The following is a 50,092-nucleotide window of genomic DNA, read 5'->3' as shown; positions in this document are numbered from 1 at the left end:
TCTTGCGGCGCAGTGCGCCTCACCGCGAAACCTGTTCACTTTCTGCACTTAAATAATTTTATTGCAAAAACAATCCATTTCAAAGACCGCCGCTTCGCCTTGCGCTTCGAATAAAAGCAGTGCTTTGTTTTTACTGCTTCGCCTTGCGCTTCGAATAAAAGCAGTGCTTTTATTCTTGCTCAGGTTGCGGATGACGCTTCCGCGTATCAAATAATATCGCAAGTTAAAAAAAGAAAAAGCCAGTCAATCTCTTAACTGACTGGCATTAGGCGCTTTAACACCCGGTTTTTTTATTCGGGCGGCAATCAGCCCAATGCAGCGACAACCGCCTGGCCCATTTCCGCTGTGCCGACTTTCTGCATGCCGGCAGACATGATGTCCGCTGTGCGCAGGCCCTGATCCAGCACATTGCCGACCGCATCTTCAATAGCCTGAGCCGCCGCTTCCTCACGGAAGGTATAGCGCAGCATCATGGCCACAGACAGAACCGTCGCCAATGGGTTGGCGATGTTCTGGCCGGCGATATCAGGCGCAGAACCGTGGCAAGGCTCATACATGCCTTTGCCGTTTTCATCCAAAGACGCCGACGGCAGCATGCCGATGGAGCCGGTCAGCATGGCGGCTTCATCAGAAAGGATATCGCCGAACAGGTTGCCGGTGACAATCACATCAAACTGCTTAGGCGCGCGCACCAGCTGCATGGCGGCGTTGTCGACATACATATGCGATAAGTTGATCCCTGGATACTGCGCTTCTTTCAGCGCGGTTACAGTCTGCTTCCACAGCTCAGTCACTTCCAGCACGTTGGCTTTGTCTACCGAGCAGACCTTGCCGCCGCGCAGGCCAGCCAGCTCAAACGCCACTTTGGCAATGCGCTTGATTTCGGATTCCGAATAAACGTCTGTGTTGTAGCCCTGCTTTTCGCCGTTTTCCAGCTCACGGATGCCGCGCGGCTGGCCGAAATAAATCCCGCCGGTCAATTCGCGTACAATCAGAATATCCAGGCCGGCGACAATTTCCGGCTTTAAGCTGGACGCATCCGCCAATTGCGGATAAAGGATCGCCGGACGCAGGTTGGCAAACAGGTTCAGCTCAGAGCGGATTTTCAATAAGCCGCGTTCCGGGCGGATGGCGCGCTCAATCGCATCCCATTTCGGGCCACCGACAGCGCCGAGCAAAATGGCATCGGCTTTTTCCGCCTGCGCAGCGGTGACGGCCGGATACGGTTCGCCATGCGCATCAATGGCCGCGCCGCCCAGCAAGCCCTGTTCCCATGTCAAACCCAAATTGAATTTTTCATTTACGCGCGCCAGCACCTGTTCGGCCGCTTTTACAATTTCCGGGCCAATGCCGTCGCCAGCTAAAATCAAGATTTGTTTTGACATGAAGGTTTCCATTTTATGAAGTCAGTTGTTGAGCCAACAGGATTTTTACAATTTTTTTTCCGCAAACTCGCCCAGCCCATTCAGGACATTGTACGGCTTGCAGAAACGCCGAATAGTTTTCTGCTCCTGCATCAGGTCCACACAGAGCGGATCCGGCGCAGAAACATTCAGCAGGCTGCCCTGCTGCTTGCTGCGGTTGCGGTACATCTTAAAGGTATAGCGCTGATGGGCATTAAACTGGTGAATCACATGCAGGCGTTCGGCTTTATCCCGGGAAATCGGATAAAAGCGGATCACCACTTCATGCTGGCCGGCAGGCACGGAAAGATACACGGCATTCGGCTCACGGAGTGATTTAGCCTGCAGGCGCAGAATTCCGGCATGCAGCGCTGACTTTTCCAGCTGCTGGCTTTCAGCGCCCAGAATGCGGATCTTATCCAGGCGCTCAAATTCGCAGTCTTCGGTTCCAGCGCAGTAAATCAAGGCATTGCGCTTCGCGCCGGCGCCTTCATGCATATATTTAAGGCGCGCAGCATCCATGCTCTGGCATGCCGCCAATGACGCTGCTAAAGCTCCGAGTAAAGCAAATCGTGCAAACAGCTTATCCATGACCCAAACCCAACCTGACAAAATCTGGCAATATCTGACTATAATTATGCCCCGATATTAGCAAGTCTTCTGCATAGTGACTATAGCTTAATGCGCGAATTTACTTAGGCTTTTAAGTCAGTAAATACCCAAGGGCGCGCCGCTTTAGCCTGCGCTTCATAAGCGCGGATATCGTCCGCCGCCTGCAAAGTCAAGCCAATGTCATCCAGGCCGTGCAGCAGGCAATGCTTGCGGAACGGGTCAACTTCAAATTTGAATGCCTCGCCGCTTGGCGTGCGCACTTCCTGCGCTGCCAAATCAACCGTCAGCTGATAGCCTTCGGCAGCGGCGCATTCCTTGAACAGCTGATCAACAGTTTCTTCAGGCAGAATGACCGGCAGCATGCCGTTTTTAAAGCTGTTGTTGAAGAAAATGTCGGCATAGCTTGGCGCAATCACGGTGCGGAAGCCGTATTCTTCCAAGGCCCACGGCGCATGCTCGCGGCTTGAACCGCAGCCGAAATTGGCGCGGGCGATCAATACCGATGCGCCTTGATAGCGCGGCTGATTCAGGACGAAATCCGGATTTTTCGGGCGCTTGGCATTGTCCTGCCCCGGGTAGCCTTCATCCAGATAGCGCAACTCATCAAATAAGTTTTCGCCAAAACCGGTGCGCTTGATGGATTTCAAGAACTGTTTTGGAATGATCAAATCGGTATCGACATTGGCACGGTCTAATGGCGCAACGATACCCTGTTCTACGGTATAAGCTTTCATATTTTGCTCCCGGCTAACCGATTAAAATGAACGAACATCAACAAAGTGGCCGGCAATCGCAGCCGCAGCAGCCATCGCTGGGCTCACCAGATGCGTCCGGCCGCCGTTGCCCTGACGGCCTTCAAAGTTGCGGTTGGAGGTCGATGCGCAATGCTCGCCCGGCTGCAGCTTATCCGCATTCATCGCCAGGCACATGGAGCAGCCCGGCTCGCGCCATTCAAAACCGGCTTCAACCAGGATTTTGTCCAGGCCTTCGGCTTCCGCCTGCTGCTTCACCAGGCCCGAACCCGGCACCACCATCGCCTGCTTAATGCTTGGCGCGACTTTACGGCCTTTGACGACTTCCGCAGCCGCGCGGATGTCTTCAATGCGCGAGTTGGTGCAGGAACCGATAAACACGCGGTCCAGCTGAATGTCCGCCAAAGCTTGGCCGGCATTTAAGCCCATGTACTGATAAGCGCGGCTCCAGTCGCTGCGCTGCACATCATCCTTGGCCTGTTCCAAAGTCGGAACGGCTTGGGAAACCGGGATCACCATTTCCGGCGAAGTACCCCACGATACTTGCGGCTCAATCTCTTCGCCCTGCAATACCACAACGGTATCGAAATATGCATCAGCATCAGAATGCAAAGTATTCCAGTAGGCTACTGCAGCATCCCACTGCTCGGCTTTAGGCGCATAGCTGCGGCCTTTGACGTATTCAATAGTTTTGTCATCCACCGCCACCATGCCCACGCGCGCGCCGGCTTCAATCGCCATGTTGCAGACGGTCATGCGCCCTTCAATCGACATGTCGCGGAACACCTGGCCGCCGAATTCAATGGCATGGCCTGTGCCGCCGGCGGTGCCTATTTTGCCGATAATCGCCAATACCACGTCTTTAGAGGTCACGCCTTGGCCCAATACACCATCTACACGGATCAGCATGTTCTTCATTTTCTTTTGAACTAAGCATTGCGTTGCCAATACATGTTCAACTTCAGAGGTGCCGATGCCGTGCGCCAGGCAGCCGAATGCGCCATGCGTTGCGGTGTGCGAATCGCCGCAGACCACGGTCATGCCCGGCAAAGTCAGGCCCTGTTCCGGCCCGACCACATGCGCAATGCCCTGGCGGATGTCATTGATGTCAAACTGCACCACATTAAAGGCTTTGCAGTTGTCATCCAAAGTCTGCACCTGAATGCGCGACGTATCATCTTCAATGCCCGCGATCCCTTCAGAGCGCTCTTTGGCTGAGGTCGGCACGTTATGGTCAGGCGTGGCAATATTCGCGCTTAAGCGCCAAGGCTTGCGCCCAGCCAGCTGCAAGCCTTCAAAGGCCTGCGGGGAAGTCACTTCATGCAATAAATGGCGGTCGATATACAGCAAGGCGGAGCCGTCATCGCGCTGCTTAACCAAATGGTCATCCCACAATTTGTCATACAAGGTTTTTGCATTTGCGCTGCTGTCATTTTTTGCTTTTTGGATTTCGCCTGCCATGTCGATTTGCTCCACTGGACTGGGTAATTCTGTCATTAAATTGATTATAGCCACGATTTTACATAAATCTAATTTATCATTTTTATTAGTTTTAAAACTTTTTTGAATCAATTAACATATAGGCTATTACAAAAACAGAGAGCTTAAAAAATTAGATGACGATCTAAACAATAACGCTCTGATCATTTAAAAAACTCATTCGACTCTGTTCCATTTTTGAAAGCGGCTATATAAAATAATGGCCGATTGTTGAAATATACATCACAATTTATTCCTTATAAAAAACAATCATTTTCAAAAAATTATTTTTACAATGCTCAACATTTTATGCCACACGCTCAATACTCAGTGCATAAATCCTAAAGAACCTTACTTCATGGAACAATATAATGCAGAATATATTTCAACAGCTTCTTGCTCCAACATGGCAACAGCGCCAACACGCAGCAACTGTATGTTCTGAATACTATAGTTATGACAATGATCTCTCGATTGAAGCCAAACAACAGCTCAAAGAATGGTTATTAGAATTAGGTGAACAAAAAACTCTTTATTTAACTGCAATTTTATCATTTTGGTCACATGTTGCAAATTTAGAAGCAAAATATAAAGCTGCGTCTAGCCGCTCTATCAATGATTTTTATCAAGCATGCATCGATCGTGCTGCCTGTGAAAGCTGGCGTAAACATGATTTCGAAAAGCTCTTCCCATTGGATGAAGATAGTGAAAAACTTCAAATCGACTGGCTTAGCCAATCATTTAAACCCATTTACTTTATTGCCAGCTTGACGCATGAACTAGAGCATTTGCAGCAACAATTGGTAGATACTTTCCCAATTTTAGATTCTAGCATTGCTGACCTAGTCAAACGCACATTATCTCAAATGCCACAGATTACTGATGCAACTTATCATGCTTGTTTAGAGGAATTTAGAAATTCTTACGAAACAAGCAGCTTTCAAAAATTTGCACAACATATCAATACACCAGCGCGCATAGAACAATGGTTATATTTTTATTCTATTGAAAAAAATAGAGATATTGAAATTTTAGACCGCTATTTGGATGTTGTAGAATATGCACCGCAACACAGCGCCACACAAATTTTGACATCATTAATCGATTTTTATCAACGCTGCCCTTCTGTTGAAAAAACACCTCAGCTATTACACGCTTTTGCTAGCCTTTGTCTGAGTGCTGGGTTCTTCCCTGCATTTGTGATTGATTTTGCGATGCAAGCTTTAGCGCAAGAGCGTGAAGATGAAGGAAGTTTTTGGGGCACATCACTGATTTATTTTTTTGCCCATTATGATGCCAAAGCATACTCCGATGACATTAGCTATTTTCTTGATCATCCTTATGAAAGGCATCATTACACCGCCTATGCTGCTCTGCCAGCAGCAATAAAAAATATTAATGATTTTCCTGGCATACTCGTTGATAAACTCATCCACTATGGCTTATTTGAAGGAGGATTTAATCCTAATTTTAGTGGCAGTCTTCAATTTTTTAATCTGCTACAAGCACTAAGTAAACAAAAACTAAAACAATTTGAGTCAACAATTAAAAATGCGCTCAATAATTTTATGGATGATATGGAGTACAGTGATCTTGCAATTGAAGAGATTTTACCTATTTTAGTATACTTAACAGAACAAGATATTGATTTAAAATCAGATATAAAAACCATTATCGAAAAACTTGAGCTGGAATATGCTGAGGATATTGATGCAGATAAGCATGAACCAGCTCCAAATATGGATGAGATTTTAGCACAAAGCAAAGCAGAAATGGCCAAACAAGGCTTAACGAACGATGAGGCTGAGCTTGAGCTGCAGCAATCTATGCTGCTGATGAAACAACTCTTTAGTGTAGCTGAAGGTCAAACTTTAGAAGAAAAGTTCACACAAAATCGTCAAGATGCGGCTGAAGAAGATAGCCTAAATGAAATAGATGTTTTGCTGCGTCAACTGAAACAGCTGGCTTCTTAAATCAGCTTTAGCTAAATAATCGTTGCGCTTCGTTACTGAATTTACCTCGTGCAATACGAGGTAAAAGCAGTTTCAGAAACTTCTAAAACTTGAAATTCCATAGAAATTTAACAAGTTAAACTTATCATCTAAAAATTCAGTCACCATCAATCAAAAAATCCTTTTTACATTTTACTTGATAATGATTATCATTTATTTTATCTCGAAATTTATTTAATTGTGGTGATTCTCATGGCTCGTATTCAAAACTTCGTACAAAGCAATCAACGTATTTTCAAAAAAACTTTAAGCTACTACATCATGCATATTACTGTAGCAATGCTTGTAGGTTATGTGATTATAGGTAATTTATGGATGGCAGTGACGTTAAGCTTAGTCGAACCTACTGTACAAGCGATTGCATTTTTCTTCCATGAAAAAGCATGGAACAAAAAAGATCAGAAAGCAGCTCAAACTCAAATTGTTAAAGCCTAAATAATCTTTATCAAATTTACGTTTTAAAAATCAGCTGTAAAAGTGTGCTAATCACCGCCACCGCTGCTGCAACTATTACATGATGAGTCTGAACCTGAATCTGCACCATGATGAGAATGAGCAGAATCAGAAGATGAAACAAAGCATCAACCGAATAAGAAGGCATTGCATAGGAATTTCTATGCTGCATATGAATTGCTAAATAGTCTTTAAAACCTTCTTCAATACATGGATACGATGATGAGCTTATATTAGGATGCCTTTGTTTAAAAGCAGCCCAAATATTGGCAGGGATTTTAAATTCAGCTAAAAGCTTAGTTCGCTGCAGATGCTTTACCCTTGCATGCCCCCATAGAAGAGTAATGATAAACAGAATAGCGCTGAGGAAATAATGATTAAAAAAATAACTCAATACCGCAAAAAATGGAAGCAATCACGGAAAATCTTAGCCAAGGTTTAGAAAAAGTATTTCGACTGAGTTCTTGAAAATAACAGATGGATGCAGATGTTGTTTGATTCAAATATTTTCCTTTTGTTGTTTTTATATGCGCACTATAAACTATGATAATCAACAATGTATAACAAAAACTTGTATGAAAATTTTTCTAAAATTGGCAGACAAATCGCCTTTTAACACATAACTTTAAAAAAATTGAAAATTGCTTTGATTAATTCTTAAAATTTCTAAATAATAAAATTACCATAAAAAATCTTTATAGGTAATTTAAGATGAATCTCGCAGCCTTTGAAGCCTTTGTCAAAGTCATGGAAACTGGATCGATTTCTCTGGCCGCCGATCAGCTTTTCATTACCCAGCCCGCAGTCACCAAGCGCATTCACAGCCTGGAAGACTATTTTGGCGTCAAGCTGTTTGAATCTGCAGGGCGCGGCATTCAGGCGACCCATGCCGCCCATTCGCTGCTGCCCAAAGTCAAAAACTGGCTGAATGAGCTGGGCGATATTCACAATACCCTGAGCCATGAGCAGGGCCAGGTGCAGGGCAAGCTGAAAATCGGCACCAGCCATCACATTGGCCTGCATCATTTGCCGAATCATTTGCGCCATTATGTGCAGAATTTTCCCGAAGTGACTTTAGACGTGCATTTTGTCGATTCCGAGCAGGCGCATGAACAGGTGCTGGCCGGCGATCTGGAGCTGGCGTTTTTAACCTTGCCGCCGCAAGGCGACAGCCGCCTCAACTATGTCACAATCTGGGATGACCCTTTAGTCTTTGTGGCGGCGCCGTTCCATCCTTTGGCGCAAAAGCGCAATCTCAGCCTGGAAGACTTAATTGAGTACCCAAGCCTGCTGCCGGCTTCGCAAACCTATACCAGCCAAATCACGCTGGCCGAGTTTGAAAAGCAGGGCGTCAAGCCTAAAATCACCATGAGCAACAATCCGCTGGAATCCATCCGCATGCTGGTGTCGATTGGCTTAGGCTGGTCAGTCCTGCCCAAAACCCTGCTGAATCAGGACTTGAAGCAGCTGGATATTCAGCTGGAAATGAACCGCCAGCTGGGCATGGTCTGGCACCCCGGCCGCACCCAGTCCAAGGCGGCTGAGGCGCTGGTGCAGCATATGAGGCTGCAGTAAGGCAGCCGATGCACTGATTGCTAGCCCATAGCCGAGTAACATAAATTTCGGATAGCGCATGCGGCAGGGATGCCGCAGGCTGCTCATTGCGCAAAGGCCTTAAAAGCTTTAAGGTAAAAACGAGGCAGTACAGGCGCTGAAGCTTAAGCACGCATCAATCATCCGCCTTTTTCAAAGCCGTCAAATCGTCATGGAAAAAATCCGGCTTTCCGGCATTTTGCGCTTCAAGTGCAGGTCAAAGGCCATGCAGATATTGCGCACAAAGGGCTTGCCCCGCTCGGTCACGCGGATGCCGTGATCATGCAGCAGCAGCAGGCCGTCCTGCTGCATTTCCTGCAGCTGCGCCAATACCTGCGGCAGTTCCGGAAAATACTGCGCCGGGTTTTCCCACGATGCCTCAAAGCTGCACATTAAATTTAAAATATGCCTGCGGATAATCAGGTCTTCCTGCGACAGCACATGGCCGCGGTACACCGGAATTTCATCCTGCTCCAGACGCGCATAGTAATCTTCCAGCTTCTTTTCATTCTGCGCAAAGCTGTACCAGCTGTCACTGATGGAAGACAGGCCCAAGCCGATCATCAGCTGGGTTTTAGAGGCGGTATAGCCCATGAAATTGCGGTGCAGCGCGCCCTGCTGAAAGGCCTGATGCATGCCGTCAGACGGCAAGGCGAAATGATCCATGCCGATTTCATGATAGCCCTGCGCCAGCAGCTGCTTTTTGCCTTCTTCATAGCAGCGGCGCTTCATTTCATCTTTCGGCACATCGGCATCTTTAAAGCCGCGCTGGCCATTGCCTTTAATCCACGGCACATGCGCATAGCTGTAAAACGCCAGGCGGTCGGGCATCAGGCGGCAGGTCTGCTGAATGGTATGCAGCACATCGTCCAGGCTTTGAAACGGCAGGCCAAACACCAGATCATGCGAAATGGAGGTATAGCCGATTTCACGCGCCCACAGGGTTGCGCGCTCAACATGTTCATAAGGCTGAATGCGGTGAATGGCTTTCTGCACGGTTTCATTATAGTCCTGCACGCCATAGCTGACCCGGCGGAAGCCGAGATCATGCAGCGCCTGCAGATGTCCGCGCGTGGTGTTGTTCGGATGGCCTTCAAAACTGAATTCATGCTGCGGCGCCACTTCCGCTTGATCAAGAATGCCTTGAATCAGCTGGGTTAAATGCTCCGGTGAGAAAAAAGTCGGCGTGCCGCCGCCCAAATGGATTTCCTTAATAACCGGCTTATCTTCAAGCAGCTGGCAGTACAAGTCCCATTCCTTCAGCACGGCCTGAATATAAGGCTGTTCCACGTCATGGCGCTTGGTCACCTTTTTATGGCAGCCGCAGAAGGTGCACAGGCTTTCGCAGAACGGCAAATGGATATACAGGCTGATGCCTTCGCTGCGGTTTGACTCATCAAAAGCGCGCTTTAAAGTCCGCTTCCACGCCTCCGGCGAAAACGACTGCTCATCCCAATACGGCACGGTAGGATAGCTGGTATAGCGCGGCCCCGGCACATTGTATTTCTGAATTAAAGAATCCGCCTGCTTTATCAATGCTGTCCCCCGCTTGAACTGATCATATTCACTGAAGGCCTATTCTGCTGAGCTTGGGCCAGGATTTCAACCCAGGCTTTTAGTCGGAATAAGCCGGCGCCGCATCCGCCTTTGGCAATCCCGCGCCTGCGGAAAAAGCCCTTAATCTTTTCAGCGTTTTATGCTTTGATGTAGGCAGTTTTGATTTTCCCCATGAGGGCCCTGATGCAGCATCCAACTTCAGCAGACATCCAGCGTGTCCGCGACTTTCTCACCGGCCTGCAGGCCCGCATTTGCGCTGCCTTAGAGCAGCAGGAACGCGCTGGCGGCGGTACGGCGGAATTTATTATTGATGACTGGCAGCGCCCTGAAGGCGGCGGCGGGCGCTCGCGCGTGCTGCAGAATGGCGCGGTGATTGAAAAAGGCGGGGTCATGTTCTCGCATATCAATATTTCCCAGCTGCCGGCCTCCGCTACAGCGCGCCATCCCGGCATTGCCGGCGCCAAAGCGCAGGCGATGGGCGTATCTCTGGTGATTCATCCGAAAAACCCGAATGTGCCAACCTCGCATGCCAACGTGCGCTTATTTGTCGCAGAGCCGGAAGGCCAAGACCCGGTTTGGTGGTTTGGCGGCGGTTTTGACCTTACGCCGTTTTATCCCAATGATGAAGATGTGCTGGCGTGGCACCAAAGCGCGCATGACCTGTGCGCGCCATTCGGCGCTGAAGTGTATGCCGAGCACAAAAAATGGTGCGATGAGTATTTTTACTTAAAGCACCGCGATGAACAGCGCGGCGTCGGCGGCCTGTTTTTTGATGATTTGAATCAGTGGGATTTTGAAACCTGCTTTAAATACATGCAGGCGGTCGGCAATGGCTATCTGGACGCCATTCTGCCGATTTTCCAGCGCAATCAGCACAAGCCTTATACTGAAACACAGCGTGAATTCCAGCTCTACCGCCGCGGGCGCTATGTGGAATACAACCTGGTGTATGACCGCGGCACGCTGTTCGGCCTGCAAACCGGCGGGCGGATTGAATCGATTTTGGTCAGCATGCCTCCGCTTGCCGGCTGGTCGTACCGCCCGGAATGGGAGGCTGATTCGGCGGAGAAAAAACTCACCGATTACTATTTAAAGCCGCAGGACTGGCTGAAGCTGTCCGGCTGAATTTTTACCGATGAACTGCAAAAGCCTTCAGCTGCTGAAGGCTTTTTTCATTCAGATGCAGCCAGCCGTCAGCTCAAATGCCTTGCGCTTCCGGGGCTTTATGCTGGCGCTTTTCAGCTCAGTCAGCACTGCGGTTTTTTCTGAAAGCGCTTTTCACGACAATTTTGCATTAGCCGTGATGGCCATTGCGCTGGCCGGCATGATTGTCAGCGCGGCTTTCTTAATGCTCGATGCGGTTTTAGCTGCCTGCAGCCCTTAAACGGGCGCTTTCAGCGCAGGGGAAATTGCAGTTAGCGCTTTAGAGCGCGGAAAATTTACCGTATATTGATGCACATTTCTCCACATGGATCCTGTGCGATGAGCAAGCAATTTGCCGTGATCGGCAACCCGATTGAACAGTCCCGCTCGCCGGAACTGCACCATGCCTTTGCCGCCAAAACCGGCGTGCAGCTGAACTACGCCAAGCGCCTGGCGCCTCTGGACGGCTTCAGCGCCAGCATGCATGATTTCTTCAGCCAGGGCGGCGCCGGCATGAATGTCACTGTGCCGTTTAAGGAGCAGGCGTTTGCCGAATGCGCCGTGCTGACCGAGCGCGCCAAAATCGCCAAAGCCGTCAACACGCTGTGGATGCAGGATGGTCAGCTGCATGGCGACAATACCGATGGCCAAGGCCTGGTCGAAGCGATTAAAGCGCTGGGCTGGAATCTGGAAAATGCCGATCTGCTGATCATCGGCGCCGGCGGCGCCACCCGCGGCGTGATTTATCCGCTGCTGCAGGCCGGCGCGAAAAAAATCGTCATCGCCAACCGCACCTTGGCCCGCGCAGAGCAGCTGATTGCCGATCTCAAGCAGGCGGTGCCGCAGGCGGAACTGTCCGCAGTCAGCCTGGATAATCTGGCAGGAAGCTTCGATATCGCCATTAATGCCACCTCGGCCAGCCTCAGCGGCGATGCCCTGCTTTTGCCGCAAGCGCTGCAGTTCAAGCAAGCCTATGAAATGGCTTACGGCAAGCCATCGAGCTTTTTAGAGCAGGCCAAAGCGCGCGGCGTGCCGGCATCTGAAGGCTTTGGCATGCTGGTCGGGCAAGCCATTGAGTCCTTCCGCATCTGGAATGGCGTTAAGCCCAACCTGAAAGATTTCCTGTAGGCAAAAAAAGAACCTCAGATGAGGTTCTTTTTCATTTCAGGCCGCCGTTATTTCGGCATATGCTTGACCACATCTTTGTAGGCTATGCGGTAAATGGCATCATCAAATAAGTCCGCGCCATCTTCCGGCAGGTTCTGCAGCGACTTTTCTGAAAGCCGGCCTTGCAAATCATCGGCAAAGGCCTGCGCAAACACCTGTGCAGGCTTCGGCAGCAGGCGCTTCTGCTCATCGCTGAGTGAATATTCCTGCGCAAAGCTTTCCGCATAGTACTGGGCGAAAACCGCCTGCCGGGTTTTGTGCTGCTTGATCCGCTTGGCCCACTGCTGCTGCTCCTGATATTCCTTGACCGCTTCATTGACCGTGCGGCTGACTGTATAGCCAATGTCATCAAAGCTGTCTGAATGCTTCAATTGATGCTTGGCAGCAAGCTTGTTCAGGCGGGCCAGCGCAGCGCCCTGCGGCTTAGGCAAGTCCTCATTAAAATGATAGGCGTACACCTCCGCAATTTCATTCAGCTCGGCGGCGGCGTAATGCCGGCTCAAATCGGACTGGCTGATTGGCGCGTACACTGCAAAGACCGCCTGATAGGCTTTCAGCCAGGAGCCTGTGCGCTTGTAAGTGTCCAGCGCGATTTTATGCAGATAGTCATCCATGCTCTTGGCATCTCCGGCTTCTGCAGCAGCGGCGGCATCCGGCCCCAAAGCGCTCAGCAAGCCTTTGGAGAATTTTTCCATCAGCGAGCCTTTAGTCACTTCTTCAATGGATTTAGCGTCTTTCAACAGCTTGCGGTCAATCGGCTTAGCCTTGCCGTAATTTGAAATCTGGTTGGTGCTGATGAAGCGGAACTGGCCAAGCTTCTCATCTTTTTTCAGCACGTCATAATCAAACGTCTGCAGGCGCCCGGCCTTGTCCAAGCCGATATCCATGATGATTGGCATTGGGCTGGACTGCTCCGCTTTTAAAGCCTGCTGAATTTCAGCATCATGCTTCTGCCACAGCTGCTTAAAGCTTTGCACATCGGTCAGCTGCTCAGACTGGTATTCAATGAACACCGGCGTCAATTTCTGCAGCGCCGACTGCTCCGCCTGCCCTGCAGATTCGCCGCCATCCTGCTCCTGCGCCGCGGCCGGCTCAAACAGATTCAGGCCATACCATTCGCGGCACAGGGTAAACTGGCCAGCCGGCACTTTGGCAGTGTTAATCAGGGCTTCGCAGGCTTCTTCAGACAGGGCATAAGCGCTTTCATCTTCGCTTTCGGCGCCGGATTCCGGCTCGCCTGAGGAGGATGCCGTTTCCGCAGCGGAAGCGGCATCGCAGGCAGCGCTGGAGGCGCAGGCTTCATCCGCAGCTATTTCCGCTTCATCCGCATCCCCTTCCTGCGCAGCATCGGCAGCTTCATGCTCATGCTCACCGCCATGATCCGCAGCTCCATACGCCTGAGCCTGCACCAGCTCGCTGACCCGCTCTGAAGACTCGTAAGCGGCGGTCTCCAGCCCGCCCTCAGCCGAAGCGTCTTCAGCTTCGGCAATATCGGCAGCCTCAGCTTCAGCTGCCGGCGCAGCGGCCTCTTCAGCCTGCTGCGCCTGCCCGATAATGTGCGCGCTGTAATACGGCGTATTCACCAGTTCAAATAAACTCATCTGCAGCAGCAGGCTTTCCAGCGTGCCCTGATAGCGGATTTTGCTGTGCACGCCCAGCTGCTTGTCCTGTTCGGTTAAAGCAGCCGCGGTCACCTGGTCTGGGGCGGCCAGTGCATACGGCAAGGCATTCATCTGCTTCAGGTAATTCGCCAGCAGCTTGAAATCCACCTTATTGAAGTCATCTTTGTATTTGGAAAAATCAATATAGGCGAAAGACGCCTGACTGTCGCGGTTCACCATGAACGGCATAAAGGCGAAATAATTGGCATACAGCCTGAAATTATTAAAATCCACCACCATCGGCAGCTGCGCCTGCACCAGCAGGGTCGGCTTCTGATATTTCAGGTTTAAATTCAAGGCAGCCATTTTCTGGCGGTAATGCACCGAGGCGTCATAGCTGAACTGCAGGTCATTCAGCAGGTTGATCATGCTTTCCGCCATGCCGGCTCTGGCGCCCTCGCGGCCCAGCATCGCGGCATAAGGGTCCTGCTGCCGGGCAATGGCTGCATACAGCTGGCTTTTTTCTTTAGCGCTGAGCTGAATTTTCTGCGCCTTAATCGCCTGATCCAGCTGCTTTTTCACGTCAGGATCCAGCGCCGGCTGCTGGCCGGCTGCATCAGATGCGCCGGCTGCTGCCTTGCTGCCCGGCTGCGCCTGAATGGAAAACTGCCCCTGCAGATCATAGCTTGAGGTGTCAAACATTGTATTGAGGGCGCTGGCAGCGCGCTCGCCTAAAGGCTGCTGCTGGCCGGCAGTGGACTTAGTGACATGCTGCGCGCAGGCGCCCAGGCTGAGGCTCAGGACGCAGAGAGTTAAATGTTTCAAACGCATAAAATTCTTTTTAATACCCAGTTTATTTATACTTTAGTTGTAAAGAATGACCAAAAGATCAGCGCTTACTTTAGCATAAACAGCGCCAAATTCAGATTGCCTTAATTGCCAAATTCGCATTTCTGACAATTTTGCCAGTCTGCGGCATCAATGCAATTTCATCATTATTGTGAATAATAAAATCATCCATTCAGATTTAAAACTATTTTCAAATTAGGATTAACGCCATGCCTGCCTATAAAGCTCCTTTGCACGACATCCGCTTTTTGATGAATGAAGTGCTTGACTACCCTGCACACTACCAAACCCTGTCCAATGGCGAAATCGCCGATGCCGACACGGTAGACATGATTCTTGAAGGCGCAGCCGATTTCTGTGAAAACGTGCTGTCTCCGCTGAACCAGTCCGGCGACGCTGAAGGCTGCCATTTTGAGAACGGCGAAGTAAAAACGCCGAAAGGCTTTAAAGAAGCCTACGACCAGTTCGTGCAGGGCGGCTGGCAAGGCCTGTCGTTCCCGGAAGAATTCGGCGGCCAGAACCTGCCTCAGTCGCTGAACCTGATTAAGTCGGAAATGATGGGCACAGCCAACTGGTCATTCCAGATGTATCCGGGCCTGAGCGTAGGCTGCATCAACACCATCATGCAGTTCGGCACAGATGAGCAGAAAAATATCTACCTGCCGCATCTGGTTGCCGGCACCTGGTCGGGCACCATGTGCCTGACTGAGCCGCAGTGCGGCACCGACTTGGGCCAAGTCAAGTCTAAAGCGGAGCCGCTGGCTGACGGCGCTTACGCCATTTCCGGCACGAAAATCTTCATCTCTGCCGGCGAGCACGATTTAACTGACAACATTGTGCACATTGTGCTGGCGCGCCTGCCGGATGCGCCTGCAGGCACCAAAGGCATTTCACTGTTTATTGTGCCTAAATTCCTGGTGAATGCGGACGGTACTGCCGGCGAACGCAACCCGGTGACTTGCGGCTCCATTGAGCACAAGATGGGCATCCGCGCATCAGCAACAGCGGTGCTGAACTTTGATAATGCCGTGGGCTACCTGATTGGCGAGCCGAACAAAGGCCTGCATGCCATGTTCACCTTTATGAACACCGCGCGCATCGGCACGGCCATTCAGGGCATTGCGCATGCTGAACTGGCATTCCAGGGCGCCCTGCCGTATGCCAAAGAGCGCATGTCCATGCGCGCGCTGTCCGGCAAAAAAGACCCTGAAAAAGCCGCTGACGCCATCATTCACCATGCAGACGTGCGCCGCATGCTGCTGACCCAGAAAGCCGTCGCCGAAGGCGGCCGCGCCATGATTTATTACGCTGCCCAGCTGGCGGACAAAATGGCCGATGCCCTGACCCGCGGCGATACTGCAGCCTTTGAAGCGCATGACGACCACTTGGGCTTCTACACCCCAATCCTGAAAGGCTTCCTGACCGAACTGGGCTATGAAGCAGCCAACCACGGCATGCAGGTGTACGGCGGCCACGGCTATATTAAAGAATGGGGCATGGAGCAGATTGTCCGCGACTCGCGCATCTCCACCCTGTACGAAGGCACAACCGGCGTGCAGGCGCTGGACTTAATCGGCCGCAAAGTGCTGCTGACCTCCAAAGGCAAAGTGATCCGCGACTATACCGCTGAAATCCTGAAGTTCTGCGGCCAGCATGCGCGCAACAAATACATGCGCCGTTTCGCCTGGGACTTAACCAAGCTTTGCGCGCAATGGAATGCTTTAACCGTCCGCATTATGCTGGCAGCCCGCAAAGACCGCGACATCGTGTCTTCCGCTTCGGTGGATTTCCTGATGTTCTCCGGCTACGTGATGATGGCGTATTTCTGGGCGCAGCAGGCCGCTGTGGCTTCTGCCAAACTGGCGTCCGGCGAAGGCCAGGAAGTTCCTGAGTTCTATAAAGCCAAAATCAAAGTGGCGGACTTCTACTTTGAGCGCATGCTGCCGCGCACGCAGGGCCATGCCGAAGCGATGGTGAATCCGTCGAAGACCATGACATCTTTGGCTGCTGAGCATTTCAGCTTCGATTATTGAGTTCTAATTTTTAAATAAAAAGAGCGCTCCGGCGCTCTTTTTTTACAGCAGATACTTCACTTTTTTATTCAGCTGCACCAGAAGCAGCCCAGCCAGAATAGAGCACAGCAAGACAGCAATGCTGAATAATGTCTGCTGGCCCGGAAAATAATTTTTCAGATGATGAATGAACACAGGATGAATTAAAAATATCGCCGTGGACAGGCTCGCAATATTCTTGCTTTCTCCGCTGATTTTCCGATTCAAGGCGTACCAGAAAATGACAGGGGCCGCGAAAAACAGCGAAAACATTTGATCCAGGCTTTCGGTTTTGCTGACAAAAAAATAATTCAGCAGGGATTCGGCCAGCACCAGGCCGGTCAGCAGGCAAATATGGCGCGGCTTGATTTCCATATTTCTGAAAACAGCGCCGTCCAGCTTGTTCAATAAAAAACCCAGCGTCAAAAATGGAAAGCTGACCAGCAGAAAATTGCGGTGCGTGGTATAGCGGTTGAATTTCCAGTCCAGATAGCCGTCCAGCAGGTGCAGATTTCCAATCTGCTGAATCAGCGTGCCGAGGGCAAATAAAACAGCTGCAATGGCGAAGAGCTTTTTTTCACCAATATTCCTCAGCAGGTAGAGCAGGGAGCCGCCCAGCAGCACGCCGATGATGTACCAGAGCACAAAATACCCGTTATAGATCACCGAAAGCTTATAAGACGCGTCCGCAGCCCACCAGACCGGCAGGTAAAATACCATCCAGACTGCATATAAAATAAAAATCCGCTTCAGCCAGCGTTTGAATTTTTCAAGCGTATCAATATAGAAAAAATAATACCCGGTGATAACCAGAAAGACCGGAACCGCGAGGCGGAATACGCCTTGAACCAGGCTGTGCCCCAATAGCGCTGAAAAATCATAGAAAATATGCGTATGCAAGAATACTACAGATACCGCCAGCAGCAGTTTAAGCAGATCAATCGAAATATTTCGCTGCATTTGATTCCTGAAGATAAACTTTTGCTGAATTTTACAGGATTGAAATCCCCTCCGCGCCAGCTTTAAAAAATATCTTGCTTGATTTTAAGCGCAACGCCGGATGCCGCCCTTCCTGCATTCTCCCGCCCGCAGCCTGCAAAGCGCGGAGTATTTTCTGCAGAGGCTAAAATGCCTGCACCGGCATAGAAGGTTCTTGAACTATAAGGCTGTAAAACTCTAATCCATTGAGCAGAAAACGCCCTTTCAAACCGCCTCCAAAAGCATTTAAAACTGCGCAGCATCTGCTTAATTCTGCAAAGTAAAAGCATCAGCTTCTGCTTTAAGCGCACGCAGCCGCGGGCGAGGCCATACAGGAACAATAGAAAATTCATCTGAAGCCATAATGATAAAAACAATCGCAGACCAGAAATTTTGATTAGTTCAAATGCAGACTCTTTAAGTAGCTTCCAGCAAGCTTTAGCGCGCATAAGAAATTTTGCGCTAAATGCAAAAGACACCCCGAAAAGTGTCTTTCATTACAGAAGAAATTAGCTGTTTTTTTCTAATATTTTCGCTAAATCAATGGCTTCCAAAACATCTGACTTGCTGAAATAAATAGATATTTTTTCCTCATTAAATGGCTCAGAGCCGTATTCCTCATGGTTATTGCCGCGGAAGCCGATTTTTTTCTTGTCAGTTTCCAATTGGTAGTTAGGCTGTTTTCCTGTTCCTGTTTCACCAAATTGAATGGCTGAAGAGTTATATCTTTCGATATTTTGCAGCACGTTATTTAAAAAAACCGTCCCAAGCGTGTAGAGTCCACGTCCCCAAACAACATTATTTTGCAGCATAAGAACCTCTTTTTATTAAGTTGGATTAAGCGCTATAGGTATAGCATTGACAAACAATCAATACAAGTCCAATATGACACATATGGAATTAAACATATATTATTTTAAGTCGAAGACAGCGGTGAGCAGGATCGCTGCAGGAGTTGATTGTGAGCAATTTTTATCCGCAATTCAAAGCAATAATTGAAACTCAATTTGGGCAGGAATTTTTAGCGTTTTTACGGGAAGAAAAAACGCTTGTAATGATGACAACCGCTACATACCTTAATCGTCCTGCTATTGAAGCCTTAATTCCTGCTTTGGAGGAAAGGTTTGGAGCGCAATTAGAGCTGATTAAAAATAACCCAAAGAAGCCTGATAATTCAGATAACCCAAACAACCCCGAAAATATTGATTATGGCCGTTTAAAGCAAACTATGGGGCATATGGTTAAAGTAATTATGGAAGAGCATGGCTATAAGATTGATCAAAATAATGTAAAAATCCCTGAAGCTCGCAGCAGCATTTTTTCTCGGGCAACTCGATACAGAAAAGCTTAGCTGTCTAATGAAAACTTGTTTGTATTCGCGCAATTTTCCTTTTAATTATTAAATGAGAATAGTGATGCAGAAATTAGCTTATGAAATGCAGGGTTTAACTTGGCAAGCGAGAAAGAAAAACCAGCAAGATGCTATTTTATTTAAAAATAAGGTGATCTATGAAAAAGGGCGATATAGCCGTTTAGATCAAGTTGCCGGCAATATTCCATGGCATGCTGCTGTTGCAGACGGCATTGGCAGCCAGCCAAATTCAGATCAGGCCGCTATTGCTGTATTAGAAATTATCAATGAATATTATCAAAATAATACACCGGATATTCATTTAAGCTATATACAGGAAGCGCTTTGCTTAAAGCTGAAGGCTGAATCAGCGCTGAATGCGGGTACAACAATGGCCTTAATCCGGCACGCTGCAGAAGATGATCAAGATCTGGTAAGAATCCAGTCTCTTGGAGACAGCCGGGCCTACCATTTCTCATATAGACTCCAGAAATGGAAGATCCTGACTGAAGATGACAATTTCTTAAATGAAATGGAGCTTTCTACATGGGATCAAGAACAAGAATTGGCTTCAATTTATGATGTGCTAACAGGCTTTTTTTGTGTTAACGCAATGCATGAAGTAAATGAGAAACAAACCCTGATTTACAAAGCTGAGCCTAATGATGCATTCATGGTGTGTACAGACGGCGTCTTTGATGCCATTCCGCATGAAGAGTGGCCATTAATTGCAATGAGCCAATCAGTAACAGAATGGCTCAAAAATTTCGTTGAAATGTTAAAGCCTGCTGCTGGAGACAATATTAGCCTGGTTTTAGTGAGGGCCATCAATAGTTAGAGGAAAAGACAGCGATCTTCTTCCGGAAAGAAAATAATCAATCAATTTATCTAAAATCAATATCTTAAAATCATGCCGCATTCATAAAATGCCTAAAGGCAAAACCCTTCAGCATCACAGAAACTCTTCCAGCACCGAATTTAAAAACACATGCCCCTGCTCCGTGCAGGCTAAACGGCTGTGATCATCCACCATCAATTTGCGCGCGCGCAGTGAGGTCAGCAGCTCCTCCAAACTATCCAGACTCAGGCCGGTGCGCTCGGCATAAAGCCCGGCATCTGCGCCCTCATTTAAACGCAGGGCATTCATCATAAATTCAAAAGGCAGATCTGCATCATCAATGCGCTTCAGCTGCAGGTGCTCTGCCGGCACTTTGGCTAAATAATCCTTCGGCAGGCGGGTTTTCTGAAAGCGGTACACGCCATCCGGCCGGGTGACTTTGCCGTGCGCGCCCGCGCCGATGGCCAAATAATCGCCGAACTGCCAGTAATTTAAATTATGCGCGGACGGCCGTTCCTTGCGCCAGGCGGACACTTCATAATTCACAAAACCGCTGGCTTTTAAATAGGCTTCGCCCTGCTCCTGAATGTCTTCCAAAACCTCGTCCAGCGGCAAGACCGGCTGAGTGCGGAAAAACACCGTATTCGGCTCAATGGTTAGCTGATACCACGACACATGGGTTGCGCCATTTTCCACCGCCAGCCTTAAATCCAGCAGCGCCTGCGCTAAAGTCTGCTCCGGCAGGCCATGCATCAAGTCCACATTAATCCGCTCAAAGCCGGCTTCTTTGGCCAGCTGAATGGCAGATACGGCGTCGGCATTGGAATGAATGCGTCCCAGCTTTTGCAGATGCCCGGTATTGAAGCTCTGCACGCCAATTGATAAGCGGTTAATGCCCGCCTCTAAATAGCCGGCAAAAGGGTCGTGCTCCACCGTTCCTGGGTTGGCTTCCAAAGTGATTTCACAGTTTTCAGCAAAAGGAAGCAACGCTTTCAGCTGCGCAAACAGCCATTGATAGCCCTGGGCGGAAATTAAAGAGGGCGTGCCGCCGCCGATAAATACGCTGTGAATGGCGCGGCCTTGGGAAAAATCAATCTGGGTTTTAAAGTCTTCCACCAAAGCCTGCAGGTATTCCCGCTCCAAATCCAAAGACAGCTTGCCGTCCGGAACGGCATGCGAATTGAAGTCGCAGTACGGGCATTTGCGCACGCACCACGGCATGTGAATGTATAAAGACAAAGGAACCAGTGCAGGATTTAATTCAGCCAAGGAAGATGCTCAAAATAAAAAAGGAGGAGGACCGGCGCATTTTAACATGAGTGCATCAAGACGCTTATGCATTCTGCGCGGCAATCCGCTAAACTCAATAAAATCAGACCGGATTGAGACGCAGACAGAATGAAAATAAGTTCTCAGCTCCTGATGCTGATGCCGCTGGCCATGGGCATCGGCATTGCCATGACTTTTCAGACCGCAATCAACAGCCAGCTGCGTGAATATCTGTATTCGCCGCTGCAAGCCGCCCTTTTATCCTTTTTGGTTGGTACAATAGCGCTGGCTGCCATGGTGTTTTTTCAGCCTGCAGAAAAGCCGAACTTGGATACACTCCGGCAAATTCCCTGGTTTTTATGGCTGGGCGGATGCCTTGGAGGCTATGCCATCAGCGTCAGCATCTATACGGCGCCGAAACTGGGCTTTCTGACTTTGTCCGGACTGATCATTTTTGGACAGATTGTGACCTCGATGATTGTTGATCAGTACGGCTTTCTGGGCACTGAAAAAACCCCGATAAACTGGCAGCGCCTTTTAGGCGGCGTGGTGATTTTTACCGGTGTGCTTCTCACCTTACAGCGCTAAACCGTTTTCCGAAGCACCGGATAAAATAGGTATTTTTGTGCAGAATGCTGCGTATGCAACAACCAACCGTTATGAAATAAAAAAACTGCTTCACCTGATGCTGCCGATTCTGGTCACTCAGTTTGCCCAAGCCGGCTTTGGCTTGATTGACACGGTGATGGCCGGGCATTTATCCGCCAATGACTTGGCCGCCATTGCGGTCGGGGTCGGGCTGTGGATTCCCATCATGCTGCTGTTCAGCGGCATCATGATCGCCGCCACTCCGCTGGTGGCCGAAGCCAACGGCGCACGCACGCCGGAAAAAATTGCCGTAATTGCGCGCCAGTCACTGTGGGTTGCGCTGATTTTAGGCATCATTGCCTGCCTGATTCTGCAGATTGCTCCTTTCCTGCTGCCGGTTTTAGGCGTGCCTGAAGCCCTGCTGCCGAAAGCCAGCCTGTTCCTGCATGCTATTGGCTTCGGCATGCCGGCCGTCACCATGTATGCAGCTTTGCGCGGCTATTCCGAAGCGCTGGGCTTTCCGCGCCCTGTGACCGCAATCAGCCTGATTGCCCTGCTGCTGCTGATTCCGCTGAACTTTGTTTTCATGTACGGCCTAGGGCCAATTCCTGAGCTGGGTTCCGCCGGCTGCGGCTTCGCCACGGCGATTCTGCAGTGGCTGATGTTCTTCGCCTTGGCCAGCTATATCTTTAAAGGCAGCGCCTATCAGAAGACCCAGCCTTTTGCCGTGTTTGAAAAAATTGACGGCTACTGGGTCAAGCGCATCTTAAAGCTCGGCCTGCCGATTGGCCTGGCGATTTTCTTTGAAGTCAGCATTTTCAGCACCGCGGCCATTATCCTCAGCCCGCTGGGCGAAATTACCGTAGCCGCCCATCAGATTGCGATTTCCATTACCTCGCAGCTGTTTATGATTCCCATGTCCCTGGCGATTGCCCTGACCATCCGCGTCGGCACCTATTACGGCGAAAAGAATCTGCCGGCCATGCGCAAAGTGCAGTTTATCGGGCTGATGACGGCAACGGTTCTGGCTTTCATTTCCATGGCGCTGCTTTGGCTGCTGCGTTTTGAAATCGTCGCGCTGTACACCAGCGACTATGATGTCGCGGTGGTGGCCGTGTATCTGGTGCTGTTTGCGATTGCTTACCAGCTGATGGATGCATGGCAGGTCAGCGCCGCCGGCTGCCTGCGCGGCATGCAGGACACCAAAGGCCCGATGTGGATTACCATGATTGCCTACTGGATTATCGCTTTTCCGGTCGGCATTTACCTTGCGCGCTTTACCGCAATGGGCGCTGCCGGCGTCTGGGTCGGGCTGATTGTTGGACTTACGGTCGCCTGCGTCCTGCTGCTGACGCGTTTATACATGAATAATCAGCGCCTGCGCCATGGAACTGCATCCTGAAGCAGCTGTGTCTGAGCCCAATTCAGGCGGAATGCAAGGCAGGCAGCTGAAGCCAGTAAAAAGCCTTTCAAATTGATTTTGAAAGCATTGCTGTCCCATCGTTGAGTAAAATCAGCTTCGGATGGGCAAGGAAAGGCTTTTGGCTGCTTACAGCAAATCGCATGGTGCCGGCAGGGATGCCGGCCGTTTTTCTGTGCTGCAGGGATGCAGCATCAGAAAAACACAGGGCTTTTGTTACTTTTGGCCCAGTCAAAAGTAAAAATCGCCTGCACAAAACGAAATGAATTCACAATGCAAAGCGGGGCTGTGCAATCAATGCAGCCATTACGCTGCCGTTCTGGCCACGCCTGAAGACGCAGACTATCAGAATATATCCGCCAGTTTATGCAAAACGGCTGGGACGGCATTCCGTTTGCAGACCAAGCTTTAAAATTGCAGTTCTCCATACGGTTAAACAATGCATTCATGGAACAGCAGCTTTGGAAAGACCCAAGCAGTATCTTGCCTGCGCAAAGGCATTTAAACTTTTAAAGCGAAATGAGGCGATGCAAGCGCTAACGCTTAAGAACGCATAAACCGCCTGCCTTTTTTGCGCCAAAAAAATCCATACAATCATTTTAAATAGCGATTTAAGCCCTGCTGAGGTTGTTATACCCATAATGCAGGACTATGCTGCTTTTGACAGGCTTTTTATCCCAAAAGGCGCTCTGTCCGAATGGATCAAACTGGGCCTACTGCAAATTGCCGATGGCTTTTTTCAGGCCTTCCGGCATTTCTGACTCATCCGCTGCCTCTTTGATGACCACCTGCCCGACTATCACCTCTGCGCCGTTAAAGGTCATGGTCGGCGCGCCATACAGCTCATAGCCCTCATTCAATGCCTTGGTCACGCGGGCGCAGAAATTCACATCATCTTTGCCGGTTAAATATCTGTAAATTTTCATGAAAAATCCGCTTTAATGCTGCTCTTCAGCTTATCTTAAGCTGGTTCGGGAAAAATGTAACGGCAGGATCAAGCCGGAAAACTGACTTTATGCAAAAGAATCAAACAGAAACAAAGATTTAACATTTTAAAGTAGGCAGTGCTGCAATAAGCGCCTATGATCAGAAGCATATTTAAAAAACGAACTTGAGGCATATCACATGGCAAAAACGGCAAAAACGGCAAGCACGCCAGGCCGCCGCTTTATGAAACTTGCCGGCATGACCGCAAGTATTGCAAGCAAAACAGTTTCCAATTCAATTAAAAATTTAACTGCCGATGAAGAGCAGAAAAATGCCTCCCGCAGCAAATTATTTCAGGATATTGGCCTGCAGATTGCGGACACGCTGGGCGAAATGAAAGGCGCGGTGATGAAAGTCGGACAGATTGCCTCGCAGTACAAAGATATTTTTCCGCCCGAAGTCGCCAGAGCCATCAGCAAGCTGCAGCGCCAGGCGCCCGCTATGCCCTTTTCAGAAATCAAAGCGCAGGTTGAAAAAGAACTCGGCAAACCGATTCTAAGCATTTTTAAAAGCTTTGATGAAACGCCTTTCGCCGCCGCCTCTATCGGGCAGGTGCATAAAGCGGTCTTGCCGGATGGCCAGCAGGTGGTGGTGAAAGTGCAGTATCCCGGGATCGATGAAGCCTGTGAAAGTGACCTGAAGCAGGTGCGCCTGGCGCTGCGCCTGATGGGCGTGCTGAAAGTTGACCGCAAGCTGCAGGAACGCCTGTTTAAAGAAATTCAGGAAAGCCTGGACAATGAGCTGAACTATCAGATCGAAGCGCAGAATTTGGCAGTGGCCCGCGCCTTTCATGAAAAGCTCGACAGCAAAATTGTTATTCCCAAAGTCTTTCCCGAATATTCTTCGCGCCATGTGCTGACCCTGAGCTTAGAGCCGGGCGAAAGCATTGAAACCGCCAGCGCCTGGCCTTTAGAAGTGCGCAATGCATTGGGGCGCCGGCTGTTCCGCGCCATGGGGCAGGAAATTTTCTATCTGAAGCGCTTTCACTGCGACCCGCATCCCGGCAACTTCGCCTTCCGCGAGGACGGCACCGTGATTATTTATGACTTTGGCGGGGTGAAAACCCTGTCCAGCGAAATTGTGCATCATTTCAAGCAGCTGATTCATGCCTCGCGCGAGCGCAATGTGACTGAAATTGAAGATCAGCTGGATGCCCTGCATGCGATGGCGGAAAAAGGCAAATTCCCTGCCGGACTGTATCAGCAGTGGCTGGAAGTTCTGATGCGCCCATTGACGACCCATTACGATTTTGCCGAAAACTCAGCGCATCATGACGGCGTAGAGCTGGTGAAAGCCTCATTGAAATACTGGGATGTCTTCAAGCCCTCTCCGGACACGCTGATGGTCAACCGCACCGTTTCAGGCCATTACTGGAACATGATTCATTTGAAAGTGCATGATGACCTGTCCGATGTGTTTGAGGAGCTGGTGCCGCCCCGCAGCGCATGAGCTTCGGAATGCCCGGCCTGCAGTTCCGGCCGGGTAGGATTTATTTTGCGCTGTTTGATTGGCCGTATTTGCATTTTTAATTGTTATGTTATAACATTTCTTTTAATTTAAATTGATGCGGAGAAAAACCATGCGCGCCAACATCCACCCCGAATACCGTGAAGTGCTGTTTCATGACACCAATGCAGACGCATTTTTTGTCATCGGCAGCACCTTAAATACCGCGCAGACCCGCGAATATCAAGGCAAGACGTATCCCTATGTAAGCCTGGATATTTCCAGCGCGTCACACCCGTTCTATACTGGCGAACAGCGTCAGGCCAGCAATGAAGGCCGTGTCGCAAGCTTCAATAAGCGCTTCGCGCGTTTCAAACGCTCACAATAAGTTCATATTCAGTTAAGCTTTGACTTTTAAAGTATAACTATTCAGAAGCCTAAGCCCCTATCCTCCAGCTTAGGCTTCTTTTTTTTGCCTGCTGTTTTCAGCCTGCGCGCTTCGGCTGATTAATGCTTCAGCAGGGCTTGGAACAGATAAAAGCCCACAGCTAAGACCGCCACGCCCATAATCAAGCTGGAAAAAGCGTAGCCGCATGCCAGGCCGCTGTGGCCCTGCTTCAGCAGCTGAAACGTTTCCAGCCCAAAACTGGAAAATGTGGTGAAGCCGCCTAGAATGCCCACCATTAACAGCAGGCGCGCTTCCTGCTGCAGCGCGGGATATTTCTGGCTGAAGGCAAAGAATGCGCCGGCGAGAAAACAGCCCAGCAGATTGACCGACCAGGTTGTCCACGGAAACAGGCCGCCCGGCTTCACCAGCCAAATGCTGGCGCTGTAGCGCAAGCTTGCCCCTATTGCGCCACCTAAGGCGACCAAAAGCCAATTCATCTTGATTCCAAAGTTTAAAATTTCAAAAAATCCACCTGCATGGCGCAGGCAGCGGGTTCACTATAGCGCATAAATTCATAGGAATTCTAATGAACCGGGGCGCTGAAACTTGCTATATTGGCCCAGTTTTCATTTATTTTTTATGCATTGAGGATCTTATGGCTCAACAATTATTAGCCCGGCTGCAGGCCGGCGAAGCGGAATTTTCCGATGTCATCGCTTTCATTGAAGCGCGCTATGCGCACACGCCAACCGCCTTTCAAAACGGCCAGCAGGCCAATGGCGCCAATGAAAATCAAGGCAGCGCCAAAGTTTTTTCCTTCGCGCAATTAAATGGCCTGGATCAGGCGCAAACCTTAAGCCTGTTTGCCGAGCATTACGCTGCCGTGCTGGCCACGCCTGAAGGCGCAGACCATCAGAATATCCGCCAGTTTATGCAAAATGGCTGGGATGGCGTGCAGTTTACAGGCCAAGCTTTAGCTGCAAAATAAACTGCAGCGCTTCATTCCGTTAAATGATGCATTTAATAGCCTGCATCAAATCACGTGACGCCGGCAGGGATGCCGGCCGTTTTTCTGTGCTGCAGGGATGCAGCATCAGAAAAACACAGGGCTTTTGTTACTTTTGGCCCAGTCAAAAGTAAAAAGCGCCTGCGCAAAGCAAAATGAACCCTCAATGCAAAGCGGGGCTGTGCAATCAGTGCAGCAAAAGCATGCCCATTCAGGAAATCCGCACCCTGCACACCCACTCATCAATCGGCTGCTTTTCCCAAGCCCGCGCATGCTTCAAATGCAGCACGGCTTCACCAGCCTGAAGCGCGGTAAAGCGGTAAATTTTTTTGCCGCCTGCGCCTACTATCGGCACATCAGACGGCTGCCGGTCACTCTGATACGTTTCTTTCACCTTAAACAGCTGCGGATTTTCCGCCAGTGACCATGCATAGCCTGTGCTTGGATTCTCATCCAGCACCACTTGCAGCGTTTGGCCGCTGTCCATTTCCAGCAAGGCCGGACAGGACTGCTGGCCGCTGAATACAAGGATTTTGCCGTCAACTGTTGAGCTCATGCTGGCGCATCCGCTGAAACCCAGGCTTAACATTGCCGCCAGCCCAAACGCTTTTATCTTCATTCTTTATGCCTTTTCTCTGTTTTTACTCTATCGCCGCGCGCAGCCGTCAGCTTTTCACCCGCTCAATCCACTGGATTGAGCTGACGCGGAACACCTCGCAGGCGCCGTCACCGCTGTCTGCCGGAGTCAGCGAAGACGTCCATACCAAATCTTTATCTTTAATTTCAACCAGCTCGCCTTTTAGGCGCACCAAATCGCCGCGCTTCACCGTTTTAATCTTTTTGGCAATTTCAGGGCTGGAAGGAATGATGTGCATATTCGACACCATCATCATCGCCTGCTTTGCCGGCACCGGTACTTTATCCATTTTCCAGTTCAAATAGCGGTCATATTGATTGACGCTAATATGGCGGGCGATTTCAGGCTCCGCGAACAGGCCCCAGCTTACAGCATAGTCGATTGGCGAAAATTTTGCCTGTTCATCATCGGTATAAATTTTTGAACCCAAAATGCGGAAGTCGCCGTTGAACGGCTGCAGCACCGCAACCGACTGCCCTTTCGAAGCCGGCGCCAGGCCTTTGGCAATATTGTAATCTGCCGATGCATGCACTCCTGCATTCAGCAGCATGGCTGCAGCTGCACTGAATAAAATACGCTTGATCATCGGTTTTGCCCCTTTGCTGTTGTCCTGCATTCACTTGCGCTGCGCTTTGGCGCATGCCGGCTGAACTTAAGCCTTGATAAAAGGCTGTTCATCAGTTTCGCCCGGCAGGCTGAAATGCAGCTTAAATTCACGGTTTGATGCTTAAACTGTAAGCCTATATTACGCAAGAAGCCTGAAGAAACTTTAGCAACTTGGTAACAATACCGAATTCTGCGGCAAGCCTGCACTTAAACTCAGGCCAAAGTTCGGCTAAGCTGGAGCAAACCGCGATAGCAACAGGGCAGCGATGATCTATAAATTTTACCGGCAGCACATTTTTCCGCATCTGCTCAATCAAGCCATGCAGACCGCCAGCCTGATGGACAAGCGCCGTGAACTGCTGCTGCCGGTTGCCGGCGAAGTGCTAGAGATCGGCTTCGGCACCGGCCTGAATCTGCCGTTTTATCAGCAGGTCGATACGCTGTATGCCTTGGAGCCGAACCCCGCTATTTACCGCCTGGCCGCGCGGCGGGTGCATGAAACGCCCTTTGAAGTGCAGCATATTCAAGCCAGCGCGGAAAAGCTGCCCTTTGCCGGCGCCAGCCTGAATCATATTGTCAGCACATGGGCGCTGTGCAGCATCGCCAATCTTGAACAGGCGTTGGGTGAAATTTACCGCGTGCTGCAGCCAGGCGGCGCACTGCATTTAGTTGAACATGTGCTGCACAGTGAAAACCGCAATATTCAGCGCCTGCAGCAGGCGCTGACCCCGATTCAAAAACGCATTGCGGATGGCTGCCATTTAAACCGCAATATTGAGCGCGCCTTAAAAGATGCCGGGCTGGAGCTGGCGGAGTGCCGGTATTTTGATGCGGAAGGCATTCCAAAAATTGCGCAGCGCATGCTGCTGGCGCGCGCGGTGCGGCCTTAATTCAGCGCCTGAACTGCCGCCACTTTCACAATTGAACAGCTCGGCCTAGGGCGCGGAATGCTCATGCCGACAATAAAAGGCTGCTGCGATTTTCGCTGCTTTACCGCAGCATATTTGCCCTGAATCCGGACAGTTTGCCCAGCTTTCAGCCTGCGCAGCTGGCCGGCGGCCTGGGCGCTTCCGGCAATGGCGCTGATGCTTAAGCTGTCTGCGCGGATGGCTTCATCCGTCAGTCCGGCGCCGGATTCTGCTGTGAACTGGTAGCAGCGGCCTTTCTGATCAAAATTAATTTTCCCGGCCAAGTACGGATTCTTCAGCTGCCCCTGCCCCAGCAGCAGGTCAATGCTGCTGACATAAGCAAGATCATTGAATTTTCCGACCCAAGGCGAAGTGGCGTATAAAGCTGTGCGCGGAGGCCCGTAATAGCGCTTGCCCAGCACCCTGAACTCGCCGGAAAAATCCTCCTGTTCTTCAACCTGAAAGTTTTTCACCACGCCGGCCTGCTCCAGATGCGGAATTTCGCGGAAATATTCCGCCCAAATCCAGATCATGGCGGCCAGCGCGGCAAATGCGCCAAGCAGCTGCTTCATTGCCTTCTCCCCCGCTCCTCATCCGCTAATCGTTAAAGTCTATCCGCACCGTTTCAAAGCGGATGCGCCCGGCGGCGATGGCTTTGGAAATCGCCTGCTGGCCTTTGCTCAGGCGCGCCCCGCCGCTTTTAATATCAATCAGCACCACTTCTATGTCCTCGGGAGATCCGTCACCGTCACGCAGGTCGGTATAGCCGTCAAAGACTATATAATCGACCGGATCGCCTAAAAACTTGGCGTCGCTGGGCAGGTACTGAAATTCCGGCAGCATCGGCGCCAGCTGCTCGGCCATTTTGCCTTTCAGCACGGCGCGGCTGGTATTGACGCTGCGCTTCTGCGCCTGCGCCAGCGCCTGCTGATGCTCCAGCTCCAGTTCCGCAATGTATTTTTCATATTCCGCCCGGATGCGCCCATTGCGGGTATTGCTTAAAATCAGCGTGGCCAGCGCCACACCGATGCAGGCGCCAATCAGCATTGCCATCCATACCGGCATCTTATTTTCCTATTTTAAACCCAGCTTAAGCTGCATTCGCGCTGCGACTTTTGTCATGCGCGCTATCCAGCGCAGAAAAGAATGATATGCTAGCGCTGAGCAGAATAAAATCATTTATAGGGTCATGAAAACAATCTTAGTTGCCAATCAGAAAGGCGGATGCGGAAAAACCATTACAGCCATCAGCCTTGCGTCAGCCTTAGCGCAGAAAGGCTATAAAGTCGCGCTGGCCGATGCCGACAATCAGAAATCCGCACTGCAGTGGCTGAAGCAGCGCCCTGAGCATGCAGCCCCGATTCAGAGCCTGGACTGGCGCCATGAAAAATCGATTGGCGATGCCCCGAAAAGCACCGAATACCTGATTATTGATGCGCCGGGCGCGCTGTCCGGCGAGCATGCCGAACAGCTGGTCAGCGAAGCGCATGCCATCATTACCCCATTGCAGCCTTCATTTTTTGATATTGATTCCACCCGGCGCTTCCTCAAGCATCTGCAGGACATCAAGCGCATCCGCAAAGGCAAAGTGCAGATTCTGCTGCTGGCGAACCGGGTCAAGCCGAACGCCGCCAGCTCCAGGGATATTCAGGACTTTTTCGATAAAATTGAGCAGGAGCCCGCCGTCTGGATTTCAGAGCGCGCCGCCTACGGCCAGCTGGCGATGCAGGGCCTGAGCATTTTTGATAAAAGCCAGAAAAACTATTTGAGCATGCAAGCGCAGTGGCAGCCGCTGCTGAATGCGGTTATCGATGATCCAAGCAATTGGTTTTAATTCAAAATCAGATGTTTAAGCATTAAGCGGCAATAATTGCCCAATACTTGGCGGGCGCGCGTTCTCGCGCGCCGGTTTTTCAGTTAATATGGGTTTCCAACCCTCGCCAGTGATCATGAATTCAGTGCAACAGTACGCGCCTACCTTACAGAAAGTCTTATTGTTCGGGCTGTTTTTCGCCCTGATCTTCCTGAGCTTCAGTGTGCTTAAGTACTTTATTGTCCCTGTGGTGTGGGCCGCCATCATTGCCTACATGACCTGGCCGCTGTATCAGTCCGTGCAGCGCTTCTGCGGCAGCCGCCCGACCCTGAGCGCCACGCTGATGATCCTGCTGGTGATGCTGGTGGTGGGCCTGCCGGTGATTTTCGCGATTTTCCTGCTGCAGCATGAAGGGCGCAATTTATACTATGAACTGCAGAAGCAGGTGTTTTCCGGCCACCTGAATGTGCCGGAGTTTATCCGCCAGCTGCCGTTTATCGGCAAAGAGGTTTCACGCACCCTGCGCGAGCTGAACAATGACCCGAACAGCATGATCCTGTCGGTGCAGCTGTGGATTCAGGGCCATTTAAACTACGGCAAAGTGCTGCTGAATGAAGTCAGCAAAAATATCTTCAAGCTGTGCTTTGCCATCATGTCGCTGTTTTTCTTCTACCGCGACGGCCCAATGATTTTAGGCCAAGTCAGCAAAGCGCTGGAAATGGTGATTGGCCCGCGCGTGCATCATTATTTAGCCACCATTTCAGACACCACCCGCGCGGTGGTCTACGGCATCGGCCTGACTGCGATAGCGCAGGCTATTCTGGCCGGCATCAGCTATTTTGTCGCGGGCGTGCCGAACCCGATGGTGCTGACCATTATCACCTTCCTGCTGGCGCTGATTCCTTTTGGCCCGCCAGTCGCCTATACCTCCGTTGCGCTGTGGCTGTTTTCACAAGGCCAGACCATTGAAGCGATTGGCGTAATGGCTTGGGGCGTCTGCATTGTCAGCACCGCAGACAACGTGATCCGCCCTCTGGTGATTTCCGGCGCGACGCAGATTCCTTTCCTGCTGATCATGTTCGGCGTGCTCGGCGGCATTGCCAGCTTTGGGCTGGTGGGCCTGTTTATCGGCCCGGTGATTCTGGCGGTGCTGCTGGCGATCTGGCGCGAATGGCTGCATGAAGCCAGCATTGAACCGCTGATGATGCCTAAAGCCACCTTGGCGCATGATCTGGATGAGCCGGACGGCAGCGCCCCGAAATAAAGCTGGCGGGCGCGGCAGGCTTTACAATCAAACACTGAATTTTCATGGCATTGCTATTTTCGGTCTGCTTCAATGGTTCAGAACCATAAAAACCGACAGGATGCCCTTATGTCCCCATTATTTAAGCTGTTTAGGCTCAGCACCGCCAGCGCAATGACTGCGGTTCTAGCTTCAGGCTGCGCCACAACAGCGCAGCTTCCGGCTGCAGGCAGCCAGCAGACTGTGGCCATCAACGCGGTCAGCGCGCAAGGCATCGGCGAGAAAATCGGCACGGTGGCGCTGCGCGACAGCGCCGCCGGACTGGTGATTGCTGCCGATTTAAGCCAGCTGCCGCCCGGCCCGCACGGCTTCCATATTCATGAAAAAGGCTCCTGCGCTCCGGCTGAAAAAGACGGCAAAATGGGCGCAGCCTTAGCCGCCGGCAGCCACTACAACCCCACTCAGGCGCCCGGCCACAGCGGCCCGCTGACTGGGCATCTGGGCGACTTGCCACTGCTGAACGCAGCAGCCGACGGCACAGCCAAAGCCACCATGCTGGCGCCGCGCCTTAAAGCAGCGGATATTCAAAACCTGGCCATCATGGTGCATGCGGGCGGCGACAACTATTCAGACAGCCCGAAACCTCTGGGCGGCGGCGGTGAGCGGATTGCCTGCGGCGTGATTAAATAATCCGGCAGCAGGCCATTTTCAAGCAGAACTGAGGATAAGTTCCGAGTTATGCGCAGCCCTGCAGAAATTAAAAACAGCGGATTGATCATCCGCTGTTCTGCTTTTAAATGCGCGCAATCTGCGGGGTATTTTTTGCAGCCTGAATTGACCGCCTGAGCACGGAGCCAAGCCCCAACCGGCAGCTGATTGATTGCGCTTGCCGTTATTTGCTCTACAGCCACAGCCAGCTGAGCTATATTTCAGCGCTGGGCAGCCAGATGCGCAAGTGCTGGATTTCATGCTGTGGTGCAGGGACACTTTGGCGAATGTTGTATTGAAGCAGCAGGCGCTGCCAGAACTGAAAATTCAGCAGAAGCAGCAGGAAATTAAAATGCTGAACGTGCAGGCGTATCTGTCCAGCCATCTGCAGCTGGTGCTGAAGCAGATCAGCCTGCTGCTGGAAATCTTGCCCGAGCTACTGCAACTGAGAACGGAGCTGCTGCGTCAGGAAATTAAATAGCCACGCATTCAGGCCACAGCATGCCCTGCTGCGCGGCGGGGCTGCTCATACAGGATTCCTGTCATTTTATAATCCATCTTTCAGTTCATTTTCAGCGCAATCTTCAGTACACTCAAGATTCATTCTCATTAATTTAATACGTGACCATGAATATTCAAACTCTACGCGCTGTCGGATTTTTGGAAGGCATTTCCTTCCTGCTTCTCCTGTTTATCGCCATGCCGATGAAATACATGATGGGCAATCCCATTTTAGTGAAATATGTCGGCATGGGGCATGGCGTATTGTTTATTGTGTTTTTAATAGTGCTGTTTGCGGTATGTGAAAAGCAGAAATGGTCGCTGAAGGTTTTTATACTGGGTTTAATCGCTTCCATCCTGCCTTTCGGGCCATTTGTGTTTGACCGCAAAATTAAGCATTTAGAGCAGCCGGAAGCCGAAGCTTAAAGCCTTTAAAATGCTCCCGGGCCGTTCAGCATTTTTAATCCTCCCCAATCCTTCTTTTCAAAGGTGAGCAGCATTGCTGCGCAAGGGGGAAGATTAAAATGCTTAACTGACTGGCATGCCCCATTCACAGGGGCAGTTGCCTAGCCTTAAAACTGCCCTTCCGCCTTCCGCTGCTGCAGCACCTTGTTCAGCATGGCACGCGGGAAACTGAACCACAACGCGATTAAGGCAAAGCAGGACACGCCATAAGCCCAAATATGCAAGTGTTCATACAGTACGCGCACCAGCTCAATCACAAAGAAAAAGCTGAACATCATCAGCACCGAAACCGAAGCCGCCACCGTACCTTTAGACACATCAGAAGACATCAGGGCAAAGCGGTACAGCACCGAAAAGCTGATGCCTTCGCCAAAACTGACCAGCGTCATGCCTAAAATAACGCAGTGCAGGAAATATTGCGGGAAGAGCAGGCCGGCGACGACAACCGCAGTACCGGCAAGCATCAGCGGCAGGCCAATCAGCACGGTTTTGCCTAAAGGCAGCTTGTCGATGATTTTAATCAGCACGATATTGCCCAGAATCAGGCCGCCCAGCACCGGGAACTGCGCCAAGCCATACTGCAGGCTGCTGAGGCCCAGCTCTTCCACCAGCATCACGGGCGACAGCGCAATCCACAGCATCAGCGGCATCGCCACCATCGGCAAGCCAATGGTTAATCCAAGAAAGCGCTTATTTTTAAACACCCGCTTAAAATCATCAAAAATATGGCTGAAAGGCTGTTTCGGCAGGCTGGCCTGCTGTTTCGGCATTTTGGCTTTCAAGCCGAACCAGCTGAGAAAGGACAACAGCGCAATGCCGATAAAGCCCCAATGCCAAGAGACATGATCAATTAAAAACGCGCCCAGCACAGGGCCAAGCAGTGGCGCAAGCAGGGAAATATTCGCCATCAGCGCCATGACTTTAATGGCATCGCGCTCTTCAAAGGTTTCCTGAACGGCCGCATAGCCCACAGCGGAAATCACCGACAGCCCGAAGCCCTGCAGAAAGCGCAGGGCCAGAAAGCTTTCAATATTATGGGTCAGTAAAATCAGCAGGCAGCAGATAGTGAAAAACGCCACGCCGCCGAGCAGCACTTTTTTGCGGCCCAGACGGTCTGACAATGGCCCCAGCAGCCAAGCCACGCAGGCGCCGCCCAGCAGATAGAAGGACATGGATGATGGCGCCCACGCGCTGCTGACGCCAAAGTCTTTGGTGATGGCCAGCATGGCCGGCTGCACTAGATCGTTGCCGATATAGACGGAGAATTCAAATAACACCAGCGCCAATGGAAACATCAGCGTGGCGCGGCTGAGAACCGCAGTTTGTACGTTTTGCATTGTTATCTACATATATGATTGCGTACAGGATTGGGCACGGTCTAGTTTCGGGGAGAGACGCGTCAGCCCAATGACAAGCACTGTAAAAAATAATTAAAATTTTCAGGAAATCGCGAGAAATTCGCGCAGTTTTACGCCGTATTCACAGGGCGCTTATAAAGACAATAAATGTTTTGGGTGAGTTAAATGCGCTTAAGCCTGTACACCCGCAGGGTTAAGCAGGTTCATTCTAGCAGTGTTTGGCGCAATTGTGTTGCTGATTTTTGATGCGTTATTCTGCAATGATTTAAGCTTAGGCAAGCGAAGCGCTTCAAGCTGCGGTGCGGATGCCCGCCGGCAATTTTAGGCAGCGCAGTGGATTTTAAATATTCGGGCCGATGTGATTGAGCAATAAATATGGTAAAACGGCATTTCCTGATTAATGGAAAATGCCGGGATTGATGGTGCAAAGCCGCTGGCTCAATTAACCATAAAAATGTTTTTTTAAACTAAAGCTATACTCAGTTAAATATTGCTGTAATTTTTCTAAATCATTAGTCGGCTCAATGGCTTTCAGGTTTAAGGCTTCAATTTTATCATTCAATAATTTCAAAATTTGAGTTTGTTCCACTGCGGGCAACTGCGCTTTTTCTTTCTGCTGTTTTTTAATTTCTAAATAATTTTCCGCCCACTGCCGCAATGGATCATTGGCATCAGCTTGTTCAAATAATTCAGTAATCAGCAGTTCAGGCATAATCTGCTGTGTTGCCAACTCTGCGGACATTAAGCCGCGGATCGAATAAAATACTTTTTTATATGTAAAATTATCAGCCGTTTGCATGACATTCATGCCGCCTTTGGCAAGTGATAAGTAATGATAATACAGGGCTTTATAATCTATCCGTTTCAGCAGTCCATCTCTGAATTTTTCCCATTCAGGGAACTGATTAGAATAAACAATATGCGCGCGTACCCATTCCAGAACAGTCGGGTTGCTTTTGGCAAACAGGCTAAACATTTTATTCAGATCAAATGATACAAAGTCAAAATCCCCATCCATGACTTCAATCAAATCACGATGCTGGCGGTAGTCGTAATATTGCGCTTTGGATGGCAGGTGGAAACCCCGCACGTCATAATCGCTGTCTGGGCTTGCCATCCCCCATAGACGGCTGCCACTTTCAATATAAAAAAGCGGATGATCGTCACGGTCTTTAAATAAGTTCTGGATTTCTTGTTGGATATTTATTGTATTCATGTCTTTTATAAATCATCTGAATTTATAGCATTTTTCATTATATTTTTTGGATTTTCTTTAAATTCAAGCTATTCCCCCTCATTCAGATTTACTCCAGTTTTCTATTGCATACTTCGCAAGCTAATCAACGCCATTCCCCATAATTAAAATATTCATTGCTGTTATTACCCAAATTAAAAAAGCACATCCACCGATATAATGCTAATCAGTTAAGGGGTTTTACAATAAATTCCTTAACTTTTTGGCCATTCACGGCGGAGTCTTACCGTTTTTAAATTCAATATTTGGAGCTCGTTTTGTTCTTTTGTTTCGCCAAAAGAACCAAAAGCATTTGTCATCCGCGAAACCTGTTCACTTTCTGCACTTAAACAGCTTTCGTCGCAAAAACAGTCCATTTCAAAGATCACCGCTCCGCCTTGCGCTTCAAATAAAAGCAGTGCTTTTATTCTTGCTCAGGTTGCGGATGACGCTTCCGCGTATCAAAGAAAATTTAGAATTTAAAAATAAAATGCCAGTCAATTTCTTAAGTGACTGGCATTACATCCACCGATACGCTTTTGATGAGGCCTTAAAGCTTAATTTTCAACAATAATTCAAAGTTTTATTAAGGACAAACAGCAGTTTGGAAAGCCTTGGTATTTTTTCCGCGCTGGCACTGATATTCCTTCTGCATGCTGGTGCGCTCCCAGTCACCCGCTACATTCTTAAAGCGGTAAATGGTGCGGACTGAACGCACAGAATCATCCATCAAGCCTGTTTCAGTCACTTTCACTTCGGCAGCCGTCGGCGACTCCACGCGGTTGAAATACTGGCGGATTTCCACCGTCGCCAATTCCTTGCGCAAATCCGGGCGCTCTTTCAGCACTTGCGCAAGTGGCGTATCCGAACTGCCGTCTTTATGCGCAATTTTCTGCGCGGCCGCGCAGCCAGACAAAACACTCAGGCACAGCGCAGAAACCGCCAATAGTCGCAACATCATCTTTTTCCCCAATTTACATTTTCCCGGCTCATCATGCCGTCTTAATCCGCATTACACTATAAGCCAAATGTAAGCCTGTTTTTATGGCATAAAAAAGCGCATCTTCCGATGCGCCCTTGGTTCAACCTTAAAAATTAAAGATCAAATAATTTGCCCGGATTCATAATGCCCTTCGGGTCGAATACTTGCTTCAAGGCCTTCATGTATTCAATTTCTTCCGCTGAACGCGAGTAGTCCAAATAAGGCTTTTTGGTCATGCCCACGCCATGTTCTGCAGAAATTGAACCGTCATATTTTTTAACCGTATCAAATACATATTTATTCACCACTTGGCATTTGGCAAAGAATTCGTCTTTGCTTAAGTCCGCAGGCTTCAAAATATTCAAATGCAGGTTGCCGTCGCCGATATGGCCGAACCAGCAGATTTCAAAGTCCGGGTAATTGGATGCCACAATTTCATCAATTTCTTTAATGAAGGCAGGCACATGGGTAATCAGCACAGAAATATCGTTTTTGTACGGCGTAAACGGCGCAATCGACTCGGAAATGTCTTCACGCAGGCGCCATAAGCTTTCAACCTGATCCAGGCTTTGGCTCAGCACGCCATCCAGCACCCAGCCCTGCTCCATGCAATGCTCAAAAATTTCCATCGCCTTGTCCATAATCGGCTCAAACGGCGCTTCAAATTCCAGCAGGACATAGAATGGACATTCCGTTTCAAACGGGCGCTGCACATGGCCATTGGCCAGCACTTTCTGCATCGCCAGTTCGCCAAAGAATTCAAATGCGGTCAGGTCAATTTTGGCCTGGAAGGCATGCAGCACCGGCATCACCGCCTCAAAATCCGGCACGCCCAGCACCATCACCTGCAGATCCTGCGGCTGGCGCTCCAGCTTGATTTCAGCTTCAGTCACCAGGCCCAAAGTGCCTTCGCCGCCAATGAATAAATGCTGCAGCGCATAGCCGGTGGCATTTTTAATCATGCCTTTGTTCAGGCGCAGCACATCGCCCTTGCCTGTCACTACAGTCAGGCCCAGCACCCAGTTGCGGGTCATGCCGTATTTAATCACTTTAATGCCGCCGGCATTGGTGCCGATGTTGCCGCCGATTTGCGATGAACCCGCAGAGGCGAAATCCACCGGGTAATACATGCCCTGCTCTTCGGCATAATTCTGCAGCTGTTCCGTCACCACGCCAGCCTGCACGCGCACCATGCGGTCAGCCGGGAAAAATTCCAGAATCTGGTTCATTTTGTCCATGCTGACCACGATTTCGCCATTGGCCGCTACAGCGCCGGCAGACAGGCCTGTGCGGCCGCCGCTTGGGGTAATGGCCGTGTTGAACTGGTTCGCCAGCTTGACAATCGCCTGCACTTGTTCTGTTGAGGAAGGAAAAACGATGACTGACGGGTTCGGGTCGAAGTGCTTGGTATGGTCACGGCCCCAATTTTCGAGGCTGTCCGCATCGGTTTTAATGCGGTTTTCACCTACAATAGCGGTCAATTGGGTCAATAACTCTGGGGTTAAAGCGACTGGAGCGTTCATCGTTTTCAGACCTTGCAAGAAGTAAACAAGTTGTAAATGGTCTATAAATCATTCAGTTGTGCAAGCATGACCACTGAACAAGCCTTAGACAGCCGTGAGGATCAAAGGCGCGCTGGGCTGGAAACCTTTTTTCACGAATGCGCATTATAAGGCATTTTTCAGAAAATCCCGCAGAAATTGCGGCTTTTGCAATGTCGCCTTTGAAATTACAGGCTTAATTAGACCGCACGCGACAAGTTTTGACACATATTCCGGCAAAATACCCGGCGCGCCCGCCATAAAGGAAATGTATATCGGACATTGTCCTATGCTATTATACCGCCACTAAATTTGGCCTTTGTAGCGGAGCCGTAATGAGCCAACATCTTTCCCTGCCTAAAGATAAAATTCGTTTCTTGCTGTTAGAAGGCGTTCATCAAAACGCCATCGACACTTTAAATGCTGCCGGATACACCAACATCGATTACCGCAAAACTGCGCTTGAAGGCGAAGCGCTGAAAGAAGCGGTTAAAGATGCGCATTTCATCGGCATTCGTTCGCGCACTCAATTGACTGAAGAAGTTTTTGAAGCGGCGAATAAACTGATTGCTGTGGGCTGTTTCTGCATCGGCACCAACCAGGTGAACTTAAATGCCGCCATGATCCGCGGCATTCCAGTATTTAACGCGCCGTATTCCAATACCCGTTCAGTGGCTGAACTGGTCTTGGCGGAAGCGATTCTGCTGCTGCGCCGCGTGCCTGAGAAATCGACAGATACGCATGCAGGCGGCTGGAACAAATCTGCAGCGGGTTCATTTGAAACACGCGGCAAAACTTTAGGCATCGTGGGTTACGGCTCAATCGGTTCCCAGCTTTCAGTTCTGGCTGAAAGCATGGGCATGAAAGTGATCTATTTTGATACAGTGACCAAATTGCCTTTAGGCAACGCGCGTCAAGTCGGCAGCTTAGGCGAATTGCTGGCCAACGCCGATGTGGTGTCTTTGCACGTGCCGGATGTCCCGTCTACGCGCAACTTTATGACCAAAGAGCAGTTCGCGCAGATGAAAGAAGGTTCAATCTTCATCAACGCGGCCCGCGGCACTTGCGTTATCATTGAAGACCTTGCAGGCGCAATCAAGTCTGGCCAAATTGCCGGCGCTGCGGTTGACGTCTTCCCGAAAGAGCCGAAAGCCAATGGCGAAGAATTCGTTTCTCCGCTGCGCAACCTGCCAAACGTGATTTTGACCCCGCACGTCGGCGGTTCAACCATGGAAGCGCAAGCCAACATCGGCCTTGAAGTGGCGGAAAAATTCGTGGCTTACTCAGACAAAGGCATGACCCTGTCTGCGGTGAACTTCCCGGAAATCGCGCTGCCATTGACCGAAGGCAAGCACCGCCTGCTGCACATTCACCGCAACGTGCCGGGCGTCCTGTCTAAAATCAACAACCTGTTTGCTGAACACGGCATCAACATCTCCGGCCAGTCGCTCATGACTAAAGGCGATGTCGGCTATTTAGTGATGGACGTTGATGCGACCGCCTCTAAAGAAGCGCTGGATACCTTAAACGAAGTTGAAGGCACAATCCGCGTCCGCGTATTGTTCTAATTCATTCCGTATTGAAAGCCACAGTCTTTGGACTGTGGCTTTTTTATTTTAAAGCTTTTATTTCTCCCCTTCCGCTCACTGAGAAATCAAAACCAAATTTAGACTATGCCAAATTTTAACAATAGGCCGCATGCGCAGGCGCTGATTCTGCTGTTTATCGCCATGATCAGCATGCAGGGCAGCGGCTCGCTGGCCAAAATCCTGTTCGGCCAGTTTTCGGTAATGACCGTATCCGTCATGCGCCTGATGTTAGGCGCGCTGATTCTGGCGCTGCTGTTTAAAATTTGGCGGATTAATTTCAGCCAGGTGAACTGGAAAGCCATCATCAGCTACGGCGGCGCCTTGGCCGGCATGAATGCGCTGTTTTACCTGTCGCTTGAACGCCTGCCGCTGGGCATTGCGGTTTCTTTTGAATTTATCGGCCCCTTAAGCGTTGCGCTGTACCATGCGCGGCAAAAGTTCGATTTTATTTGGGTTGGGCTGGCGGTTGCAGGCCTGGCGCTGCTGTTTCCTTTTGATCAGGCAGCCCAGCAGCTCGACCCGCTGGGCATTCTGTTTGCGCTGAGCGCAGGCGCCTGCTGGGCGCTGTATATTGTTTCCGGGCAGAAGCCTTCCGGCGTTTCCGGCAATCATACGGTATGCCTGGGCATGTTTGTCGGCATGCTGTGCCTGATGCCGGTTGCGCTGTTTTCCGGCATGACCGCGGCGGTTTTTGAGCCTGAAAATTTAGCCTACTTCCTGGCGCTGGCAATTATTGCCAGCGCCCTGCCTTTTTCTTTGGAAATGATCGCGCTGCGCAGCCTGTCGCCTTTGATTTTCGGCACCTTGACCAGCCTGGAGCCGGCGATTGCCGCGCTTTCAGGCTTTGTCTTCCTGAATGAGCAATTGCTTTGGACGCAATGGCTGGCTTTGGCGGTCATTATCGGCGCATCCATCGGCTGCACCTTTACCACGCAGCGGGCCAAGAAACTGACGGAAGAAAAGCTGCGCCAGTAAAAATGCTGATCAGTTCAAAGAACTTGCAATAAATTCCTTAAACCTTTAGCCATTCACGGCGGAGTCTTACCGCTTTTAAACTCAATCTCTGGAACCGCGGCTGTTCCATAGTTAAATAAAAAACTTCGGATACGCGCACGCGGCAGGGATGCTGCGCATAGGCAGCAAAAAGCTTTTGCCTGTTTTTGATGCGCAGCGGAGCTTTCCAAAGCAGGGACTTGCCTGCGCAAAGGCATTTAAGAAGCAAAAATGAGGCAGTGCAAGCGCTAAAGCTTAAGAGCGTACAATCTCTGCTTTTTAAACCGAAATTAAAATTTATAGAATGGTTTGGGGCTTGGTAAGCGAAAAAGGTTTTTTCAATTCAGCAGCGCTTTTCACGCAAATTCATAGCGGCGTCAGGCAGCGCAGATGATCTTTTTATTCCGCAATTGCTGCTATAATCCAGCAATCCCTTTGCCCAGCCTGAACGGCCGACCGTCCTATGCCAAATGCTCAACTTATAGCCGTGCTGTACATGGTGCTGTCGATGATTTCCTATCAAATCAGCGCATCTTTCGCCAAGCAGCTGTTTAGCGTGCTGGACCCGCTGAGCGTCACGATTTTAAGATTGTGCTTCGCAGCGGTCATTGTCTGCGTGATGTTCCGTTCATGGCAGATTTTCAAGCGCCTGCCGTTTTTAAAATGGCGCGATCTGCTGTGCTACAGCGCTGCGCTGTGCGTGATGAATGTGCTGTTCTATATGTCGCTGGGCAAGCTGCCGCAAGGCATTGCAGTAGGACTGGAGTTTATTGGCCCCTTAGGCTTGGCGCTGCTGTCCATTCAGCGCCGCAGCGACTATGTCTGGGTGCTGCTGGCGATTGCCGGCATTGCCTTAATGGTGCCGTGGGGGCAGGCGGCAAGCGCAGATTTTTCTATTTTTGGCGCGGCCTGCGCCTTGGGCGCGGGGCTGTGCTGGGCGTTTTACATTTACTTCGGCCAGAAAGTCGTGCATCAAAATATCGGCATGCATGCCCTGACCATCGCCATCTGCCTCTCCGCCCTGATTCTGCTGCCGATTGGCTTATACCTCAATGCGCCCGCCCTGCTGGAAACCCAGTACTGGGGCAAAGCCCTGGCGATTGCGGTATTGGCCACAGCCATTCCCTACGCTCTGGATTTAAAAGCCTTGAAGCAGCTGAATAAGCTCAGCTACGGCACGCTTTCCAGCCTCTCCCCGGCCTTAGCCGCCTTAGCCGGGCTGCTGCTGCTGGGTGAAAAAATCGGCGCACTGCAGTGGCTGGCGCTGCTGTGCGTCATGGCCGCCTCTGTGGGCGTGACACTCAGGTCATCCTCCAGCAAGGCCGCTGAATCCCCATAAAAGCACTGCAGCCCAGCCGCATGCGCGGGCAGCGCATGTTTCAGGCCGAATGCCCGCTTTGATGCCTTCGCCCCGGCAGCATCCGCCTGTCAAATGCGGTTCAGGCTTGGCCGGTCAGCATCTGATAGCCCAAGCGCATAATCAGCACGCTGACCAAAACCAGAAACAGAATGCGGATAAAGCCGCTGCCGTATTTCAGCGCCGCCCGTACACCAACAATTGAGCCTAGGACATTTGCCGCCGCCATCATGCCGCCAACAGCAAACAGCACATGCCCGGTTGGCGCAAAGAAGCTCAGCGCTGCGATATTGGTGGTTAAATTGGCAATTTTAGACAGCGCCGATGCATGCAGAAAATCAGCCTTTAAATAGCGGATGAAAAAGAAAATAAAAAAACTGCCGGTGCCTGGGCCGAAAATCCCGTCATAAAAGCCAATCGCCAGACTGCCGGCGGCGGCCAGCAGCAGGATTTGAGGCGTCAGCTCCTGATAGGTATGCACCTGCCCGAACTGCTTTTTCATAAAGGTATAGATGGCAATGACAATCAGCATCAGCAGCACAAAAGGGCGCAGCACTTCTTTCGGAATCATGGAAACGCAGGCCGCGCCGGCAAAGGAGCTGACAAATGCGCAGCCGGCAATCACCGCCAGCAGTTTCCAGCGCAGCCTGACTTTGCGCAGGAATGAATAGGCTGCCGAGGCCGTGCCGCAAATAGATGACAGCTTATTGGTGCCGAATACGGTTGCAGGCGCCAGCTGCGGCATGGCATTCATAATCGCTGGAATTTGAATCAGCCCCCCGCCGCCTACCGCAGCGTCAATTGCCCCGGCAAAAAATGCAAAAAACAGCAGGCTTAAGATTATTTCAATTTCCACAGTTTCAGCCTTAAAGATAAATAAGCAGGTCTTGCGGGCTGAAGATTACAGGTTCAACACCCGTTTCGGCACAAGGCGCTTGCGCTCAGTAATTTCCGCAAGCCCTAGGCATTTGCCGCCGTCAAATACCAGCACTTCAGGCGCTGCCTCATGTTCGATATTGCTCTCCATGCCGCGGCTGAAGTATTCCGCGCGGCCTTCAGGCGCCTGCACTTTCGGCAAATGATCAACCGGCGCATAGGCCGGCAGCAGCAGCGCTTCACGCTCTGCTTCGCTCAGGCTTTCCAGATATTCAATGGTATAGCTTGGAATCAATGCAAAATGCCCGGTCTGAATGCGGTGCAGATAGGTCAAATGGCCCTGCGTGCCCAGCGCCTTGGCGATATCCTCACCCAATACGCGGATATAAGTGCCTTTGGAGCAGGTGACATCCAAAGTGATGCTGTTTGCGGTAAACGAAAGCAGCTGAATAGCCTCAATCGTCACCGGCCGCGCTTCACGCTCAATTTCAATGCCTTGGCGCGCCAGCTCATACAGCGGACGGCCTTGTTTTTTCAGCGCCGAATACATCGGCGGCACTTGCATAATCCCGCCGGTGAACTGCTGCAGCGCCTGCAGGATTTTTTCCTCAGTCAATTCAGGCACAGCCTGCTCCAGCAGCGCTTCGCCTTCGGTATCTCCGGTGGTGGTGCTGCGGCCTAAAAACACTGTGGTCTGATAGCGCTTGACCGAATCCAGCAGGTAATGTGAGAACTTGGTCGCCTCGCCCAGGCAGATGGGAAGCAGGCCGGAAGCCAGCGGGTCTAATGCGCCGGTATGCCCCGCTTTTTGCGCGCGGTACAGCCAGCGGACCCGCTGCAGGGCCGCATTGGAGCTGATGCCCAGCGGCTTATTGAGCAGAAAAACACCGCTGATATGACGACGCTGAATTTTAGGAGAGGATGATTTCATGGCAGAAAATAGGCGAGAGGAAACAGCGCAATGGTAACTGAATATTTACAACATTTCTGTGATTTTGTGCTTCATTTATGGCATATTCAGACCCATTGCATGAATTATAAAACCAATAAAACAGAAAAAAGGTGCATGAGGATATGCCGAAACAGAAGTTATGGATAACCGCCGCGGTTCTGGCGATTGGCGCATTGATTTTTTGGCTGACGCCGCAGGATAGGCAGGCCGCCGCGCAAAACTCAGGCCAGCCCGCAGCTGCCGCAAGCAGCCATGCCATGCAGGCGCAGGCGCGCAATCCGGCTGGCGCGCCCTTTTTCAGCCCCAGCCAGCAGGATACTGAAATCAACTGCCAGATGAGGCTCGACGGCGCGCAGCGCCTGCTTGTGAATGAGCAGACCCGCAACTGTTTCGAATATTTCATTACCCAGTACGGCGAAAAATCCATTGATCAGATTAAAAAAGATTTCAGCGCCTATATCCGGCAAAGCTATAAGGAGCCGTCACTGTCGCAGATTTTAGCGCTGTGGTCGCGCTATATGGATTACCGTGAGCGCCTGGGCGGCCTGCAGGCGCCGAATATCAGCCAGGACGATCCGCAGTATTACCGCGCCATTTATGACAGCATGCAGAACCTGCGCAGGCAGTTTTTCTCTGATTATGAAATTGAAGGCCTGTTCGGCGCCGAAAATACCTACCATGAATACACCCTCAAGCGCATGGAGGTGATGAATGACAAAAAACTCAGTGAAGGCGAAAAAGCCGGAAAACTGAAGGCGCTGTTTGATGAGCTGCCGCAAGACTGGAAAGAAAATCTGGAACAGCTGAACAAACTGGAAGACCTGCGCAAGCTGACCGCGGATATTAAAGCGCGCGGCGGTTCGGCCGCGGAAATCCAGCAAATGCGCACCAGCCTAGTCGGCCCGGAAGCCGCGCAGCGCCTGGAAGCTCTAGACACGCAGCGCGCTGACTGGAAAAGCAATGTCAATGGCTATCTGGCGGAACGCGACAGCATCCTGCAAAGCGGCATGAGCGATGACGCCAAGCAGAAAGCCGTGCAGCAGCTGCGCAATCAGCATTTTCCGAACCAGGAGGAGCAGCTGCGGGCCAGCACTTTTGAATCCGTTCATGATCAGGGAGGAAAACTGCCGTACAGCGAATAAACACCCATTAAAAAATATTTCAAATAATTTTGATTCAGGATGAAATCAATGAAGAATAAAAATACCCTGCTCACCGCAGCCCTGCTTGCCGGCGCCGGTTTAATCGGCCTGCAGTCCGCGCAGGCAGCTGAAGGCCTGCAGCATGTCACCGCCAGCGCAGCATCGGACTATGCCAAAACCAAATACCCGATTCTGTTTACCCACGGCATGTTCGGCTTTACCCGCGTCGGCTTTGACAGTTTCGGCATGGACTACTTTTATCAGGTTCTGCCGGATTTGGCCCGCAACGGCGCCAATGCCTTCGCCGCCCAAGTCTCTCCGCTGGAGTCGACAGAAGTGCGCGGCGAACAGCTGCTGAGCCAGGTCGAAGAAGTCCGCGCCATTACCGGGCTGGACAAAGTCAATTTAATCGGCCACTCGCATGGCGGCCCGACCGTCCGCTACGTGGCTGCGGTCAAGCCGCAGTATGTTGCATCCGTCACTGGCGTGGCGGGAACCTTCCGCGGCTCGCTGGTTGCAGATAAAATCCAGGAAAGCAAAGGGCTGAATTCCCTCTTCGGGGTACTGGGCGGACAGCTGCTGGGGCCGATTATCACTTGGGCTGAAGGCAACTCCAGGCTTCCGGTCAATATGAATGCCTCGCTGGCGTCAATCAGTGAAAAAGGCGCGGCGGCCTTTAATCAGAAATTTCCAACCGCAGCCTTGGCATCCAGCTGCAGCAGCTCCGGCGCTGCGCTTGAAAAAGGCGTCCGCTATTATTCATGGACCGGCACAGCGCAAACCACCAATCTGCTGGATGTGCTGGACACGGCAATCAGCCAGCTGGCGCCTCTGGCTTACGGCAATACCGACAATGACGGGCTGGTCGGGCGCTGCAGCACGCATCTGGGCCAAGTCATCCGCGACAACTACAGGCACAATCATCTGGACGAAGTGAATATGGTATTCGGCCTGCGCAGCATTTTCTCGCCGGATCCGGTGGCCCTGTACCGCCAGCACGCCAACCGGCTCCGCCTGCAGGGCCTCTAAGAAGCATAAAGCCAGTAAAGGGCGCAGCAGCGCCCTTTACTTTTTCCGGCAGCACCATCTAAAATCCCCTTATCTCCTCTCTGCGTCAAACTGCAATCAACAGCCTGCACGCCGCTGAAGCGCGCCGGCGTCTTAAAAAATATGACATCTGCGCACATTTCCTGACCTGAATTGACATGGAATTAATTCAATATCATGAAAAAATAGCCTGGCGCCCGCTTCACTGGACGAAAAATCGGCGATAACAATAACAGCGGATCAAGGAATGCAGGACTTTCAGGCGCAAGCCAATAGGACATCTGCGCCGCCTTGGCAAAATCGGCACTATGAATTGCCGGAAACTTAAAATAAGAAATTGAGGATTGTTCATGAAACATGGATTTCTGCTTGCAGGCCTGCTGTCCGCAGCCTGCATAAATGCGGCAACCGCGTCGCAGGCTGTGCAGGTCACGGCAAGCCAAGTCAGCTCAAGCTATGCCAAGACCAAGTATCCGCTGGTGTTCAGCCACGGCATGGCCGGTTTCATTAGCGTGGGAGCAGATCCGCTCGGTGTGGATTACTGGTATCAGATTCTGCCTGATCTGGCGCGCAACGGCGCCAGCGCCTGGGCAACCCGCGTCTCGCCTTTCAACTCCACAGAAGTGCGCGGCGAACAGCTGCTGCAGCAGGTGCTGGAAATCCGCGCCATTACCGGCGCGCCCAAAGTCAATCTGATCGGCCATTCGCATGGCGGGCCAACCATCCGCTATGTGGCCGGCGTGCGCCCTGATGTGGTCGCTTCCCTGACCAGCATTGCTGGCCCGCACCAGGGCTCGCCGGTTGCAGACCTGGTGCTGAAAGCCGAAGGCACGGCTGCTGAAGCGCCTTTAGCCGGCGCGGTGAACCTGTTCTCCAAAGCCATTACCTTGGGCGCAAGGCTTAAACCCGGACAGCTATCCGCATGACGCCTTAGCCGGAGGCAAAAGCCTGACGCTTGCCGGCGCAGCCCAGTTTAATGCCAAATTCCCCTTAGGCATGCCGGCATCCGCCTGCGCTGACGGCAAACTGCTGGATCAGGGCATTTACAGCTACTCATTTGCAGGCGCCGGCACCGTAACCAACCTGCTGGACCCGGACTCCGCGCTCAAGCTCACCAGCCTGCTGATTGACGGCGGCAAAGATAACGACGGCTTAGTCTCCAGATGCAGCGCTAAATTCGGCAAAACCGTCCGCGATGACTATAACTGGAACCACTTGGATGAAGTCAACCAAGTGCTGGGATTAAAAGCGCTGTTTGCGCCCGACCCGGTAGATGTTTACCGCCAGCATGCCAGCCGCTTGAAGCTGCAGGGGCTGTAAAACCAGAGCCTGCTGACAATTCGCCTTATGCAATGTCAGCAGGCCCTAAATCGCAGATATAAAAAATGCGCCAAAAGGCGCATTTTTTAAACTCGTGTAAAACTTAGAATTAAGCTTTAACTTTGCGAGCTGGCAATTTTTCACGGATACGTGCAGCTTTACCAGACAATTCGCGCAGGTAATAAAGCTTAGCGCGGCGAACATCACCGCGGCGTTTCACTTCGATGCCGGCAACGATTGGCGAGTGAGTTTGGAATACACGCTCAACACCAACACCGCTAGAGATTTTGCGCACTGTGAACGCAGAGTTCAAGCCACGGTTTTTCTTAGCGATTACAACGCCTTCAAATGCCTGAAGACGCTCACGCTCACCTTCTTTTACTTTTACTTGAACGATGACTGTGTCACCTGGCGCAAAAGCAGGGATATTTGATTTTAACTGTGCATTTTCAACAGCTTGTACTAAAGGATGCTTACCGCTCATGTGGGTATCTCCAATATGTGCGGGTCAGAAGAGGTCTGAGATCCGCTGGGTATAGAGGCTAAAGCGCATAGACCCGATTATCTTTCCCTTTATGCCTGACCACTTCAATGCATAAAGAGCCTATTAAAAGGATACTTTTATTAAGTATCCAAATCTTTTAGCCATTTCTTTTGCTGCTTCGTCAACGCTACATTTTCCACCAGCTCAGGCCGGCGTTCTTTGGTTCGCTGATAACGCTGCAAAAACCGCCATTTCTCAATATTGGCATGGTGTCCCGACTTTAAGACTTCCGGGACATCTAAACCTTCAAAATGGTCTGGCTTGGTATATTGCGGGCAGTCCAAAAGACCATCCACAAATGAGTCTTGCACATGAGACTGCTCATCAGACATTGCACCCGGAAGCCTCCGGATAATGCTGTCCAATAAAACCATCGCAGGAAGCTCTCCACCCGATAAAACGTAGTCTCCAATTGACCATTCCTGATCAACATATTTCTGGATCAAACGCTCATCGACACCTTCATAGCGTCCGCACAGCACAATCAATCCGTCATATTCGGCAAATTGCTGCACTGCAGGCTCATTTAAGGTTTTTCCTTGCGGCGACATATACACCACAGGAACATGAACCGCTCCCGCCTGCTCTGCAAGCTGTTTGGCACGCTGGATTGCTTTCGCCAAAGGCTCAGCCATCATCACCATGCCCGGGCCGCCGCCAAATGGACGTTCATCCACCCGCTTGTAGTTGCCCTCAGCAAATTCCCGCGGATTAATGCAATGAACTTGCACAATCTCACGCTTCGCTGCGCGCCCGCTGATACCGTAGGCTGTAATCGCTTCAAACATTTCAGGAAAAAGCGTTATGACTGCAAAAAACACCGCAGACTCCTCTATTTTCCTGCTGCGCCAATCCTTAAAGGATTAATAATCTACGCCCCAATTCACGTAGATGCGACCAGCTTCGAGATCAACCCGCTGCACCACATCTTTATGCCATGGAATCATGCGCTCTTCGCCGTCAACGCTGTCAGGTGTTGCGCGAACCACCATCACGTCGTTAGCGCCTGTTTCAAACAGTTCGTGGATTTGACCGAGATTGACTTCCTGCTCTTCTTCGTCCAGGCCCAACACGGTTAAGCCTTTCAAATCTGACCAGTAATACTCGTCCACACCCGCCTGAGGCAGCTGCGATTTTGATATCCAGACATTTGCGCCAACCAGATTATCCGCTGCCGTGCGGTCAGCCACACCTTTCAGCGAAACAACCAGGCCTTTGCCATGCGGTTTCCAGCGTTTTACATCTGCTGTTTGCCAACCCGCTTTGGTTTCTATGTACCAAGGCAGGTAGTCAAAGATGTTGCTCATAGGTTCTGTATTGGAATAGACCCAGA

Annotated in this window: 52 protein-coding genes and 3 pseudogenes; 27 read left to right on the top strand and 28 right to left on the bottom strand. The window is 50.8% G+C overall.

The window, feature by feature from the left end; all coding sequences use genetic code 11:
* Window positions 1–305: 305 nt before the first annotated feature.
* The 4 genes from leuB to leuC form a co-directional block, all read right to left on the bottom strand.
* On the bottom strand, window positions 306–1,385 hold the full coding sequence (gene leuB, locus RSA72_RS02500; RefSeq protein ID WP_332624521.1) for a 3-isopropylmalate dehydrogenase: 1,080 nt from the start codon (window positions 1,383–1,385) through the stop codon (window positions 306–308).
* Window positions 1,386–1,430: 45 nt separating this feature from the next.
* Window positions 1,431–1,994, bottom strand: a complete 564-nt coding sequence (locus tag RSA72_RS02495; RefSeq protein ID WP_332624523.1) for a hypothetical protein — start codon at window positions 1,992–1,994, stop codon at window positions 1,431–1,433.
* A 104-nt stretch (window positions 1,995–2,098) separates the two neighbouring features.
* Window positions 2,099–2,749, bottom strand: coding sequence for a 3-isopropylmalate dehydratase small subunit (gene leuD / locus RSA72_RS02490; protein WP_332624525.1), 651 nt, complete (start codon window positions 2,747–2,749; stop codon window positions 2,099–2,101).
* A gap of 21 nt (window positions 2,750–2,770) precedes the next feature.
* Entirely contained in the window at window positions 2,771–4,228 is a 1,458-nt protein-coding gene (gene leuC, locus RSA72_RS02485; RefSeq protein ID WP_332632707.1) for a 3-isopropylmalate dehydratase large subunit, read from the bottom strand.
* A gap of 389 nt (window positions 4,229–4,617) precedes the next feature.
* Between leuC and RSA72_RS02480 the strand changes: the two genes are divergently transcribed.
* Window positions 4,618–6,219 (top strand): hypothetical protein, encoded by a 1,602-nt coding sequence (locus RSA72_RS02480; protein ID WP_332621216.1) that lies wholly within the window; start codon window positions 4,618–4,620, stop codon window positions 6,217–6,219.
* Between the two features lie 231 nt (window positions 6,220–6,450).
* Window positions 6,451–6,693, top strand: a complete 243-nt coding sequence (locus tag RSA72_RS02475) for a DUF2061 domain-containing protein (RefSeq protein WP_332621214.1) — start codon at window positions 6,451–6,453, stop codon at window positions 6,691–6,693.
* 16 nt (window positions 6,694–6,709) lie between these two features.
* Here the strand turns inward: RSA72_RS02475 and RSA72_RS02470 are convergent, their stop codons facing one another.
* The gene (locus RSA72_RS02470) at window positions 6,710–7,126 is read right to left on the bottom strand and encodes a hypothetical protein (protein ID WP_332621213.1); all 417 of its coding nucleotides are present in this window, start codon (window positions 7,124–7,126) and stop codon (window positions 6,710–6,712) included.
* A gap of 296 nt (window positions 7,127–7,422) precedes the next feature.
* Here RSA72_RS02470 and RSA72_RS02465 point away from each other — a divergent pair, with 296 nt between their 5' ends.
* A complete protein-coding gene (locus tag RSA72_RS02465; protein ID WP_332621212.1) occupies window positions 7,423–8,286 on the top strand; it encodes a LysR family transcriptional regulator in 864 nt (287 codons plus the stop codon).
* A gap of 180 nt (window positions 8,287–8,466) precedes the next feature.
* Here the strand turns inward: RSA72_RS02465 and hemN are convergent, their stop codons facing one another.
* Complete coding sequence (hemN, locus tag RSA72_RS02460; RefSeq protein ID WP_332621211.1) at window positions 8,467–9,840, bottom strand: oxygen-independent coproporphyrinogen III oxidase; 1,374 nt, start codon at window positions 9,838–9,840, stop codon at window positions 8,467–8,469.
* A gap of 204 nt (window positions 9,841–10,044) precedes the next feature.
* On the opposite strand from hemN, the gene hemF reads away from it, so the two are divergent.
* The 3 genes from hemF to aroE all read left to right on the top strand — a co-directional run bounded on the left by hemF (window position 10,045) and on the right by aroE (window position 12,132).
* A complete protein-coding gene (gene hemF / locus RSA72_RS02455; RefSeq protein ID WP_332632702.1) occupies window positions 10,045–10,986 on the top strand; it encodes an oxygen-dependent coproporphyrinogen oxidase in 942 nt (313 codons plus the stop codon).
* A gap of 55 nt (window positions 10,987–11,041) precedes the next feature.
* On the top strand, window positions 11,042–11,245 hold the full coding sequence (locus tag RSA72_RS02450) for a hypothetical protein (RefSeq protein ID WP_332621209.1): 204 nt from the start codon (window positions 11,042–11,044) through the stop codon (window positions 11,243–11,245).
* A gap of 98 nt (window positions 11,246–11,343) precedes the next feature.
* Window positions 11,344–12,132, top strand: a complete 789-nt coding sequence (gene aroE, locus RSA72_RS02445) for a shikimate dehydrogenase (protein ID WP_332621208.1) — start codon at window positions 11,344–11,346, stop codon at window positions 12,130–12,132.
* A 47-nt stretch (window positions 12,133–12,179) separates the two neighbouring features.
* On the opposite strand, the gene RSA72_RS02440 is transcribed toward aroE, so the two are convergent.
* On the bottom strand, window positions 12,180–14,603 hold the full coding sequence (locus RSA72_RS02440; protein WP_332621207.1) for a hypothetical protein: 2,424 nt from the start codon (window positions 14,601–14,603) through the stop codon (window positions 12,180–12,182).
* A gap of 227 nt (window positions 14,604–14,830) precedes the next feature.
* On the opposite strand from RSA72_RS02440, the gene RSA72_RS02435 reads away from it, so the two are divergent.
* A complete protein-coding gene (locus RSA72_RS02435; protein ID WP_332621206.1) occupies window positions 14,831–16,654 on the top strand; it encodes an acyl-CoA dehydrogenase C-terminal domain-containing protein in 1,824 nt (607 codons plus the stop codon).
* Between the two features lie 42 nt (window positions 16,655–16,696).
* Here RSA72_RS02435 and RSA72_RS02430 read toward each other — a convergent pair whose 3' ends face one another.
* The 3 genes from RSA72_RS02430 to RSA72_RS02420 form a co-directional block, all read right to left on the bottom strand.
* On the bottom strand, window positions 16,697–17,632 hold the full coding sequence (locus tag RSA72_RS02430) for an acyltransferase family protein (protein ID WP_332621205.1): 936 nt from the start codon (window positions 17,630–17,632) through the stop codon (window positions 16,697–16,699).
* Window positions 17,633–17,694: 62 nt separating this feature from the next.
* Window positions 17,695–18,099 (bottom strand): hypothetical protein, encoded by a 405-nt coding sequence (locus RSA72_RS02425; RefSeq protein WP_332621204.1) that lies wholly within the window; start codon window positions 18,097–18,099, stop codon window positions 17,695–17,697.
* 60 nt (window positions 18,100–18,159) lie between these two features.
* On the bottom strand, window positions 18,160–18,462 hold the full coding sequence (locus tag RSA72_RS02420; protein ID WP_332621202.1) for a hypothetical protein: 303 nt from the start codon (window positions 18,460–18,462) through the stop codon (window positions 18,160–18,162).
* A gap of 149 nt (window positions 18,463–18,611) precedes the next feature.
* Here RSA72_RS02420 and RSA72_RS02415 point away from each other — a divergent pair, with 149 nt between their 5' ends.
* Window positions 18,612–19,001, top strand: coding sequence for a hypothetical protein (locus RSA72_RS02415; RefSeq protein ID WP_332621201.1), 390 nt, complete (start codon window positions 18,612–18,614; stop codon window positions 18,999–19,001).
* 64 nt (window positions 19,002–19,065) lie between these two features.
* Window positions 19,066–19,839, top strand: coding sequence for a PP2C family protein-serine/threonine phosphatase (locus RSA72_RS02410; RefSeq protein ID WP_332621199.1), 774 nt, complete (start codon window positions 19,066–19,068; stop codon window positions 19,837–19,839).
* Between the two features lie 114 nt (window positions 19,840–19,953).
* Here RSA72_RS02410 and hemW read toward each other — a convergent pair whose 3' ends face one another.
* The gene (gene hemW, locus RSA72_RS02405) at window positions 19,954–21,108 is read right to left on the bottom strand and encodes a radical SAM family heme chaperone HemW (RefSeq protein WP_332621198.1); all 1,155 of its coding nucleotides are present in this window, start codon (window positions 21,106–21,108) and stop codon (window positions 19,954–19,956) included.
* A gap of 129 nt (window positions 21,109–21,237) precedes the next feature.
* On the opposite strand from hemW, the gene RSA72_RS02400 reads away from it, so the two are divergent.
* A complete protein-coding gene (locus tag RSA72_RS02400; RefSeq protein WP_332621197.1) occupies window positions 21,238–21,696 on the top strand; it encodes a DMT family transporter in 459 nt (152 codons plus the stop codon).
* Between the two features lie 97 nt (window positions 21,697–21,793).
* Window positions 21,794–23,098 carry an MATE family efflux transporter gene (locus RSA72_RS02395; RefSeq protein ID WP_332621221.1) on the top strand — a complete coding sequence of 435 codons (1,305 nt, stop codon included), beginning with the start codon at window positions 21,794–21,796 and terminating at the stop codon, window positions 23,096–23,098.
* A gap of 67 nt (window positions 23,099–23,165) precedes the next feature.
* On the opposite strand, the gene RSA72_RS02390 is transcribed toward RSA72_RS02395, so the two are convergent.
* On the bottom strand, window positions 23,166–23,351 hold the full coding sequence (locus RSA72_RS02390) for a hypothetical protein (RefSeq protein WP_332632699.1): 186 nt from the start codon (window positions 23,349–23,351) through the stop codon (window positions 23,166–23,168).
* 69 nt (window positions 23,352–23,420) lie between these two features.
* Between RSA72_RS02390 and RSA72_RS02385 the strand changes: the two are divergent.
* A pseudogene (locus RSA72_RS02385) lies at window positions 23,421–23,527 on the top strand (HopJ type III effector protein); the annotation flags it as partial.
* Between the two features lie 302 nt (window positions 23,528–23,829).
* Here RSA72_RS02385 and RSA72_RS02380 read toward each other — a convergent pair.
* A complete protein-coding gene (locus RSA72_RS02380) occupies window positions 23,830–24,042 on the bottom strand; it encodes a DUF1737 domain-containing protein (RefSeq protein WP_332621196.1) in 213 nt (70 codons plus the stop codon).
* A 199-nt stretch (window positions 24,043–24,241) separates the two neighbouring features.
* Between RSA72_RS02380 and RSA72_RS02375 the strand changes: the two genes are divergently transcribed.
* Both RSA72_RS02375 and RSA72_RS02370 read left to right on the top strand, forming a co-directional pair.
* Window positions 24,242–25,552: an ABC1 kinase family protein gene (locus RSA72_RS02375; protein ID WP_332621194.1), complete on the top strand. Its 1,311-nt coding sequence runs from the start codon at window positions 24,242–24,244 to the stop codon at window positions 25,550–25,552.
* 130 nt (window positions 25,553–25,682) lie between these two features.
* Complete coding sequence (locus RSA72_RS02370; RefSeq protein WP_332621193.1) at window positions 25,683–25,937, top strand: type B 50S ribosomal protein L31; 255 nt, start codon at window positions 25,683–25,685, stop codon at window positions 25,935–25,937.
* 119 nt (window positions 25,938–26,056) lie between these two features.
* Here RSA72_RS02370 and crcB read toward each other — a convergent pair whose 3' ends face one another.
* The gene (crcB, locus tag RSA72_RS02365) at window positions 26,057–26,434 is read right to left on the bottom strand and encodes a fluoride efflux transporter CrcB (RefSeq protein ID WP_332621191.1); all 378 of its coding nucleotides are present in this window, start codon (window positions 26,432–26,434) and stop codon (window positions 26,057–26,059) included.
* A gap of 158 nt (window positions 26,435–26,592) precedes the next feature.
* Between crcB and RSA72_RS02360 the strand changes: the two genes are divergently transcribed.
* The gene (locus RSA72_RS02360) at window positions 26,593–26,925 is read left to right on the top strand and encodes a HopJ type III effector protein (RefSeq protein WP_332621190.1); all 333 of its coding nucleotides are present in this window, start codon (window positions 26,593–26,595) and stop codon (window positions 26,923–26,925) included.
* A 229-nt stretch (window positions 26,926–27,154) separates the two neighbouring features.
* Here RSA72_RS02360 and RSA72_RS02355 read toward each other — a convergent pair whose 3' ends face one another.
* The gene (locus RSA72_RS02355; protein ID WP_332621189.1) at window positions 27,155–27,499 is read right to left on the bottom strand and encodes a protease inhibitor I42 family protein; all 345 of its coding nucleotides are present in this window, start codon (window positions 27,497–27,499) and stop codon (window positions 27,155–27,157) included.
* 109 nt (window positions 27,500–27,608) lie between these two features.
* A complete protein-coding gene (locus tag RSA72_RS02350) occupies window positions 27,609–28,130 on the bottom strand; it encodes a hypothetical protein (protein ID WP_332632705.1) in 522 nt (173 codons plus the stop codon).
* A 322-nt stretch (window positions 28,131–28,452) separates the two neighbouring features.
* On the opposite strand from RSA72_RS02350, the gene RSA72_RS02345 reads away from it, so the two are divergent.
* A complete protein-coding gene (locus tag RSA72_RS02345; protein WP_332621187.1) occupies window positions 28,453–29,076 on the top strand; it encodes a class I SAM-dependent methyltransferase in 624 nt (207 codons plus the stop codon).
* Here RSA72_RS02345 and RSA72_RS02340 read toward each other — a convergent pair.
* Both RSA72_RS02340 and RSA72_RS02335 read right to left on the bottom strand, forming a co-directional pair.
* Window positions 29,073–29,666, bottom strand: coding sequence for a hypothetical protein (locus RSA72_RS02340; protein WP_332621186.1), 594 nt, complete (start codon window positions 29,664–29,666; stop codon window positions 29,073–29,075). The two genes, RSA72_RS02345 and RSA72_RS02340, sit on opposite strands and share 4 nt — an antisense overlap.
* Before the next feature lie 25 nt (window positions 29,667–29,691).
* Window positions 29,692–30,159: a Holliday junction resolvase-like protein gene (locus tag RSA72_RS02335; RefSeq protein WP_332621185.1), complete on the bottom strand. Its 468-nt coding sequence runs from the start codon at window positions 30,157–30,159 to the stop codon at window positions 29,692–29,694.
* A 124-nt stretch (window positions 30,160–30,283) separates the two neighbouring features.
* Between RSA72_RS02335 and RSA72_RS02330 the strand changes: the two genes are divergently transcribed.
* The 5 genes and pseudogenes from RSA72_RS02330 (at window position 30,284) to RSA72_RS02310 (ending at window position 33,785) form a co-directional block, all read left to right on the top strand.
* Entirely contained in the window at window positions 30,284–30,928 is a 645-nt protein-coding gene (locus RSA72_RS02330) for a ParA family protein (protein WP_332621184.1), read from the top strand.
* Window positions 30,929–31,052: 124 nt separating this feature from the next.
* Window positions 31,053–32,171, top strand: coding sequence for an AI-2E family transporter (locus RSA72_RS02325; RefSeq protein ID WP_332621220.1), 1,119 nt, complete (start codon window positions 31,053–31,055; stop codon window positions 32,169–32,171).
* A 108-nt stretch (window positions 32,172–32,279) separates the two neighbouring features.
* Window positions 32,280–32,840, top strand: a complete 561-nt coding sequence (gene sodC / locus RSA72_RS02320; RefSeq protein ID WP_332621183.1) for a superoxide dismutase [Cu-Zn] SodC — start codon at window positions 32,280–32,282, stop codon at window positions 32,838–32,840.
* Between the two features lie 143 nt (window positions 32,841–32,983).
* Window positions 32,984–33,339: pseudogene (locus RSA72_RS02315) on the top strand (YccS family putative transporter); the annotation flags it as partial.
* Window positions 33,340–33,485: 146 nt separating this feature from the next.
* Window positions 33,486–33,785, top strand: coding sequence for a DUF3817 domain-containing protein (locus RSA72_RS02310; RefSeq protein WP_332621181.1), 300 nt, complete (start codon window positions 33,486–33,488; stop codon window positions 33,783–33,785).
* A 146-nt stretch (window positions 33,786–33,931) separates the two neighbouring features.
* Here RSA72_RS02310 and craA read toward each other — a convergent pair whose 3' ends face one another.
* The 4 genes from craA to RSA72_RS02290 all read right to left on the bottom strand — a co-directional run bounded on the left by craA (window position 33,932) and on the right by RSA72_RS02290 (window position 38,921).
* Window positions 33,932–35,161 carry a chloramphenicol efflux MFS transporter CraA gene (gene craA, locus RSA72_RS02305; protein WP_332621179.1) on the bottom strand — a complete coding sequence of 410 codons (1,230 nt, stop codon included), beginning with the start codon at window positions 35,159–35,161 and terminating at the stop codon, window positions 33,932–33,934.
* Window positions 35,162–35,624: 463 nt separating this feature from the next.
* On the bottom strand, window positions 35,625–36,389 hold the full coding sequence (locus RSA72_RS02300) for a nucleotidyltransferase domain-containing protein (RefSeq protein ID WP_332621219.1): 765 nt from the start codon (window positions 36,387–36,389) through the stop codon (window positions 35,625–35,627).
* A gap of 613 nt (window positions 36,390–37,002) precedes the next feature.
* Complete coding sequence (locus RSA72_RS02295) at window positions 37,003–37,374, bottom strand: hypothetical protein (RefSeq protein ID WP_332621218.1); 372 nt, start codon at window positions 37,372–37,374, stop codon at window positions 37,003–37,005.
* Between the two features lie 137 nt (window positions 37,375–37,511).
* Complete coding sequence (locus RSA72_RS02290) at window positions 37,512–38,921, bottom strand: FAD-binding oxidoreductase (RefSeq protein ID WP_332621217.1); 1,410 nt, start codon at window positions 38,919–38,921, stop codon at window positions 37,512–37,514.
* Between the two features lie 353 nt (window positions 38,922–39,274).
* Here RSA72_RS02290 and serA point away from each other — a divergent pair, with 353 nt between their 5' ends.
* The 3 genes from serA (at window position 39,275) to RSA72_RS02275 (ending at window position 42,860) form a co-directional block, all read left to right on the top strand.
* On the top strand, window positions 39,275–40,507 hold the full coding sequence (gene serA / locus RSA72_RS02285) for a phosphoglycerate dehydrogenase (RefSeq protein ID WP_332623306.1): 1,233 nt from the start codon (window positions 39,275–39,277) through the stop codon (window positions 40,505–40,507).
* A 105-nt stretch (window positions 40,508–40,612) separates the two neighbouring features.
* Complete coding sequence (locus RSA72_RS02280; protein ID WP_332623307.1) at window positions 40,613–41,503, top strand: EamA family transporter; 891 nt, start codon at window positions 40,613–40,615, stop codon at window positions 41,501–41,503.
* Between the two features lie 481 nt (window positions 41,504–41,984).
* Window positions 41,985–42,860, top strand: coding sequence for an EamA family transporter (locus RSA72_RS02275; RefSeq protein ID WP_332623308.1), 876 nt, complete (start codon window positions 41,985–41,987; stop codon window positions 42,858–42,860).
* A gap of 100 nt (window positions 42,861–42,960) precedes the next feature.
* On the opposite strand, the gene RSA72_RS02270 is transcribed toward RSA72_RS02275, so the two are convergent.
* Window positions 42,961–43,734, bottom strand: a complete 774-nt coding sequence (locus RSA72_RS02270; protein WP_332623309.1) for a sulfite exporter TauE/SafE family protein — start codon at window positions 43,732–43,734, stop codon at window positions 42,961–42,963.
* Window positions 43,735–43,779: 45 nt separating this feature from the next.
* A complete protein-coding gene (truB, locus tag RSA72_RS02265) occupies window positions 43,780–44,685 on the bottom strand; it encodes a tRNA pseudouridine(55) synthase TruB (RefSeq protein WP_332623310.1) in 906 nt (301 codons plus the stop codon).
* A gap of 143 nt (window positions 44,686–44,828) precedes the next feature.
* On the opposite strand from truB, the gene RSA72_RS02260 reads away from it, so the two are divergent.
* Complete coding sequence (locus RSA72_RS02260) at window positions 44,829–45,848, top strand: lipase secretion chaperone (RefSeq protein WP_332623312.1); 1,020 nt, start codon at window positions 44,829–44,831, stop codon at window positions 45,846–45,848.
* A gap of 39 nt (window positions 45,849–45,887) precedes the next feature.
* The gene (locus RSA72_RS02255) at window positions 45,888–46,877 is read left to right on the top strand and encodes an esterase/lipase family protein (protein ID WP_332623313.1); all 990 of its coding nucleotides are present in this window, start codon (window positions 45,888–45,890) and stop codon (window positions 46,875–46,877) included.
* A 182-nt stretch (window positions 46,878–47,059) separates the two neighbouring features.
* On the opposite strand, the gene RSA72_RS02250 is transcribed toward RSA72_RS02255, so the two are convergent.
* Window positions 47,060–47,254, bottom strand: coding sequence for a hypothetical protein (locus RSA72_RS02250; protein WP_332623314.1), 195 nt, complete (start codon window positions 47,252–47,254; stop codon window positions 47,060–47,062).
* On the opposite strand from RSA72_RS02250, the pseudogene RSA72_RS02245 reads away from it, so the two are divergent.
* Window positions 47,246–48,215 (top strand): annotated as a pseudogene (locus tag RSA72_RS02245) (esterase/lipase family protein). The gene RSA72_RS02250 and the pseudogene RSA72_RS02245 overlap by 9 nt on opposite strands.
* Before the next feature lie 109 nt (window positions 48,216–48,324).
* Here the strand turns inward: RSA72_RS02245 and rplS are convergent.
* The 3 genes from rplS to rimM all read right to left on the bottom strand — a co-directional run.
* On the bottom strand, window positions 48,325–48,699 hold the full coding sequence (gene rplS / locus RSA72_RS02240; RefSeq protein WP_332632697.1) for a 50S ribosomal protein L19: 375 nt from the start codon (window positions 48,697–48,699) through the stop codon (window positions 48,325–48,327).
* 140 nt (window positions 48,700–48,839) lie between these two features.
* Complete coding sequence (gene trmD / locus RSA72_RS02235; protein WP_332632694.1) at window positions 48,840–49,580, bottom strand: tRNA (guanosine(37)-N1)-methyltransferase TrmD; 741 nt, start codon at window positions 49,578–49,580, stop codon at window positions 48,840–48,842.
* A 42-nt stretch (window positions 49,581–49,622) separates the two neighbouring features.
* Window positions 49,623–50,092, bottom strand: a 470-nt coding sequence (rimM, locus tag RSA72_RS02230; protein WP_332632691.1) for a ribosome maturation factor RimM, incomplete at its 5' end; no start/stop codon positions are given.

Origin of the sequence: Acinetobacter sp. (assembly GCF_036659555.1) — a bacterium.
Classification (GTDB): domain Bacteria; phylum Pseudomonadota; class Gammaproteobacteria; order Pseudomonadales; family Moraxellaceae; genus Acinetobacter.
This window is presented reverse-complemented; position numbering and strand designations above follow the sequence as displayed.

Excerpts from the sequence above, each read along its gene's own strand:
- leuB (WP_332624521.1), bottom strand. The coding sequence starts at position 1,385 with ATGTCAAAACAAATCTTGATTTTAGCTGGCGACGGCATTGGCCCGGAA.
- RSA72_RS02495 (WP_332624523.1), bottom strand. The coding sequence starts at position 1,994 with ATGGATAAGCTGTTTGCACGATTTGCTTTACTCGGAGCTTTAGCAGCG.
- leuD (WP_332624525.1), bottom strand. The coding sequence starts at position 2,749 with ATGAAAGCTTATACCGTAGAACAGGGTATCGTTGCGCCATTAGACCGT.
- leuC (WP_332632707.1), bottom strand. The coding sequence starts at position 4,228 with ATGGCAGGCGAAATCCAAAAAGCAAAAAATGACAGCAGCGCAAATGCA.
- RSA72_RS02480 (WP_332621216.1), top strand. The coding sequence starts at position 4,618 with ATGCAGAATATATTTCAACAGCTTCTTGCTCCAACATGGCAACAGCGC.
- RSA72_RS02475 (WP_332621214.1), top strand. The coding sequence starts at position 6,451 with ATGGCTCGTATTCAAAACTTCGTACAAAGCAATCAACGTATTTTCAAA.
- RSA72_RS02465 (WP_332621212.1), top strand. The coding sequence starts at position 7,423 with ATGAATCTCGCAGCCTTTGAAGCCTTTGTCAAAGTCATGGAAACTGGA.
- hemF (WP_332632702.1), top strand. The coding sequence starts at position 10,045 with ATGCAGCATCCAACTTCAGCAGACATCCAGCGTGTCCGCGACTTTCTC.
- RSA72_RS02450 (WP_332621209.1), top strand. The coding sequence starts at position 11,042 with ATGCAGCCAGCCGTCAGCTCAAATGCCTTGCGCTTCCGGGGCTTTATG.
- aroE (WP_332621208.1), top strand. The coding sequence starts at position 11,344 with ATGAGCAAGCAATTTGCCGTGATCGGCAACCCGATTGAACAGTCCCGC.
- RSA72_RS02440 (WP_332621207.1), bottom strand. The coding sequence starts at position 14,603 with ATGCGTTTGAAACATTTAACTCTCTGCGTCCTGAGCCTCAGCCTGGGC.
- RSA72_RS02435 (WP_332621206.1), top strand. The coding sequence starts at position 14,831 with ATGCCTGCCTATAAAGCTCCTTTGCACGACATCCGCTTTTTGATGAAT.
- RSA72_RS02430 (WP_332621205.1), bottom strand. The coding sequence starts at position 17,632 with ATGCAGCGAAATATTTCGATTGATCTGCTTAAACTGCTGCTGGCGGTA.
- RSA72_RS02425 (WP_332621204.1), bottom strand. The coding sequence starts at position 18,099 with ATGCGCGCTAAAGCTTGCTGGAAGCTACTTAAAGAGTCTGCATTTGAA.
- RSA72_RS02420 (WP_332621202.1), bottom strand. The coding sequence starts at position 18,462 with ATGCTGCAAAATAATGTTGTTTGGGGACGTGGACTCTACACGCTTGGG.
- RSA72_RS02410 (WP_332621199.1), top strand. The coding sequence starts at position 19,066 with ATGCAGAAATTAGCTTATGAAATGCAGGGTTTAACTTGGCAAGCGAGA.
- RSA72_RS02400 (WP_332621197.1), top strand. The coding sequence starts at position 21,238 with ATGAAAATAAGTTCTCAGCTCCTGATGCTGATGCCGCTGGCCATGGGC.
- RSA72_RS02395 (WP_332621221.1), top strand. The coding sequence starts at position 21,794 with ATGCTGCCGATTCTGGTCACTCAGTTTGCCCAAGCCGGCTTTGGCTTG.
- RSA72_RS02380 (WP_332621196.1), bottom strand. The coding sequence starts at position 24,042 with ATGAAAATTTACAGATATTTAACCGGCAAAGATGATGTGAATTTCTGC.
- RSA72_RS02375 (WP_332621194.1), top strand. The coding sequence starts at position 24,242 with ATGGCAAAAACGGCAAAAACGGCAAGCACGCCAGGCCGCCGCTTTATG.
- RSA72_RS02370 (WP_332621193.1), top strand. The coding sequence starts at position 25,683 with ATGCGCGCCAACATCCACCCCGAATACCGTGAAGTGCTGTTTCATGAC.
- crcB (WP_332621191.1), bottom strand. The coding sequence starts at position 26,434 with ATGAATTGGCTTTTGGTCGCCTTAGGTGGCGCAATAGGGGCAAGCTTG.
- RSA72_RS02360 (WP_332621190.1), top strand. The coding sequence starts at position 26,593 with ATGGCTCAACAATTATTAGCCCGGCTGCAGGCCGGCGAAGCGGAATTT.
- RSA72_RS02355 (WP_332621189.1), bottom strand. The coding sequence starts at position 27,499 with ATGAGCTCAACAGTTGACGGCAAAATCCTTGTATTCAGCGGCCAGCAG.
- RSA72_RS02350 (WP_332632705.1), bottom strand. The coding sequence starts at position 28,130 with ATGCTGCTGAATGCAGGAGTGCATGCATCGGCAGATTACAATATTGCC.
- RSA72_RS02345 (WP_332621187.1), top strand. The coding sequence starts at position 28,453 with ATGATCTATAAATTTTACCGGCAGCACATTTTTCCGCATCTGCTCAAT.
- RSA72_RS02340 (WP_332621186.1), bottom strand. The coding sequence starts at position 29,666 with ATGAAGCAGCTGCTTGGCGCATTTGCCGCGCTGGCCGCCATGATCTGG.
- RSA72_RS02335 (WP_332621185.1), bottom strand. The coding sequence starts at position 30,159 with ATGCCGGTATGGATGGCAATGCTGATTGGCGCCTGCATCGGTGTGGCG.
- RSA72_RS02330 (WP_332621184.1), top strand. The coding sequence starts at position 30,284 with ATGAAAACAATCTTAGTTGCCAATCAGAAAGGCGGATGCGGAAAAACC.
- sodC (WP_332621183.1), top strand. The coding sequence starts at position 32,280 with ATGTCCCCATTATTTAAGCTGTTTAGGCTCAGCACCGCCAGCGCAATG.
- RSA72_RS02310 (WP_332621181.1), top strand. The coding sequence starts at position 33,486 with ATGAATATTCAAACTCTACGCGCTGTCGGATTTTTGGAAGGCATTTCC.
- craA (WP_332621179.1), bottom strand. The coding sequence starts at position 35,161 with ATGCAAAACGTACAAACTGCGGTTCTCAGCCGCGCCACGCTGATGTTT.
- RSA72_RS02295 (WP_332621218.1), bottom strand. The coding sequence starts at position 37,374 with ATGTTGCGACTATTGGCGGTTTCTGCGCTGTGCCTGAGTGTTTTGTCT.
- RSA72_RS02290 (WP_332621217.1), bottom strand. The coding sequence starts at position 38,921 with ATGAACGCTCCAGTCGCTTTAACCCCAGAGTTATTGACCCAATTGACC.
- serA (WP_332623306.1), top strand. The coding sequence starts at position 39,275 with ATGAGCCAACATCTTTCCCTGCCTAAAGATAAAATTCGTTTCTTGCTG.
- RSA72_RS02280 (WP_332623307.1), top strand. The coding sequence starts at position 40,613 with ATGCCAAATTTTAACAATAGGCCGCATGCGCAGGCGCTGATTCTGCTG.
- RSA72_RS02275 (WP_332623308.1), top strand. The coding sequence starts at position 41,985 with ATGCCAAATGCTCAACTTATAGCCGTGCTGTACATGGTGCTGTCGATG.
- truB (WP_332623310.1), bottom strand. The coding sequence starts at position 44,685 with ATGAAATCATCCTCTCCTAAAATTCAGCGTCGTCATATCAGCGGTGTT.
- RSA72_RS02260 (WP_332623312.1), top strand. The coding sequence starts at position 44,829 with ATGCCGAAACAGAAGTTATGGATAACCGCCGCGGTTCTGGCGATTGGC.
- RSA72_RS02255 (WP_332623313.1), top strand. The coding sequence starts at position 45,888 with ATGAAATCAATGAAGAATAAAAATACCCTGCTCACCGCAGCCCTGCTT.
- RSA72_RS02250 (WP_332623314.1), bottom strand. The coding sequence starts at position 47,254 with ATGTTTCATGAACAATCCTCAATTTCTTATTTTAAGTTTCCGGCAATT.
- rplS (WP_332632697.1), bottom strand. The coding sequence starts at position 48,699 with ATGAGCGGTAAGCATCCTTTAGTACAAGCTGTTGAAAATGCACAGTTA.